Raw genomic sequence first — 57006 nt, 5'->3', positions numbered from 1 at the left:
AAGGTGAAGGCGACGTCCTCGCTCGTGACCGGCGCGCCGTCGTGCCAGCGCGCCTCGGGGCGCATCGTGAACACGATTTCGCTGAAGTCCGGCGCGACCTCCACCGTCTCGGCGAGGACGCCATAGTAGCTCGCGATCTCGTCCTCGCTCGCGACGATGAGGTGATCGTAGATCATCCGCAATTCCGCCGGCGGGCGGCCGGGGAAGCGCAGCGTGTTCACCGTGTCGAACGCCCCGATCCGGGTCTGGCGCAGGACGCCGCCCTTCGGCGCGTCGGCGTCGACATAGTCGAAGGCGGCGAACCCGGTATCGTAGCGCAGCGGCCCGATCAGCGAGATCCCGTGGCCGGTCGCGGGCGCGACGGCGCGGGCGGGGCCGGCGAGGGAGAGCGGGGCCGCGCCGAGGGCGGCGGCCGCTGCGCCATAGGAGAGGAAGGCGCGGCGGGTCGTGCGCGCGGCGTTCATTGCCCGTCTCCAATCCGGCCATGGCGCACGGGGAGGGGGCGCGACGGGGTCGGGATGGGGTCGGAGGCAAGCCTCAATTCGAGCATCAGATTGCTCCGCGACAGACGAGTGAGATTGGATTAATGCAATGCATCACGCCAATCAGGACCCGGAAACTCAAGAAGGCGCCGTCCGCACATTTGGCGGCGGCGCTCAGTGAAGGGACTGATCTCCGAAGCGTCTAGCCGTGTCAAGCATAATATAGACTCGATGAGGCTAGTTTAAGCTTGGAGGAATTGTGATCTTAGAATTGGACTTATAAGTGTTGTAATTCCATGCATCGCCCGGGCGGCGAGGGACCGGCCCGAAACGTGCAAAGCCGTCCCTCGTGCATGCCGCCGCCGGGTTCGTCCCTGAATGTCATCGATGATTAATGTGCGACCCGTAAGAGACAGGTCGGTCCCGCCTGTCGGCAAGGGCGCATCGCGCCTTGTCTTCACGGGCCATGGTGGGCAGTCTGCCCCGGCTGGATTCGGGGCAAACTTGCAGCCCGCCGCAAAGCCGCCTTCAATAGACCCATTTCCCGCCCTGACGGAGTGTTCGATGAGCCAAGTTCTGCCGACGCCGGCGAAGATGGGCAGCCTCGCAAGATGCGTCGCCCCACCAACCGCAGCGCTGGCTGTGCTTCTCTTTTGTCAGGTCGCGCAGGCCCAGGACACCACGGCCCCGGCCGTGATCGTCGCCCCCGTGCGCGCCGAGAACGTGTCGCGGAGCCAGCAATTCGTCGGCCGGATCCAGGCGATCCAGAGCGTCAATCTCGTCGCCCGCGTCGAGGGATTCCTTGAGCAATTTCATTTCGACGAAGGCGCGATGGTCAAGAAGGACGACCTTCTGATCGAGATCGAGAAGGCGCCCTACCAGGCCGCGCTCGCCTCCGCGCAGGGCCAGCTCGCCGCCGCGAACGGTCAGGTCGCCGGCACTCAAGCACAATTGAAGAATGCCGAAGTCGTGCTCGACCGGCAGAAGACCCTCGTCGCGCGCGGCACGGTGAGCCAGGCGACCGCGGACGACGCGCAGGCCTCCCGCGATGTCGCCGCCGCGAACGTGCAGCAGGCCCAGGCCGCGGTGGAGGAGGCGAACGCCTCGGTCCAGACCGCGCAGCTCAACCTCTCCTATACGGACGTCATGGCGCCGATCACGGGCCAGGTCGGCGCGGTCAACATCACCGTCGGCAACCTCGTGAACACCCAGTCGGGCACGATCGCGACGATCAACCAGCTCGACCCGATCCGCGTCGCCTTCTCCATCCCCGAAGCGCTCTATGTCACGCTCGCAGGTGGTGGCAACGCGGGGAGCGACGCCCGCGCCAAGGACCTCTTCAAGCCGATCCTCGTCCTGCCGGACGGCAAGAACTACGATCAGGACGGCGCGATCAGCTTCGCCAGCAACCAGATCGACGCCTCGACCGGCACCCTCGTGGTCTATGCCGACTTCCCGAACCCGAACTCCGTGCTTCTGCCGGGCTCGTTCGTGAACGTGAACGTCGCCGAGGCCGAGGCGAAGAACCTCCCGGTCGTCCCCGCCTCCGCCGTCCTCCAGGACAAGCAGGGCCGCTACGTGTTCGTGGTCGACAACCAGGACCTCGCCCAGCAGCGCCGGATCGAGACGGGCGACCAGACCCCGGACGGATTCCCCGTCGAGAGCGGCCTCACCGCCGGTGAGACGATCATCGTCCAGGGCCTCCAGAAGGTGCGCGCGGGCCAGAAGGTCACGCCGACGACGCAGGCGACCCCCGCCGCCGCGTCCGGCTCCAGCACCCCGGCTCCGGCCCCCGCGAGCGCCCCGGCGGCGCCGGCAGCGCCGGCCGCGCCGGCCACCTCCGGCAGCGCCCCCGCGGCCCCGGCACCGGCGGCGCCCGCGGCCCCCGCCGCGCCCAGCACGGCGCCGGCGGCGAGCGGCAGCAACGCCAGCTCCGGTGCTAGCCAATGATCTCGAAGGTCTTCGTCGACAGGCCGCGACTCGCCATCGTCATCTCGCTCGTCATGACGGTGGCGGGCATCCTGGCGCTCTACTCGCTCCCGGTCGCCCAATATCCGGAGATCACCCCGCCGGTCGTCCAGGTGACGGCGTCCTATCCGGGCGCAGATTCCGAGACGATCGCGCTCACCGTCGGCGGCCCGATCGAAGAGCAGGTCAACGGCGTCGAGAACATGATCTACATGTCCTCCACGTCCTCCTCGGCCGGCACCTACACGCTGAGCGTCACGTTCGATCTCGGCACCGACCCGGACATCGCGCAGGTCAACACGCAGAACCGCGTGTCCCAGGCGCTCGCCCAGCTCCCCGCCACGGTGCAGGCCCTCGGCGTTACGACCCAGGCCCAGTCCACCAACATGCTGGGCGTGGTGAACGTCTATTCGCCCGACGACACGTTCGACCCGATCTACATCTCGAACTACGCGACCATCAACGTCCGCGACCCGCTTTCGCGCGTGGAAGGCGTCGGTGACGCGACCCTCCTCGGCGCGCTCGACTATTCGATGCGCGTCTGGCTCGACCCGATCCGCCTTGCCTCGCTGGGCCTCTCGACCAGCGACGTCTACAACGCCATCCAGGCCCAGAATATCCAGGCCTCGCTCGGCACCATCGGTGGCCCGCCGATCGGCGACGACCAGCAGGTCCAGTACACGATCACCGGCCAGGGTCAGCTCGACAATCCGGGCGATTTCGAGAACATCATCGTGCGCACCGGCGCCGACGGCGCGATCGTGCGCATCAAGGACATCGGCCGCGTCGAGCTCGGCGCGCAGAGCTACAGCTCCAACTCGAAGCTGAACGGCCAGCCGGCCGCGAGTGTCGCGATCTACCAGGCCCCCGGCGCGAACGCGCTCGCGGTGATGGACGACGTGCGCACCCAGCTCGAATCCCTCTCCCAGCGCTTCCCGAAGGGCCTCGAATACGAGGTGGTCTACGACTCGACGCTCTTCGTCTCCGCCTCGATCGAAGAGATCAAGATGACGCTCGGCATCACGGCCATCATCGTGATGATCGTGACCTACGTCTTCCTCGGCAATCTGCGCGCGACGATCATCCCGGCGGCCACCATTCCGGTCTCGCTCATCGGCGTGTTCGTCATCCTGCTCGCCTTCGGATTCTCGGCGAACACCATCAGCCTCTTCGCCGTGGTGCTCGCCATCGGCCTCGTCGTCGACGACGCGATCGTCGTGGTGGAGAACGTCACACGCTTGATGGAAGAGGGGCTCGACCGGCGCGAGGCGACGCTCGAAGCCATGCGACAGGTGCAGGGGCCGATCATCTCGACGACCCTCGTCCTCTTCGCCCTCTTCGGCCCGGTCGCCTTCTTCCCCGGCATCACCGGCGAACTCTTCCGCCAGTTCGCGGTCACGATCGCCGCCTCGGTGTTCCTCTCCTCGATCAACGCGCTGACCCTGTCGCCGGCGCTCTGCTCGCTGGTGCTCTCGTCGAACACCAAGAAGATCCTGCCGCTCGCGATCTTCGATAAGGGCCTCGACAAGACACGCAACGGCTACGTCTCGGTCGTCGGCATGGTCGCGCGCCGCTCCATCATCGCGGCGGTCGCCATCGTCATCGCGGGCGCGGCCTCGGGCGTTCTCCTCGGCAAGATGCCGACGGACTTCATCCCGAACGAAGACCAGGGCGTCCTCTTCGTCGACGTGTCGCTGCCCTCGGCGGCGGCGCTCCCGCGCACGCAGGCGGTGATCGACCAGGTGGACGAGATCGCGCGCGGGGTTCCGGGCGTTGCGAACGTCATCACCGTGTCGGGCTACAGCCTCCTCACCGGCGCGCCGGCGTCGAGCTCCGCGCTCGCCGTCATCGTGCTGAAGCCGTGGGACGAACGCACCACGGAGGAGACGGCCCTGAAGACGATCTACGCGACGCTGTCGCAGAAATTCGCGGCGATGCCCGAGGCGACGATCTTCGCCTTCCCGCCGCCCGCGATTCCGGGCCTCGGCTCGGCCGGCGGCTTCGACTATCGCCTCCAGGCCCTCGGCGGCCAGTCGCCGGAGGATCTCGACCAGACGCTGAAGGCGCTCCTCGTCGAGGCGAACTCGGACGCGCGGGTCGGCCGCGCCTACTCCACCTATTCGGCCGACGTCCCGCAGATCTATCTCAACATCGACCGGGCGAAGGCGGAGAGCCTCAACGTCCCGGTCTCCAGCCTCTATGAGACGCTCCAGGCCGAACTCGGCTCCCAATATGTGAACGATTTCACCTATGTGGGCCGCGTCTTCCAGGTGAACATCCAGGCCGACGCCCAGTTCCGAAAGAGCCTCGCCGATATCGGTCGCATCTATGTCCGCTCGACCACGGGCGCCATGGTGCCGGTGTCGACGCTCGCGCGGACGAATTTCGTCCTCGGGCCGGATCTCTCCTACCGCTACAACCAGTTCATGTCCGCGGGCGTGAATGGCGGCGCGGCGGAGGGCTTCTCGAACGGCCAGGCGATGCAGGCGATGATCGACGCCTCGGCGAAGGTGCTGCCGGAAGGGTACAGCTACACCTGGTCGGGCATGTCCTACCAGGAGCAGGGCCAGGGCAACGCCCTCGCGATGCTCCTCGCCCTCTCGGTCCTCTTCGGCTACCTCTTCCTGGTCGGCCTCTATGAGAGCTGGATGAACCCGCTCGCCGTGCTCGGCTCGGTCACGATCGCCGGCCTCGGCGCCATCGCGACCTGCTCCTATTTCGGCATCACCAACAACGTCTATGTGCAGATCGGCCTGGTGCTCCTCGTCGGCCTCGCGGCGAAGAACGCGATCCTGATCGTGGAGTTCGCCAAGGAGGCCCGCGACGCGGGGCACACGCGCTACGAGGCGGCGAAGCAGGCCGCCCATATGCGCTTCCGCGCTGTTCTGATGACCGCCTTCGCCTTCATCCTCGGCGTGGTGCCGCTGGTGATCGCGACGGGCGCGGGTGCGCACTCGCGCGTGGTGCTCGGCATGACGGTGCTCGGCGGCATGGTGGCGGCGACGATCGTCGGCATCGTCTTCATCCCGGGCCTCTACGTCTTCTTCCAGTGGCTCGGCGACACGGTGAGCCGGAACAAGCGGATCCCCGAATATACGGGCGCGAGCCCGACCCCGGCGCCTGCGGAGTAGGGGCTGAAACGCAAGAAGGGCCGGCAGATCTGCCGGCCCTTCTTCATTTCGGGGGGACAGTGCGGGACGGACGCGCCGTCAATGGCGCAGGCGGCCGGGCGCGACCGGCCGGCGTCCGTCGGACGCGCGTGTGTGCCGGTCCGGCGTCCTAGCTCGAGGCCTTCTCCATGCGCAGCGAGCGGATCTCTTCCATCGCGAAAGCGACAACGCCGCCGAGGATGATCAGAAGCTCGATCACCACGATCATGTCTGTGTTCATTCTAACCCTCGCACACGTTCTTGTTGCGTGATCCCGGACCTGGCGCGGTTGCGCCGCCAGACCACGAAGATCACGGCCGTCACGTAGACGCTCCACGCTAGATAGGGCGCGAGGAGCCCGGCGGCTGTAGGGGACACCGAGAAAAAGGCGAAAATGGTCCCGCCAAGTGCCACCGTCGCGGCAATCAGCATCCCGAATGCGAGTCCCAAGAGCCGCAAACCGAACATGACCGGCCACCAGGCCGCCATCATGAGCAGATGCGTGCCATAGAGCACAAGGGGCCAGAAGCGCTGCTGAGGCTCCGAGCTCGTCACGAAGACGTAACCGGACGAGGCGATCAGGATGAAGATCACGCCGCAAGCCGGGCCGAGCGACCAGTCGGGCGGCGTCCAGACGGGCTTGTCGATCGTCTGGAACCAGCGGCCCGGCGGATAGGCGGCCGTGCTCATCACCACGGCGAGATTCGCGGCGATGACCATAAGCAGCACGGGCCAACTCTCGATCATCCTCACGCTCCGGCCAGGGGCGGCACGCGCAACCCTTGCGACGTCAATCCCTTACCATCAAGCACCGCGAAGCGCTCGCCAATTGGCCCCGTCCCATGCGGCGCGGGGGCCGATCCGCCCGTGTTCGCGCCGCGCGGGGCGTCCGGTCAGGCGTGGACCGGCTCGGTGAGGAGGTCGAGGAGGAGTTCCAGCGCGACGAGGACGCTCGCCCGGCGCACCGAATCGCGCCCGAGCTCGCCGAATCGCGCCTCGCGGTGGCGCGTGCCGTCCTTGGAGGCGGTCGCGAAATGGACGAGGCCCACCGGCTTCTCGGCGCTGCCGCCGCCGGGACCGGCGACGCCCGTGATCGAGACCGCGACCCGCTCCGCGTTCGCTGGGCTGCGGGCGAGGGAGGCCGTCCGGGCCGCCTCGGCGAGGGCGCGGGCCGTCCGCTCGCTCACCGAGCCGTCCGAGGCGAGGATCGCCTCCGGCACGCCGAGCTGCACCTTCGCGGCGTTGGAATAGGTGACGAAGCCGCCATCGACGGCGTCGGACGAGCCGGGGATCGCCGTCAGCGCGCCGCAGACGAGCCCGCCGGTGCACGATTCGGCGGTGACGATCATGACGCCGCGACGGCGGGCCGCCTCCAGCACCTCAGTGGCCTTCGCTCTCACGTCTTCGTCGAACATCGTCGCATTCCCGTCTGAGGTCAGATGGATGGAGAGCTAGACCCTGACGAGGACCGTGGCCACTGCCTGGGCCGCAATTCCCTCGCCACGCCCCGCAAAGCCGAGCCGTTCGGTCGTCGTCGCCTTCACCGAGACGCGCTCCAGCGGGAGGCCGACGATCTCGGCGATCCGCGCCCGCATCGCCTCGCGTACGGGCCCGATCTTCGGCCGCTCGCAGATGATGGTGAGGTCGAGATGGGCGATCTCGCCGACGGCCTTCACCCTCTCGGCGGCAAAGCGCAGGAACTGGTCCGACGCCGCGCCCTTCCATTGCGGGTCGGAGGGCGGGAAATGATGGCCGATATCGCCATCCGCAATCGCCCCGAAGAGCGCGTCGGTGATCGCGTGGAGGGCGACGTCGGCGTCCGAATGGCCGGCGAGGTGGAAGGGGTAGTCGATCGCGATGCCGCCGAGGATCATCGGCCCGCCGGGCGCGATGCGGTGGACGTCGAACCCCTGGCCGATCGCCGGGCGGGCGGGAAGGGCGGCGCGGGCGATCGCGAGATCGTCCTCCGTGGTGATCTTGAAGTTCGCGCGCTCGCCCTCGACGATGCGCACCGGATGGCCCGCCGCCTCCATCACGCCGGCATCGTCGGTCGCCATCTCGCTCATCCTGTCGTGCGCCGCCTTGAAGGGGGCGAAGTGGAAGCCCTGCGGGGTCTGTGCCGCGGCGAGCCCCTCGCGCGACACCGTCTCGATGATCGTTCCGCCCGCGACGCGCTTCAGCGTGTCGGCGACGGTGAGCGCCGGGATCACCGCGGGCGCGTCCTGCAACGCCGCGACCACGCGGTCGACGAGGCCCGCCGACACGAAGGGGCGCGCCCCGTCATGGATCAGCACCGCGCCGGGCGCGTCGGCCGCGAGATGGTCGAGCGCGGCGCGGACCGAGCCCTGCCGCGTATCGCCGCCCACGACGACGGCGAGGCGGTCGATCCGGTCGCCGATCGCGGCGGCGAGTGCGGCGCGGTCGTCGGGCCCGATCACCACGACGACGCGGCGGACCGAGGGATGGGCGAGGAAGGCGTCGAGGGCGCGGGCGAGGACCGTCCGTCCCCCGAGCGGGAGATATTGTTTCGGGATCGCGCCTCCGAGGCGCGTGCCGCGGCCCGCGGCGAGGACGACGGCGTCGATCGAACTGGTGCTCATGCCCGTGCTCGTAGCCGAGCTTGGGGCGGAGGGGAATTGCTCTCGGCGCGGGCGCCGCCGTTCGGGCTCAGAGCGCCTTGTACATGATCGTCGTGGCGTCCAGCCGGTCGCTGCCGAAGGGGTCGCGCGCATAGCCCGGAATGGTGCCGACGGTGGTGTAGCCGAGGCCGGCATAGAGCGGCTCCGCAGCGTCCCCGGTGCGGGTGTCGAGCGTGATGAGGGTGCGCCGCTCGGCGAGCGCGCGCGCCTCCAGCGCCTCCATGAGACGCCGCGCGATGCCCTGCCGGCGGCAGGCCGGATCGACGATGAGCTTCGCGACATCCGCGCGGTGCGGCTGGTTCGGCGGCGTGTCGATCACAAGCTGCACGGAGCCGACGATCGCGTCCCCCTGGCGGGCGACGAGCATGATGATGCCGCCCTCTTCAAGGCGGGGAAGGACCTTCTTTTCCCAGAAGCGCGCCGCGTCCGCCTCGCCATAGGGGAGTACGAAATTGATGCTCGCCCCCGCCGCCACGACCGAGACCAGGAGGCGGGAGAGGTCGGCAAGATGCGCCGTGAGGTCGGCGGCGGAGAAGTCGGCGATCGTCAAAGGTGCGTCATGCATCCGGGTTCACACCATCACGAGAAAATAGTGGGCGCCGGAGTCGTCCGGCGTCTCGAAGCGGCTCGGGCCGAAGAGCTGGTAGCGCAGGCAGTCGCCCGGCATCAGACTGTGCGCGCTGCCGCCGACCGTGACCGTGAGGCGTCCGTCCTTGAGGATGAGGTGATGCTCGAGGCCGGGGCGGGGCGTCTCGTCATAGTCGATGACCGTGCCGGGTCCGAGGTCGACCTCGATCACCTCGGCCGCGAGCGCCTGGCTCGGTGGCGAGACCGAGCGGCGCGTGAACGCGCCGTCCGGATCCTGCCACACCGGCTGCGCCTCGCGCGGCAGGTGCGCGGCGAAGGCCTCCTCCACCATGCGCATCAGGCGCGACATGGTGAGACCGTAGGCGTGGCAGAGCTTGTTGAGGACGCTCGCGGTGGGGCTGACCTCGCCATTCTCCAGCCGCGAGAGGGTCGCGCGGCTGACGCCGGAGCGGGCGGCCAAGACATCGAGCGAGAGGCCGTGCTCGGACCGCAGCGCCCGGAGGCGGGCGGCGAGGCGGGACTCAAGCGACTGCGTGTCGGTGATTTCGGGCGTTTCGACCATATTCGAGAATTATTCTCGAATATGGTCGACCGTCAATCCTTCGCCGCGGGCGGCGCGCCGCGCATCCCGGCGGCGACGAACGGGATCAGCTCGGTCAGCACCACTTCGGGGTCTGTCGGGTCGGCGGCGCCCGAGCTCAGCTCCGTCACGCGGCCGATATTGGCCATCGCGTGCAGCATCAGGCCGAGCAGGAAGTCGAAGCGGAAATAGATCTCCCGCTCGGAGAGGTCCGGCAGGCACTCCTTGAAGGCCGCCAGATATTGATGCGTCGATTCGTTGAACACCTCGGCCTGCGCGGCGCGAAGCTGGGCCTTGTGGCTCACCGAGAGGGCGAGGCGGATCGCGGCGTATGTTGAGCGCACGCGCTGGCCGCCGCGCTCATCATAGACGGCGGGGCGCAGGAACGCGCCGATCAGCTCTTCCAGCACGATCGGCCCGCGCGCCCGGAGCTCGGCGAGCCGGGCCATGCGCGAGTCCGCGATCGGCTTCGCCCGCTCGTAGAAGACGCTGAGGATGAGCGCCTCCTTCGAGCCGAAATGGTAGTGGATCGCCGCCGAATTGACGCCGGCCTTCTTGATGATGTCGCGCAGGCCAACCCCCTCGAAGCCCTTCTCGGCGAAGAGCTCCTCGGCGGCGTGGAGGATGCGCTCGCGCGTCTCCTGGCCGCTGAGGCGGCGCCGGTCGCTCACCTCGGGATCGGCGCTCACCGGGACCGGGCGTGGGGAGGGCGCGGGGCTGCGCTTCGGGTCGGGGGCAGGCTCGCGCTTCGTGGCCTTCCGCGTCGATCTCAACCGAACATCCCTCCTCGCCGGCGGCACCATTCCTGGCGCAATCCTGCATCACCACCGGTGATGGCAGGAAGCCTATCATGCCGCACAGAATTCAGTCATTCGACTTATTTATTTCCTTGACCAACCCCCGTCCGATCGAAGAGCCTTCCCATGTCGGAGGGTTTGCCACCGACGCTGTCGCATGTCCGGTCCGGGGTAATTCGCGCATGGGTGTCATCCGATCGCTCACGGTGGGAGAGGATCCCTATCAGCGCGGTCTGGCCCATGGAGAGGCCTTCAAGGCGGACGTCGCCTCCAACCTCGAAACCTACATCGCCCGGTTCGAGGCGTCGGGCCTGACCCGCAGCGCGGCGATGGACGTCGCCGATTCCTGGGCCGACGCCATCGCCCGCCAGAACGGCGAATATGCCGAGGAGATGCGCGGCATCGCCGACGGGTCGGGCCACAGCCTTCCCGCGATCGCGCTCCTCAACGCCCGCTACGAGGTCGCCTTCTCCCTCTTCGGCAAGGACGCCCGCGCCAAGGAGAAGGCCTTCGAGGAGGCGGACGGCTGCACGACGTTCGGCGTCCTCGGTCACGTCTCGGCCGACGGTCACACCTGGCTCGGCCAGAACTGGGACTGGCTCGCAGGCATCCTCGGCCACAATCTCGTCCTGCGCGTGAAGCGTAAGGAGCGGCCGAGCTTCGTCTGCCTCACCGAGGCCGGCATCGTCGGCGGCAAGATGGGCGTCAACTCGGTCGGGATCGGCCTCGTCGAGAACGGCCTCGCCTCCAGCCATGACGGGAAGTACGGCTACGCCAAGCCCTTCCACGTGCGCTGCCGCGAGATTCTCGACGCGGACCGCTTCGACGATGCGCTGCGGCCCGTCCTCGAAAGCCCGCGCTGCTCGTCGGGCAATTTCGTCGTGGGCTCGGCCGACGGGGGCGGGGAGATCATCGATTTCGAGACGAGCCCGGAGGCGGTGACGCCGATCCATCCGGTCGACGGGGTCGTCAGCCACTCGAACCATTTCGTGACGCCTGGCCACGGCCGCTCCGAGATGGAGCGCATCGCGCCGAGCACGCTCTTCCGCGCCTCGCGCATCCGCCGCCAGATCGAGACGCGGCGCGACCGGCTCGACATGGCGGCCTTCACCGAGGCGATGTGCGATCACTTCAACGCCCCGAACGCGATCTGCCGCCATCCCGACGAGCGCCTTCCCGCCGCCAAGCGGACGATGACGACCGCCGCCGTCCTCATCGATCTCGACGCGCGCATCCTCCACGTCGCGAACGGCCCGCCCTGCTCGAACCCCTTCGTCGCCTTCCCGCTAGACGCGGACTGATCGGCCTGGAGATCAAAGAGACCCGATGGCAAGCACCAGCGAAATCCGCATCGTGATGGAGGGCGTCACCGGGCGCCTCGGAACGAACCAGCACCTGATCCGCTCCCTCCTCGCGATCGCCAAGGATGGCGGGGTGGCGCTCGCCGACGGGTCGCGCCTCATGCCGGTGCCGATCCTCCTCGGCCGCTCGCGCGGCAAGCTCGCCGCGCTCGCCTCCGCCCATGGCGGCCTCACCTGGAGCACCGATCGCGCCGCCTGCCTCTCCGACCCGAAGAACGCCATCTATTTCGACGTGTCGGCGACCGGCGGCCGCTTCGACCGGGCGAGCGAGGCGATCCGGGCCGGCAAGCACGTCTATCTCGAGAAGCCGATCGCCTCCTCATTTGAGCAGGCGATGGCGCTCGCGAAGGCGGCCGAGGCCGCGCGCGTGAAGAATGGCGTCGTGCAGGACAAGCTGTTCCTCCCCGGCCTCCTGAAGCTCAAGAAGCTGAAGGATGCGGGCTTCTTCGGCCGCGTCCTCTCGGCCAAGCTCGATTTCGGCTGGTGGATCTTCGACGGTGAGATGCACCCGGCCCAGCGCTCGAGCTGGAACTACAAGAAGGCCGAGGGCGGCGGCCTCTTCCTCGATATGTACCCGCACTGGCGCTACATCGTGGACAAGCTGATCGGCGAGATGCGCGCCGTCACGGCCATGTCCCGCACCCAGGCCCCCGTCCGCCGCGACGAGAAGGGCGTGCCCTACGATGTCGACGTGGAAGACCACGCCGTCGCGATCGTCGAGCTCGACAATGGCGCGGTCGTCACCATCACCTCGTCCTGGGCGACGCGTGTCGCGCAGGAGGATATGCTCACCATCCAGATCGACGGGACCGACGGATCGGCGGTCGCCGGTCTTCATGATTGCGTGATCCAGCCCGCCGTCGCGACGCCGAAGCCGGTCTGGAATGTCGAGGATGCGACGATCCACGCCGCAGGCGTGCGCGACGCGTGGCACAAAATGCCCGAGAATGAGCCATTCGTGCATTCCTACCGGGCGGGGTGGGAGCGTTTCCTGCGCCATGTCGCGGAGGACGCGCCTTTTCCCTCGCCCTTGATCGACGGCGCGCGAGGCCTTCAACTCGTGGAAGCGTGCCACACCAGCCAACGCGAACGGCGCTGGGTGGACCTGCCGGCGATCGCAATCTAGCGGCCCGGAACGGGGAGGCGAAGCGGCATGGAATTTGCACGGAATAGAGCGATCGAGAAATTCATTCGATCGACTGACTACTATACGGCCCCGCGCCGCACCTCGTCCCACACGGCCCCGTCGACGGCCGCGCATCCGCCCGTCGCACTCGCCGGTGGACCTCGGCGCGAACCGGACGACGCCGCCGGCGCGCCAGACGACGCGGCGCGCGCCGAGACGGCGCCGGAGCGGGCCACAATCGGGATGCGGAGTGGAGAGTGGCGTTGACGTTCGCTGAAGACGAAGCCGAGAACACGCCCGCGCCACGCGCGCGGAGCAAGCACTTGCAGGGGCTGATCCCGGTCGGCTTCGTCGTCGTCCTGATCTTCCTGTGGGAGCTTGCGGTCCTCGTCCTCGAGATCCCGCCCTTCCTGCTCCCGGCGCCGAGCCAGATCGCCAAGCTGATGGTGGATGAGTGGAGCCTCATCCAGATGCACACCCTCTACACGATCTGGTCGATCCTCTCCGGCTACGTGATGGCCGCGATCTTCGCGCTGACGGTCTCGGCGCTGATGATCCGGTTCGAGCTCCTGGAGCGCATCATCATGCCGATCTTCGTCGCGCTGCAGAGCGTGCCGAAGATCGCGATCGCGCCGCTGATCCTCGTCTGGGTCGGGGCGGGGGCGGGCTCCAAGGTGCTCGTCGTGATGTCGATCGCCTTCTTCCCGATCGTCATCAACACGATGGCCGGCTTCAAGGAGGTCGATCGCGGCCTGACCGACGTCTTCCGCTCGGTCGACGCCAACCAGCGCCAGCTCTTCCTGCGCCTGAGGCTCCCCTACGCCATGCCCTACATCTTCGCGGGCCTTCGCATCGCGACGACGCTCTCCGTGCTCGGCGCGATCGTCGCCGAATGGCTCGCCGCCTCAAACGGGCTCGGCTACCTCGTCCTGTCCGGCAGCTTCAACTTCAACACGGCCCGGTCCTTCGCCGCGATCATCATGCTCGCGCTGATCGGGACGTCCTTCTTCGCCCTGATGTCATGGGTCGAATCGAAACTCTCGTGGCGCCGCGCGAGTGGCGACACGACCACCCAAGCCTGAGCCCCGAGGGGACGCGAATGGAGAGAAAGATGGAAGGACCACGGATCACACGCCGCGCCGGACTTCTGGCTGGTGCGTTCGCGATGTTCGCCCTCGCGGGCGCTGCGCCGGCGAGCGCGCTCGATCACGTCATCATGCGCATCAACTTCACGCCCTGGGGCATGCACTCGCCCTGGTTCGGCGGCAAGGCGCAGGGCTTCTTCGAGGAGGAGGGGATCGATCTCGAGATCCGTCCGCCGTCCGCCGGCCAGCAGAACGAGGTCTTCATCGGCACCGGGCGTGAGCAGTTCGGCCTCGCCAACGCCGACTCCTTCATCAAGGCGCGCGCGAGCGGGCTCCCCGTCGTCGCGGTGATGGCCGACCAGCCCGACACGCCCTTCTCGGTGATCACGCTGAAGGAAAGCGGGATCGACACGCCCGAGGCGCTGAAGGGCAAGAAGATCTCCTGGTTCCAGACCAACGTGAAGGGTCTCCTCGACCCCGTCCTCTCCGCCGCCGACCTCACCCGTGACGACATCGAGTTCGTCGCAGTCGCGCGCGGCGCCGAGGTGCAGATGCTCGCCGCCAAGCAGGTCGACGCCCTCTTCGGCTACTCGTTCGGCCAGGCCCTGACGCTCGACATGCGCGGCTTCCCGACGAGCGTGATGCCGGTGAAGGACTACGGCGCCCAGTTCTACGGCACGGTCGTCTACACCAACGAGGACATGGTCAAGAACAACCCCGACCTCGTGACCCGCTTCCTGCGCGCCGCGCTGAAGAGCTACATGTGGACGATGGACCACAAGAAGGAAGCGATGGAAGAGATCGTGAAGGTCTCGCCGGATCGCGACCTCGATCTCGAGACGAAGAAGAGCGAGATCATCTTCGGCCTCTACAACTCGCCCGAATATGCCGACGGGTTCGGCACCATGAACGATGAGAAGTGGGCCTCCTCCATCGCCATCCTGAACGATTCCGGCGATCTCCCGCAGCAGCCCGACCCGAGCGAGATGTACACGAACGCGTTCATCGAGGCCCTTCCGGAGGCCAAGGAACTCGGCACGGCGCTCGGCGCGGCCACCAACTGACCATGAGCGTCATGAGCGAGACGGCGACCCTCACCGAACCCGCCCCCGTCAATGCGGGCCACGACGCGGCGATCGTCGTCGATGGCGTGAACGTCACCTACGGCATCGGCAGCGCCGAGCCCGTGCGGGCGCTCGCCGACATCGAGATGACGATCGAGGATGGGGCGTTCGTCTCGCTCGTCGGACCGTCGGGTTGCGGCAAGAGTACCCTCCTGAAGGTCGTGGGCGACCTGATGGCGCCCACCAAGGGGCGCCTCACCATCGGCGGGGAGCCGCCGGCGGTCCTGCGCAAGAAGGGCCGCATCGGCTTCGTCTTCCAGCAGGCCAACCTGATGCCGTGGCTGAAGGCGGCCGACAATGTCCGCCTCCAGCGCGACCTCGTGCGCGGCAAGGGACTGAAGGACGACCGGCCCGCCCCCGACGTCGCGGGCCTCCTCGACCTCGTCGGCCTCAAGGGGTTCGAGACGAAATACCCGCACCAGCTCTCCGGCGGCATGCAGCAGCGCGTCGCCCTGGCGCGCGCCCTCGCGCTCGATCCGGCCGTCCTCCTGATGGACGAGCCGTTCGCCGCGCTCGACGAGATCACGCGCGACCGCATGGCCTTCGAGCTGCTGCGCGTCTGGAGCCACTACCGCAAGACCGTCCTCTTCGTGACGCACTCGCTCGCCGAGGCCGTGCTCCTGTCGGACCGGGTCGTCCTGATGAGCGCCCGGCCGGGACGCATCCACAAGGTCTTCGACATCGACCTGCCGCGCCCGCGCGATCACGAGACGCGCCTGTCGGACCGCTTCGGCGAACTCGTCTCGGAGATCAACCGCGAACTCTACCGGGTGATGGAATGACCGCGTTCGACCCCGACTGGCTGCCCCGCGCGGCCCTTCTCATCGTCGACATGAACCGCTCCCATCTGGACCACGAGATGGGCCATCTCCTCGTCGCCAAGCCCGACGCGGACCGGATCATCGAGGCGGCGGCGCGGCTGCGTTCGGCCTGGCGCGCGGCGGGTCTTCCGGTCATCTTCGTGCGGACCCACCACCGCTACGACCCGACCACCGGCACCGTCGTCGACAACAAGAACCCGTTCTGGCAGGCCCAGCACAAGCGGCCGATCCCCGGCCTCAACCGCGAGCGCAAGACGCTGGCGATCGAGGGGGCGACCGTCACCGAGGTGGTGCCGCAGCTCGCCCCGCAGCCCGGCGAGCACACCGTCTTCAAGCACCGCTACAGCCCGTTCGACAACACCGATCTCGGCCTGCTCCTGCGCAATCTCGGCACCGAGACGCTGGTGATCTGCGGGGTCAACACGAACAATTGCGTGCTGTGCTCGTGCTTCGAGGCGTTCAACCGGGACCTGCGCGTCGTCGTCACCCCCGACGTGTGCGCCAGCATGAACGGACCGGACTATCACGAGGCGGCGCTCAAGCTCATCGAGGCCGCGCTCGGCGTTCTCGTGCCGTCCGACGAGATCATCGCCGCCCTGCCGCGCGCGGCGGCAGCCTAATCAGGAGATTTTGATGGCGACCGGCGCGACACCGCTCCGCAGGGGCGGACAGCAATGGGTCATGGACCAGCTCTTCCGCATCGCGGGCCATGACCTCCTCTTCCCCGGTGCGCTCGGCTTCCGCCTGGAACGGGGCTACCGCTACGCCGAAGTCGAGCGGACGATGGAGCGGGTGAAGAGCTTCCGCAACAACCCGCGCGAATGGGCCCGCACCGCCGCCCAGCTCGACGGCATGGCGAAGGACGCGGAGGCCAAGGGCCACTCCGTCACCGCGCGCGACTTCTTCTACCGCGCCTCGATCTATTATGGCCGCGCCCAGTGGGCGATCTCGCGCGACACGCCCGAGAAGCGCGACCTCTACGACAAGTGCGTCACCGCCTTCGAAGGCCTCATCCGCCACGCCGGCGGCCTTATCGAGCGTGTCGTCCTCGATGTGGAGGGGGAGGCGGTCTACGGTGTCCTCCACCTGCCGCCCGAGGCGCTGACGGGCACGAAGGTGCCCGCGATGACCTTCTTCCCCGGCATGGACATGTTCAAGGAGGAGTTCCCGAACGCCGAATCGAACCCGTTCGCGCGGCGCGGCATCGCGATGCTGACCCTCGACGGTCCCGGCCAGGGCGAGACGCGCGTCAAGGGCTGCACCGTCACCGACGAGAAGTACATCAAAGCCGGCCGCGCCGCGCTCGACTATCTGGAGGCCCGCCCCGAGATCGACGGCGACCGCCTCGCCGTCTCCGGCGCGAGCTTTGGCTCCTACTGGGCCCCGATGGTCGCCGCGCACGATCCGCGCGTGAAGGCGTGCGCCGGGATCATGGGCATCCTCTATTCGATGCAGGCGATCTTCGAGCTCGCCCCGCCGAGCTTCAAGTCGACCTTCATGTACATGGCCGGCATGAGTGACGAGGATGCCTTCGACAAGATGGCCGCCACCATGGGGCTCGAAGGCGTCGGCGCGAAGATCACGTGCCCGACGCTGATCACCCAGGGCGAGAACGACTTCCTCTGCCCCCTCGACGGCGCTTATCGGTTCTTCGACGAGATCGCCGGGCCGAAGGAGATGTGGATCTTCGAGAACGAGTTCCATCCGCTCGGCGGCGTGATGGCCCACCTCATCCCCTGGCTCGCCGACTGGGTGCTCGACGCCTTCGACGGCAAGTTCTCCGCCGACTACGCCAAAACCACAGTGCACGAGCCCCTTTGACCATGCTCGATCTCGTCATCCGCAACGCCCGCCTGCCGGACGCCACCGACCGCCTCGTCGATATCGGCATCGAGGACGGGCGCATCGCCGCCATCGAGCCGTCGATCGCCGCCGACGCGCCCTCCCACGACGCGGAAGGGTGCCTGTGCTGCGGCGGCTTCATCGAGACGCACATCCACCTCGACAAGTCGCGCATCATCGACCGCTGCGCGCCCGAGACCGAGCGCCAGGCGATGGCGGTGAAGCGCGTCTCCGACGTGAAGCCCACCTTCACCGTCGAGGACGTCTACACACGCGCCAAGGCGACCCTCGAAGAGGCGATCAAGAACGGCACCACGCGGATGCGCACCCATGTCGAGGTGGATCCGCGCGTCGGCATCCGCGGCTTCGAGGGGGTGCAGGCGCTCGTCGACGAATATGCCTGGGCGATCGATCTGGAACTATGCGTCTTCCCGCAGGAGGGCCTCACCAACAATCCGGGCACCGACGAATTGATGGTGGAAGGGCTCGATCGCGGCGCCAAGGTCGTCGGCGCGGCGCCCGGCTACGACACCGATCATCCGGGCCAGATCCGCCGCGTGTTCGAGCTTGCGCGCGAGTATGATGTCGATGTCGACATGCACCTCGATTTCGGCAATTCGCCCGACGATCTCGACACCAACCTCGTGTGCGACCTCACCGAGGAATATGGCTATGGCGGCCGCGTCGCCCTCGGCCACGCGACGAAGCTCTCCACGCTGCCGCCGGAAGATCAGATCCGCATCGCGAAGCGCCTCGCGGATTCCGGCGTCGCCGTCACCATCCTGCCCGCGACGGACCTTTTCCTGATGGGCCGGGACCAGCACCACAACGTGCGCCGGGGCCTCGTGGACGCGAACCTCTTCGTCGAGCACGGCTGCAACTGCTCGATCTCCAGCAACAACATCCTGAACCCGTTCACCCCGTTCGGCGACTGCTCGCTCCTGCGCATGGCGAACCTTCACGCCAACGTCCTCCAGATCAGCCACGCCGACCGTCTCGCCGCCTGCTTCGACATGTTGACGACCCGCTCGGCCGCGCTCATGAACCTTCGCGACTATGGGATCGCGGTCGGCAACCCGGCCGATATCGTGGTGATCGACGCCGAAACCACCGCGCGCGCCGTCCAGGTGATCGCGCAGCCGCTCGCCGTCTTCAAAGCGGGCAGGCGCACGGTGACGCGGACGCGGCCCGAGCTGCACCGTCCCTGAGCCGGAGGACAACATGGCCCGCCACATCGCCTGCCTCACCTTCGATTTCGACGTCTGGTCCGGCTTCGCCTCGCGCGGAATGATGACGCCGACGCCGGTCTCGCGCGGCGAGTTCGGCCTCGTCGGCGCGAAGCGGCTCGTCGCGCTCCTCGCCAAGTACGGGATCCGCGCCACCTGGTACGTGCCCGGCGTGATCATCGATTCGCACGAGCAGGCGGTCGCGGAGGTCGTCGCGGCGGGGCACGAGATCGCCCACCACGGCTATTCCCACTCCGTCCCGTCCTCCATGCCGCCCGAGCAGGAGGAGGCGGAGATGGTGCGCGCCATCGACGCGATCCGGCGCGTCAGCGGCATGGCCCCGCGCGGCTACCGCTCGCCCGCCTGGGACCTCAGCCCCGTCACGCTGGACCTCCTCCTGAAGCACGGCTTCACCTACGAGAGCAGCCTGATGGGGCACGACCATCACCCCTATTATGCGCGCAACGGGGACATCGTCTCGGTCGACCAGCCGCTCGTGCGCGGGGAGACGACGCGCCTCATCGAGATGCCGATCAGCTGGTCGCTCGACGACCATCCCCATTTCGAGTTCTTCCGCGTCGGCGGCGCGGTGATGCCCGGCCTCGCCAACGCCAACGGCGTGCTGGAGAACTGGGTCGACGACTTCCGCTACATGACGACGACCGAGGAGTGGGGCGTCCTTACCTACACCTGCCACCCTTATGTGAGCGGGCGCGGCCACCGCATGATGATGCTGGAGCGCCTCATCAATTCGCTGTCGGAGATGGGCGCCGTCTTCATGGCGATGGAGGACGCGGCGGCCGAGTTCGCCGGACGCACCCCCGCGCCCTGACCCTCAGCGCGCGATCCCGAGGAGGCGCGCGGCGTTGCCGCCGAGGATGAGATCCACGGCTTCGTCCCCGAGCCCGGTGTGCTTGGCGACGAAGCCGGCGGGGTCCGGTTCGGCCATGTCGAACGGATAGTCGCTCCCCATCACGATCTTGTCCGCCCCGTACTTGCGGACGAGATAGTCGAGCTGGTCGGGATCGAAGACCACCGTGTCGAAACTCATGTCCTTCAGGTACGTGCTCGGCGCGTTGCGGCAGCCGCGGCAATCCTCCCGGTGATGGAAGGCGTGGTCCATCCGGCCGATATAGGTCGGCAGGTACCCGCCCCCGTGCGCGACGCAGATCTTCAGCCCCGGATGCCGGTCGAGCACGCCGCCGAAGATGAGGTGCGCGACCGCGATCGCCGATTCCAGCGGGTTGCCGATCAGGTTGTTGAGATAGTGCTCGCTGATCCGCTCCCCCTGCGTGAAGCCGAGCGGATGGATGAAGACGAGGATGCCGAGCTCCTCCGCCGCCGCGAAGACCGGCGCGAAGCGCGGCTCCGACAGTTCGGCCCCCGCGACGTTGCTGGAAATCTCGACGCCCTTGAGGCCGAGATCGCGCACGAGACGGCGCAGCTCCGCGACGGCAAGCTCCGGCGCCTGGAGGGGGAGGGTGCCGAGACCCACGAACCGGTCCGGCGTCTCACCCACCACTTCGGCGACGCGGTCATTGATGAGCCGGGCCGACTCGAGGCCGAGATCGGGCTCGGCCCAGTAGTGATATTGGAGCGGGGCCGGGGAGAGGACCTGCACGTCGATCCCGAGCGCGTCCATGTCCTTCAGGCGACGGGCGGGGGAGGTGAGCGGCTCGCGCAGGCACGGGATCTGCGCGTGGTTGATCGCCCGGCTCGCGGCGCTCGTGAAATGCTGCGCCGGCTCGCTCTCCGCCGTCTTGAACGGGGCCACGAGCTCGGACGCGGCGGGGACGCTGAGATGCGTGTGGATGTCGATGACACGCCCTTTCGCCCGGACGGTCGCGGCCGCACCGCCATGGTGCCCCGTTGTGGACGAAGGGGCAGGAGCCGTCGCCATCGATCTTCTCCGAAATGGTGGTGCGGGATCGGCGCGCGCGCCGTGCGGGAATGGTCCCGCCATCCTGCACGAGCGGCCGGGACGCGGCCACCCATCATGGGTGGTGGCGGGTTGGATCGATGCTGCCCATCGCCAATTCGTTCATGCTAGACCGGCTCTCGCTCGCTTGGAATCAATGGAGCGAGAACACACCGCTCGACATCGAGGAGCTGGATCGTCTTGTCCGCGCGACAGAACGCGGGATGATCCAGACCGGAGCGGACCGGCGCCGGGGGTTGATATGAGCGAGCTGGACGAGACGAAAGTGCGCTGGGAGGCGCGTTGGATCTCCGGCACGGGGCTCTTTCTCGGCTTCGTCCTCTTCGCCGCCTCGCTGACGCCCTCCCTCATCCCGCGCGCGGCGTGGATGCAGGGCGTCCTCGGGGGCACGCTCTTCTCGATCGGCTATCTGGTCGGCGTCGTCGCGATCGCGACTTGGGCCTGGTTCGGCCTGCCGCTCGTCAAGCGCCGCACGCAGCGCATCGCCGGCACGATCGCGGCGCTTCTGGGGTTCGCGCTCCTTGCCGCCGCCCTCACCAAGTCGACGGACTGGCAGAACGCGATCCGCATCCTGATGGGCCTTCCCCCGCTGGAGACGAGCCATCCCCTCACCGTCTCGCTCGTCGCGCTCGGGACCGCGGCGCTCCTCTTCCTCCTCGGGTGGATCTTCAAGCTGATCTTCCGCCTCGTCGCGCGCGCGCTGACGCGCATCATCCCCGAGCGCGTCGCGGTCACGGCGGCAATCGTGATCGCGATTCTGCTCTTCGCGAGCGCCATCGACGGCATCCTGATCTCGTCCACGATGCGCGCTGTCGACGCCTTCTACGCGCGGCTCGATTCCCTCATCGACCCGGACACCCCGGCGCCGACCGACCCGATGGTCTCCGGCAGCCCGCCCTCCCTCGTCGACTGGGGCGAGCTCGGCGCGGCCGGCCGCCAGTTCGTCTCCGGCGCGACCCCCGTCGCCGACCTCGAAGCTTTCTGGGGCGGGGCGGTGACGGAGCCGCGCCGGGTCTATGTCGGCCTCGGCGCGGACGACGACCCGGAGGTCCGCGCCGCGATCGCGCTCGACGAATTGATCCGCGTCGGCGGGTTCGACCGCAAGGTCCTCATCGTCGCCGTGCCGACGGGGACAGGCTTCATGGACCAGGGCGCGATCGCGCCGCTCGAATATCTCCATCGCGGCGACGTCGCGACGGTGGCAATGCAATATTCCTACCTGCAGAGCCCGTTCTCGCTCCTCTTCGAGCCCGGCTACGGCACCAACACGGCCCGCGCCCTCTTCCGCGCGATCTACGACCACTGGACCGAGCTGCCCCACGATGCGCGGCCGGAGCTCTACCTCTACGGCCTCAGCCTCGGCGCCTTCAGCTCCGAGCAGTCCGTCCGCTTCTACGAGCTTCTCGGCGATCCCTATAATGGCGCGCTGTGGGCCGGCCCGCCCTTTCCGAGCCCCGTCCACACCGCGATCACCGACGAGCGCAATGACGGGACGCCCGCGTGGCTGCCCCGGTTCGAGGAGGGGATGCTCGTCCGCTTCACCAACCAGACGAACGCGCTCGACCTGCCGGACGCGAAATGGGGGCCGATGCGGATCGTCTACCTCCAATATGCGAGCGACCCGATCGTCTTCTTCAGCCCCGACATGCTGTGGCGCGAGCCGGATTGGCTGAAAACGCCGCGCGGGCCGGATGTCGCCGAGGAGATCCGCTGGTATCCGATCGTCACCGCCCTCCAGGTGGCTGCCGACATGGCCGTCGCCACCACCGTCCCGATCGGGTACGGCCACGAATATTCGCCCGCGAACTATATCGACGCCTGGGTCGCGGTCACCGCGCCGCCGATCGGGCCGGACGAGATCGCCCGCGTGAAGGCGCACTTCGGGGAGTAATCAGGGCGTCGCCGCGATCTGGCGGAGCGCCGGGTCGAGCCGAGCGGCGGCGTCCGCGTCGCACACGACCGTGACGCGCGGGTGGCGCTGGAGGGCCGATGCGGGGTTGCCGGCGCGCACTGGGCCGCCGAACGCGTCGGCGAGCGCCTCGGCCTTCGCGGGGCCGGTCGCGAGGAGGACGATTTCGCGCGCGCCGAGGATCGTCGCGATCCCCATCGTCATCGCCTCCCTTGGCGCGCATCCGTCGAAGGCGTCGCGATTGTCCTCAAGGGTCGTCGGGGCGAGCGTCACGATGCGGGTGCGTGATGTGATGGCCGAGCCCGGCTCGTTGAAGCCGATATGCCCGTTCCGCCCGATCCCCAGGAGCTGGAGGTCGATGCCGCCCGCCATCGCGATCAGCCGCTCATAGCCCGCCCCGTCGATACCGATCGGGACATGGCTGCGGGCGGGGTCGATGTCGGTGCGGTCGATGAGGTGGCGGCGCATATAGGCGCGGAAGGAGGCCGGGTGGCCCTCGGGGAGGCCGCAATATTCGTCGAGATTGAAGGTCGTCACGCCCGCCAGCGAGAGGGACGCGCGCGCACATCCGGCGACGATCTTGTCATAGACCCCCACCATCGTGCGCCCGGTCGCAAGGCCGAGCACGATCCGGGGGTGTGCCGCGATCGCGGCGATGCAGTGCTCCGCGACCACCGCCTCCGCCGTGTCCGCAGTCGGGGCGACCAGGATCGCCGGTTGGTTCAACGCGCACTCTCGGCGACGGCCGAGGCGGCCCAGATATTGTGCCCGCGAAGGGCGAAGAGGTGATCGCGCAGCCGGTCGAGGCTGTGGGCGATCGTGCCATAGAGGGCGGCGCGCCCGCCGAGTGCGCTGATCGTGCACTGGGGCGGGTTCGCCATGCAGAGCGCGAGGTGATGGAGAACGCGCGCCCGCAGCTCCTCGCGCGCGCCGACGCTGCCGCCGAGGACGACCCGCTCCGGGTCCACCACCGCGCACACCGCGAGGATCGCGCTTGCGAGCGTGCGGCCGACGGCGTCGACCGTCGCGCGCGCCGCGTCCTCGCCGGCGCGCGCACGGTCCATGATCTCGCGCACGCTGACGTCCGCCTGGCCGGTGCGGCCCGCATAGTCGGCGCCGATGCCGGCGCTGCCGATCGAGGTCTCGAGCGCGCCGGCGTGGAAGGTGCGCGCGTCGAACGGGTCGGCGCCGATCGGCAGGGTCGCGATCTCGCCGGCGGCCCCGTGGGCCCCGCGCACGATCTCCCCGTCATTGATGATCCCCATCCCGATCCCGGTGCCGAGCGCAATGAAGACGAAGCTCGAGAGGTTTCGCCCGGCGCCGCGCCACTTCTCCCCCTTCGCCGCCATGTTCACGTCATTGTCGACGAGGGTCTCGAAGCCGAGATGGCGGGCGAGGCGGGCGTCGAAATCGGGCCCCGCGAGGCCGCTGATGTTCGGCACCATCGCGAGCGCGCGTGTCTTGGGATTGTAGGCGCCGGCCACCCCGACCGCGCCGACGGCGACGCGTTCGCGCGGGATCTCGGCTTCGGCGACGAGCCGGTCGCAGAGATTGGCGATCTGCGCCAGCACATGCTCGCCCCCGCGCGGGTCGGTTGCCTCCGTCGTCTCCGCGACGAGCGCGCCGTTCATGTCGGCGAGGGCGGCCTCGATCTTCGTCCCGCCGACATCGGCGCCGAAGACGAGGGCGCGGCGGGGCTGGACCTCGTAGAGCGTCGCGCTGCGGCCGACAGAACCCCTCGCGTGGCCCGTCACCTCCAGCCAGCCCCCTTCCTCCAGCGTGCGGAACACCTCCGACATCGTCTGCTTGGACAGTCCCGTCAGGCGCGCAAGCTCCGCGCGCGAGATCGGCCCTTGCTCCATCGCCGTCCGCATCACCGTGCGCAGTGTGATCTGCCGGGCCATCGGGGCGGAAGTGAAATCGAGCATCGCGGGGAGGATCCTGTTCAACCGTCTCGGGTCAGCATTCCCCGACGGCGCGCCCCGTCAACCCTCATGGGCCGACGGCGACGCTTCGCACATTCGTCCGGACCGATCCCTCAGCGCGGGACGTCCTTCCACAGAGCGTACTCCTTCCGGATCGCCTCGCACAGCCAGTCGTTGATCAGCCGATAGGACGTCTCGCCGACCTCCGCCGTGGCGTTGGCGGGGTCGCCCCAGATGCCGTCCTCGAAGTTCGCGAAGACGTGGGGCGGGTATTTGTAGCGGCCGATCGCGCCGCCGAGATAGGGCGCGCGGTCCTCCGGCGCGGGGTCGGTCGGCAGGCTGGGGTGATAGCTCGCCGCCTCACCGAGCCGCACGAGATGCGGCGCGGTGACGAGCATGCGCGCCGTCTCGCCTTCGCCTGCATGGCTCTGCGGGCGCGGCGAGCGCATCACGCCCTTGTACTTCTCGCGGATGCCGACGAGCCATTGGAGGGTGAGGACGCTCGCGTCCGTCGTCTCCGACACCGCCTTCGCGACGAGCTGGAGGACGGGGTCGCTCTCGGCGTGGCCGCATATGAGATAGACCACCCTGAAGCCGTGCGAGACGATCTCGCGCACCACCTCCTCGGTGAGGCGCCGCAGCGTCTCGGGCGACACGTTGATGGTGCCGGCGAAGACCTTCGGCGATTCGGTGAGGAGCGGGCTCGGCCCGAACGGGATCGACGGGCCGACGAGGACGGGCACGCCCGCCTTGTTGAGGTCGTAGGCCGCGCGCTTGGCGAATTCCAGGCACTGGTAGGTGTCGGTGCCGAGGGGGAGGTGGCCGCCATGCTGCTCGGTCGCGCCGGTCGAGATGATGACGTGCGCGCCGGCGGCCGCCGCGGCGGCGACATCCGGCGAGGTCAGCTCCTCATAGAGGGGGATGTCGCGGTGACTGTCGGTGAGGATGTAGGGGAAAGGCACGGGGCGCCTCGTTGGTGATGAGAAAGGGAGGCGACGCGGGAAGGCCCCGCGCCGTCATTCGCGGCCGGGCATACCGGCGAAGCGGTGGACGTGGTGCGCCTCGCACGCGAGGCCCGCGCAATAGGTGCCGACGATCGGCTGCATTTGGCGGAAGACCGCCCGGTTCGTCGCCGTCAGCGTGTCGATCCGGTCGATCGCCGCTCTTACCTTCGGGCGCAGATGGGCAAGGTCGAAATTGACGAGCTTGCGCTCGCGCACGACCCACTTGCCGTCGATCATGACGTGGAGGACGCCCGTGGAATCCTCCGCCTGCACGAACTGGTTCAGCGCGTTGCGCAGCGGCATGTAGTGGATCCAGGAAAGGTCCAGGAACACGAGGTCGGCATAATAGCCCGCCGCCACCTTGCCGATATTGGGCATGCCGAGCGCCTGGGCGCTGCCCTCGGTCGCCGCCTGCGCGGCCTCCTGGCTCGACACCCACTGGCGGTAGTCGTTGTCGTAGACGTGCGAGACATAGGCGGCGAGGCGCATCGCCTCGTACATGTTCTGATTGTCCGAGCAGCTCGACGCGTCGGTCCCGATGCCGACATTGACGCCCTTGTCGAGGAGGCGGCGCATGTGCGGCAGGCCGGAGCCGAGGCGCATGTTGCTCCCGGTGTTGAGGACGACCGAGGCGCCGGCATCGCCAAGGCGCGCCATGTCCTCGTCGCCGAGCCAGACCCCGTGCGCGGCCGAAAGGTCCGGCCCCAGGATGTCGAGCCGGTCAAGGTGCGCGGTGAGGCTCATCCCGTAGCGGCGCTGGGCGGCGATCTCCTGCACCTTCGATTCGGAGAGGTGGGACTGGATCATCAGCCCGTGCTCGCGCGCGATCGAGACGCACCCCTTCATGAAGGCGTCGGTGCAGAGAAGCGGGATCGTCGGCCCCATCGCGAGGGCGATCCGGTCCTGCGCGAACGGCCAGGCCCGCGCGATCTCGGCGAGGCGCTTCAGGATGTCCTCCCCGCCCGGCGCGCCCGAGCCGTCGATCTCCTTCTGGAGCGGGGCGGGCAGCGCCTCGTAGAGGCCGGGGATCGCGCGGAAGAAGGGATAGTCGGCGACCATCGGCGCGATGACGGCGCGCATCCCGATATCGGTGTAGGCCTGCCCCGCCGCCGTCAGCCCGTCGAGGGTCGGCGTCGGCAGCTCCATGAACATGTCGTAGCAGGCGGTGCAGCCCTTCAGCACCATCTCCGCCGCGCCGATCGCGGTCGACAGATACTTGTCCTCGTGCGTGCGGTGGCCCGCGAACCAGGGGCCGGCTGCGAGGATCAGCTCCAGCGTGATGTCGTCCGTCAGCCCGCGCGAATAGTGGCCGTGGCCGTGCGTGTGGCCGTTGACGAGGCCGGGATGGATGAGCTGGTCCGACGCGTCGACGAGGATCGCGTCGGGCGGCGCGGCCATCCCCGGCTGCCCGACCTCCGCGATCCGGCCGTCGATGACGAGGATGTCCTTCCGGTCGACACTGTCTTCCTCCGGACGCAGGACGAGCCCGTGGCGGATGATCTGTGGGGGCGATTGCATAGGGGGCCTGTTCACGCGGGAGAGAGGCCGGGGCGGTGCCCCGGCCGTCGTGGGTTCGGTGCGATCAGGAGATCGCCTCGATATAGCGGTTGAGGACGGTGGCGCTGTTGTCGGCGTACCACTCGCCGTCCGCCGGGATCTGCTTGGCGTAGTTCTCGGGCGAACCCGGATCCAACGGCTTCAGCTCATCCGGGACGAGGGCGGCGGCGGCCGGGTTGATCGGCCCGTTCCCCAGAAGCTCGAAGAGGACGATCTGCTGCGCCGGATCCTGCGTCGAGGCGATCAGCTTGAAGACGTCCTTGCCGGCCGGATTGTTCTTCATGACGATCCAGGCGCCCGGCCACACGATGCCCTGATTGTAGGTGAACTCGATCGCCGCATCCGTCTCGCGGCGCACGACCGAGGCGCGCGTGTTGAAGAGGTTGCCCATCACGACCTCGCGGTCGCGGAAGATCTGCTGGCTCTCAGCGCCCGAGCCCCAGAAGATCGTGTGCTCCTTGATCTCCTTGATCTTCTCGAGCGCACGGTCGACGTCGATCGGGTAGATGTCCGCCGGCGCGACGCCGTCGGCGAGGAGCGCGGCCTCGAGCTGCCCGTCGATGTGCTTGCGCAGCGCGCGGCGGCCGGGGAAGTCCTTCACGTTCCAGAAGTCGGCCCAGGTCGAGGGCGCCTTGTCCGGGAAGGCGGCGGTGTCCCAGGTGAGCACGTTGGAGAAGATGTAGTTGCCGACACCCCACTGCCCGGCATGCTCCGGGCGCACCTTCGACTTGTCGACGATCGTGTAGTCGATCTCCTCCAGGAGCCCCTGGCGGCCGAGCTCGAGCGAGGCCGGGATGTTGCGGTCGGCGACGTCCCAGGTGACGCTGCCGCTCTCCACCATCGCCTTCACCTTGCCGGAGGAGGGCCCGGCGCCGTCGACGAAGACCTCCGTGCCGGCGTTGGCGGCCATGAAGGGCTTGGCGAACGCCTCGGTCATCGCGGTGACTGCATCGCCGCCCCAGTTGACGAGGACGATCTCCTTGTCGGCCGCGAGCGCGGGCGAGAAGCGGAACATCCCGGCCGAGACGCCGAGGACGCCGCACAAGGTCAGGAAGCTGCGGCGGTTGACGGCCTTTCCGTCCGTCGTCTGCCGCAAGAGATCGACACAGTCCTCAGCGAACGATGGCACGTGCAATTTAGACATGGTGAACATCCTGTTTGGGTCTGGTTGACGAAAGGACGTGGGTGGCGGGCGCCGCGTGCCCGTCGCGGCGGCAAAGGAGCGAAGGGAGCGCGCCGGGCATCGCGCTCACCGGTCGTCGAGGACGGCGACGGCCGCCTCGGGCTCCCACCCGAGCCAGACCGTCCCGCCCCGTGTCAGCACGATGTGCGAGCGCCATGCGGCGAGCTGGGCGTGGAAATGGCCGAGCGCCGTCTCCACGCGGCAGTGGATGAGGGAGCCGACATAGTTCCAGTCGGTCAGCGTCCCTTCGAGCCGGACACGCTCCTGCGGCGGCGTCAGCGAGACTTCGAGCTTCTCCGGCCGGACCGCGAGGAGGAGGGGCGCGCCGGGCGATGCCTCGATCGCGGGATCGAGCGGGATCGCGTGGCCGCCGGCGTCGAGGATCCGCACCCCGTCGCGCACCGCGACGGTGCCGGCGATGAAGTTGCTCTTGCCGAGGAAGTCGGCGACGAAACGGGTCGCGGGGCGCTCATAGAGCGTCTCCGGGCCGCCCTTTTGGACGATCTTGCCGGCGCGGATGATGGCGATCTCATCCGACATCGAGAGCGCCTCCTCCTGGTCGTGCGTGACGTACACGAAGGTCATGCCGAGGCGGCGGTGCAGGTCGCGCAGCTCCCATTGAAGGTCGGCGCGCAGGCTCTTGTCGAGAGCGGAGAGCGGCTCGTCGAGAAGGAGGACCACCGGCTCGAACACCAGCGCGCGGGCGAGCGCGACGCGCTGTTGCTGGCCGCCCGAGAGCTGGCGCGGCATCCGCTCGGCAAGGTGGCCAAGCTGCACGAGGTCGAGCGCCTTCGCGACGCGCGCCGCGATCTCGGCGCGCGGCCTGCGGCGCACCTTCAGCGGAAAGCCGACATTGCCGGCGACCGTCAGGTGCGGGAAGAGCGCGTAGCCCTGGAAGACCATGCCGAAATCGCGCTTCTCCGGCGCAAGGTCGGTGATGACGCGCTCCCCGATCCGCACCGTGCCGGAGTCGGGGATGGTGAAGCCCGCGAGCGTCATGAGGAGCGTCGTCTTGCCGGAGCCGGAGGGGCCGAGGAGGGTGACGAAATCCCCGCTCCGGATCTCGATCGAGACGTCGTCGAGCGCGGCGAGCGCGCCATAGCGCTTCGTCACGTTCTCGACCGAGATGGGATGCTTGCCGCGCGCCGGGCTCATCGCGTCCACGCTGCCTCCCTCACCGGTCACGATCTGCAAGGCGGGGACGGGGCGGGGTCGCGGGTCGATGCATCGTGTCTCCAGCGATGATGCAGGTTTCGGAGCGCGCACCGGTCATGCCCCTTTCACCGCGCGCGCGCCCATGCGGCGGTCCCACAGGAGCTTCAGGATCACCGCGACGATGGTGGCGGCGACGAGGACGACGCCGATCGCCGCGACGGCCGGGCTGATATTGTCCTGGATCCCGTCCCAGATCTTTCGCGGCAGCGTGTAGACGGCGCGCTGGGTGAGGAAGAGGGCGACGACGATCTCGTCCCACGAGATGGCGAAGGCGAAGACGCCGCCGGCAAAGATGCCGGGCCAGATGTTCGGCAGGATCGCGAGGCGCACCGCGCCGAGCGGCCCGGCCCCGAGGCTGCGCGCCGCCTGTTCGAGGCGCGGGTCGAAATTGGCGAGCACGGCCGAGACGGAGATCACCACGAACGGGATCCCCTTCATCGTGTGGGCGATGATGAGGCCCGGATAGGTGTCGATCATCCCGAACTCGACCCACACCCGGTACATGCCGAGCGCGTGGACGATCGGCGGAACGATCATCGGCGTCAGCATGATGATGCGGATCGCCTCGGTGAAGCGGGTCGAGAGGCGCCAGCAGCCGATCGCGCACGCCGTGCCGAGAATGATCGCCCCCGTCGCCGCCGCGAGCGCTACGATGAGGCTGTCGAGGAAGCTCTCGCGCCACGTCGCGTCGGTGACGAGCTCGCGATAATGGCGCAGCGAGAGCGTGTCGGTCGGGAGCGAGAGGTAGCGCTCCGGCGAGAAGGAGACCGGCAAGACCACGAAGATCGGCAGGACGAGAAAGAGGAGGATCAGCCAGGCGAGCGCCAGCGTGAGGGCGAAGCCGCGCCCGGCGCGGCCGGCCTCGATCACGCCGCCGCCCCGAAGAGCTGGCGGAATTTCACGACGCGCCCGAGGACGATGATCATCAGGAAGACGATGATGAGGAGGCTCGACGCCAGCGCCGTCCCCATTCCCCAGGCGAGCGTCTCGTTGACCTGGAGGGCGATGTATTCGGCGACCATCGTCACCCGCCCGCCGCCGAGGAGGGCGGGGGTGATGTAGAAGCCGAGCGAGAAGATGAAGACGAGGATGCCCGCGCTGATGAGGCCGGGCATGCTGAGCGGCAGGTAGACGCGCGCGAATGCCTCGAGCGGCGAGGCGCCGAGGCCGCGCGCCGCCGGTACGAGCCGCCGGTCGATCCCCCGCATGCTCGCGATCAGCGGCAGCGCGGCATACGGGATCATGTAGTGGACCATCCCGATCACCACGCCGAGCTCATTGCGGATGAAGGGGATCGGCTGGGTGATGATGCCGAGCGCGATGAGCGTCTCGTTCACGAGCCCGCGCGTCTGGAGGAGCGTGATCCAGGCGAAGGCGCGGATGAGGATGCTGACCCAGAAGGAGAGGAGCACGCCGAGCATCATGATCGACTGCCAGCGCCCCGAGACGTGCACGATCGCGTAGGCGAGGAGATAGCCGAGGACGAGCGTGATCGCGCTGGTGATGACGCAGATCCAGGCGGTCGTGCCGACGACGCGCCACACCGCGCTGCTCTTGAAGATGCCGACATAGTTGCCGAGCCCGAAGGTGGGCTCCGTCACGCTGATCGTGAGGACGCGCGACAGCGGGTAGATGTAGAAGATCAGGAGAATGATGAACGGCGCGAGCGTCAAGAACCAGTACATCGCCTGGGTTCGACCAGTGATGGCTGTCGCTCCGAGCAATTTCCCGACACCTTTCGCAATATCGGACGTCAACGACGATCCTATTGAATTACACTAACCGCATAGCGTTCTTCGATTATCAGATTTCATCAAATTCACAACGACAGACACGCGTCGACGTGGCTCGAATATTGGTCAGATTTCACAAATAATGATCGAATATTAAGCGGAATGACCATCTCCTCGGCGCGGGTTGCTGCTCAATAAATCGGCGGGCTGATCGCCCAGATGACCTGGGTCATCGTTTTACCGGGGTTGTGGTAGCGGTGCGGGACCTGGCTGCTGAAGGAGAAGCTGTCGCCGGGACCGAGGCTCAGCCGCTCCCCGTCGAGCCACAGATCGAACCGCCCGGCGACGACGACGCCGCTCTCCGTCCCGACATGGGAATCATACTCCACCGACGAGCCGCCGTTCGGCGCGATGTAGGAGTGGAAGGTCTGCAATCCCTCGAAGTCGGGCGGGGTCAGGAGCTCAATGAAGGTGTCGGACGCGCCGAGATTGAGGACGCGCCGGTCCTGATAGCGCACGATCGCGCCGGCGGCGGGCGAGTCGCTGGGCTCGGTGCCGCCGGAGAAGAGGGAGCGCACGCTGACGCCGAGCCCGGAGGCGAGTTGGCGCAGCGATCGCATCGACGGGGCGTTGAGGCCGCGCTCCACCTGGCTGATGAGGGCGACCGAGAGGCCGGAGCGCTCCGACAGGTCCTTCAGTGACAGGCGCTGCTCCTTGCGAAGCTGGCGGATCTTGTTGCCGAATGCGGCGTCGGCCTCGTCGCCGCCGAGGACGGACGCGCCGGCGCATGTCTCGCCGGGGTCGGTTTCATCCATCCTGTGATGGGCGTGTGTGAGGGCTGCGGCGAAGGGAGCACCGCTGCCTGCGCGCTGGCTCACAATTACAGCCTCCTCAAAAAATGAACTCGCGTCTCCTACGGACCATTCGCCCGTCCGCCGGGGCTCCGATTGACGCGGAAGCCGAACCTCATGCATCCTCGATCGACAGGAGGCGAGCCGGGTCCGGACCGCCAATCGCCGCACCCATTGTGTGCTGACGATTTGGCGCTTGCAACCATTATCATTACAGCAAGAATGAAATTTGGTTCATCCGCCGGTCCGTCGCCGCCGTCATCGCCATCGACGTCCCGCGTTCCCCCTTAGCGAGAGGAAGCCTCAATGGATCACGGCTCTGAAATCCCCATCATCGACGTCGCCGCGATGCTCGCGGGTGAGGAGGCAGCCGAGGCGCGGGTCGCGGACCAGATCCTCGCCGCCTGCACGTCGACGGGCTTCTTCTACCTCGCCGGGCACGGCGTGGATCAGGCGATGATCGATGATGCGTTCGAGGCGAACCGGCGCTTCCACGCCAAGCCGGTGGCGGAGAAGCTCGCGGTCAAGCAGAACCGGTGGCACCGCGGCTACCAGCCCTTCGCCTCCTCCACGCTGAAATCGTCGGCCCGCTTCGAGGCGGCGCGTCACCCGAACCAGCTCGAATCCTTCTTCGTCCGCCACGAGCTTTCGCCGAACCATCCGGACTATGAGAGGAAGGCGCTCCAGGGCCCGAACCAGTGGCCGGACGATCCCTGGTTCATCGAGACCGTACGCCGCTACGACACGGCGACACGCAATCTCGGCCTTTCGCTGCTGCCGGCCTTCTCGCGCGCGGTGGGCGAGGATCGCGGCTTCTTCACCCGCCTCTTCGATCCGCCCGCTTCCGCGCTGCGCCTCATCCACTACACGCCCGCGCCCGCCGTCCGGCCGGAGGATCTCTACGGGATCCACCCCCACACCGATTACGGCTTCCTCACCATCCTCGCGCAGGACGATGTCGGCGGCCTCCAGGTCCAGCGCGTCGACGGGACCTGGATCGACGCGCCCTATATTCGCGGCACGTTCATCCTCAATATCGGGGACATTCTGGCCCGCTGGACCAACGACCGGTTCAACTCCACGCCGCACCGCGTCGTGAACAAGTCGCACGAGAAGGACCGCTACTCGATCGGGATGTTCTTCGACCCGAACCTCGACACGATGATCGAAACGCTGCCGCAATTCGCCGACCTTCAGCCCGGCAAATATCCGCCCATCCGCTATGGCGACTATTTCACGATGCGGCTTGACGCCAACTATCCGGACCGGACCGGGCTTCCCGCGGCCAACTGATCGGCCCGCCGCCTGGCGGGCCGGGGCGAGGGCTCAGGCGACGACCTCGTCCTCGCCCTCGTCCACATGGACGCGGCCGCGTCCGTTCCGCTTGGAGAGGTAGAGGGCGCGGTCGGCCCGCACGATCGCATCCTCGATCGCGTCCTTGTCGTGGCGGCGGTGCATCTTGGCGACGCCGGCCGAGATCGTGACCGCGCGCCCGGCGACGCGCACCGTGCGGGCGATCTCCTCGCTGATGCGCTGGGCGAGGCCGGCCCCGTCCTCGAACGCCTCCACCAGGGCGAAGACCACGAACTCGTCGCCGCCGAGGCGGGCCGAGACGTCCTCCGGGCGCGTGCTGACGCGGATCGCGTGGGCGACGCCGACGAGGACGCGGTCGCCGACATCATGGCCGTGCGTGTCGTTGATGGACTTGAAGTGGTCGAGGTCGAAGAGGATGACGATCGGGACCTTCTCCACGACCCGCGTGAACGCCTCCACCGAGCGCAGGCCGCGCCGGTTGAGGAGGCCGGTGAGGGGGTCGCGGGAGGCAAGCTGCTCGGTCTGCGTAATCGTGCGCTCGGCGTGCTCGATCATCGACTGGGTGTGCCGCATCAGGATGCCGGCCTCGTCCTGGAAGTGGCGCGGCAGGCGCGGAAGCTGGCGGCGGTCGGCATAGCTCTCCATCGCCCGGCTCGCCCAGATCACCGGCCGCAGCAGGAAGCGCAGCCCCGCCATGGTCACGACGGATCCGACGACGGTGGCAAGGAGCAGGGTGACGAGGAAGGCGACGGGGACGGGCTCATCCCGGTCCAGGAGCACGAAGGCGACCGCGGCGATCAAGGGAACATGGGTGCCGACGAAGGCGACCATGAACATCTTCATCGACAAGGACCGCGGAAAGCACGTGTCGAGGGCCTGATATAGCCTCATGGGGCACTCCGTTCGTCAGACCATTTAAATGGATCGTGAAAATGGCGATTATGTGTGGGGGCGATCGTCCGGGGTGGGTGCATAAAGATGTGCGGCGCCAAGTTTGATCAAAGCCTGCAGTCCTGTCGTCAACGAGCGAGCCAGGGTTTGGTTGCTTTTTATGAAAGCGACGAAACCTTTAAATCAGAAGTCGTGTGACCACGTGACGCCGAACTCCCGCGCGGCGGACCGCGTGGCGTCCAGCGAGCCGTCGACGTCGATGGCGGCCGTCAGCGGCTCGATGATCGTTGCCGCGAAGCCGTGCTTTCGGGCATCGAGCGCGGACCAGCCGACGCAGAAATCCGTCGCGATCCCGCACAGGACGACCCGCTCGATCCCCCATTCGCGCAGCGCCCCGGCAAGGCCCGTCGGCGTCACCCCGTCATTCTCATAGAAGGCGGAGTAGCTGTCGATCTCGCGATGCTGGCCCTTGCGCACGATGAGGCGCGCGTGGGGAATGTCGAGGTCGGGGTGGAAGGCGGCGCCGTGGGTGTCCCACACGCAATGGTCCGGCCACAGGACCTGCGGCCCGTAGGGCATCGTGATTTCGCTGAAGGGGGCGGCGTCCGCGTGGTTCGAGGCGAAGGAGGTGTGGTCGGCGGGGTGCCAGTCCTGCGTGAGCACCACCGTGCGGAAACGCTGCGCGAGCCCGTTGACCGGGGCGATGAGGGCGTTTCCGCCGGCGACCGCGAGCGCACCGCCTTCGCAGAAATCAACCTGGAGATCGACGACGAGAAGCGCGGTCGCGGGATCGGCCGCAACGTCGGTGGTCAATGCAAATCACCCCGTGGCAGAATACTGCCACTTTAACCTACATCAATTGCATTTGGGAACAGCTGAGTTGGATCCCGCGCGGCCGGCGGGGACGATGCGGCCGGGCCGCCCACCGCGCGGGTCCGGCGATCCGCTCAGCGCACGACGGTGAGCGGCTCGATGTCGACGAACTCCTCGTCGCCCTTCGTCCCGTCGCGCCACATGGTGATCGCGAACTGGGCGGGCGGGCTGATCACCGTCATCGGATGGTGCCAGACATTGGGGGCGTAGGTGATGCCGACCTGCCCTTCGGCGACGAAGGCGCGCGCGCCCGTCATGTCCGGCCCGGTCCCGTCCGCGTTCTGCGGCGCGACGAGGATCAGGTAGGCGGTCGGCGCCATCGGCACGAAGGTCTGCGAGGAGAATTCGTGCCGCTCCATCTTCGTGCAGACGAGGGGGAGGTTCGCCGACTTCTCGATCAGCGCGATCGACAGGCTCGGCCAGGCGTCGGCGCGGAGCGAGCCGAGCGCGTCCTCGAAATATTGCCGGCCCGCGCTGGTCGGCGGCGGCACCACGGCGCCGAAGGGTTTGAAGGCCTCGGGCGTGAGGGGCTCGACTGTGATCGTCTGCACGAATCTCTTCCGTTCGGATGGCGAAGGCCAAAGCCTAGCAGGGGGTGCCGCGCCTAGACCAGGAAATCGTCCGCCCCGAGGCTGGTCCCGGCGAGCCCCTCGAACCGGATGGACCCGTCCGCCGTCACGAGGAGGAGATCCTCGCCCGCCTCGACGATGTTCGAGAGGACCGCGCCGATTGCGAGGTCGAGCGCCGTGAGGTCGATGACATCCTGGCCCGGCCGGAAGTCGGCGACGACATCTTCGCCATGGCCCGCCGCGAACAGGAAAATGTCCGCCCCCTTGCCCCCGACGAGGCTGTCGCGTCCGGCCCCGCCATCCAGCGTATCGCGGCCGCCGCCGCCTTCCAGCGTGTCGCGCCCGTTGCCGCCCGAAAGGGTGTCATGGCCGCCATCGCCCATGAGCCTGTCATGGCCGCCGCCCCCGTCGAGCACGTCGCGCCCCTGGCCGCCGGAGAGGGTGTCCGATCCCGCGCCGCCGGTGAGCGTGTCGTTGCCGCGCAGGCCCGACAGCAGGTCGCGTCCGCCGCCGCCCGCGAGGAGGTCGCCCCTGTCGCGCCCGAAGATCTCGTCCGCCCCCGCGCCGCCCGCGATGACATTGGCGTCGTTGACGCCGATCAGCACGTCCGCCCCCGACGTACCCTGGAGGTGGAGGGTGTTCGTCGCGCCGTCGAAATGCGCCTCCACTCCGTCGAGGCCGTCCGAGGGGCCGTAGAGATATTTGAGCGCCTGCTTGTCGAGCGTGCGGTACTGGGTCTTCGCCCCGCCCGCCGTCGTGTAGCTCATCAGCGTCTTGTTGGTGTTGTCGAGATGGTCGGGGAGGTTGGGCTCCCCGTCGAACGGGTGCTTGAGGCCGAGCGCATGGCCGAACTCGTGGAGGAGCACCTCGAAGCCGAACGTGCCCTTCTCGAAGCTCGCATAATTGTCGGACATCGCGATGTCCTCGACGGTGCGCGACCGGTTCGCGCTCACCTCGGGGATGCCCGCCCAGGATTCGCCCGTGCCGAAGGTGTTGAGGGCGATGTTCACCATCGCGTCCGCGCCCGGCCCGACCTCGATGAGGAGGACGCCCGCGACCTTCTGGATGGTGCGCGCGGCGAGGCGCACCGCATCCTGCAGGCCCTCGCTCGCATAGGCGAGCCCGTCCCACAGGTCGTCGCCGGTCGTGAAGGTGTAGGTCACGATGACGGGCGCGCCCGTGTCGGTCATGCCATTGTGCCGCGAGGTGTCGCCGGCGAGGAGTGCTTCGTAGTGCTTCATTAGATCAATTCGATCCTGGAACGATTGTTGTAATCATTACTAAGTGTTCGGAACAATTCCGCGACACGTTTTCAGGATTTACTGTGACGATTTGCTTTCGCGCGCAAGATGGTGGCATGAAGAGCGATGTTCGGCGTGATGTGGAGTAGGGTATGACCATGAGCCCAGATGTGGCGGCGCGGGTGGCACCGGCGGGCGCGTATCCCGCCGTCTCGGAGCGGCTCGCCTCGCGCGGCGCGATCCATCATCTCGACGTGGTGGACACGGTGGAGGTGACGCCGCGCATGCGCCGCGTGCGGCTCTCCGGGGCCGGTGTCGCGGATCTGCGCCACCGGCCGGGCCAGAGCCTCATCCTCGTGCTCCCGCAGGCGGACGGGTCGACCGCCGCACGCCACTACACGATCCGCGCGATCGACGCGGCGGCGCGGCTGATGTCGATCGATTTCGTCCTCCACGGGGACACCCCGGCGAACCGCTGGATCCGTGCCGCGCGCGCGGGTGACCGGATCAGCGCAGTCGGCCCGCGCGGCCGCGTCGTCCTCAACCCGCGCGCGCCCCATCACCTCTTCTGCGCGGACGAGACGGGGCTCCCGGCGGTCCTGTCGATGCTGGAGGCGCTCCCCGAGGAGGCGCGCGCCGAGGCGTTCATCGAGGTCGCGACCGCGGACGAGATCCAGCCGGTGGCGACCGCCGCGAAGGCCGACATCGCCTGGCTGGTGCGCGAGCCGGGCGCCCGTCCCGGCGCGGCGGTGACGGCGCGCGTCGCGGCCTACGCGCCCTCAGGCCGCCTCCACGCCTACCTCGTCGGCGAGACGGGCGAGGTCCGCGCCCAGCGCCACAGCCTCCTCGCGAACGGGCTCGACAAGCCGAACATCTCCGCGGAGGGCTACTGGCGGCCGGGCCGCGTCGGCGGCCACGACCACGTGGAGGACTAGGCGAGCCTCACCAGAAGCGGGCGGCGGCGAAGGGGGCGATGTCGATCGGCGGCGTCGCGCCCGTCACGAGGTCGGCGACGAGGCGCGCGGTCGCGGCCGACTGGGTGAGGCCCAGATGGCCGTGCCCGAAGGCGTAGACGATGCGCCGGTCGCGCCGCGAGGGGCTGATCACCGGCAATGAATCCGGCATCGAGGGGCGGAAGCCCATCCACTCCCTGCCGCCCGTCGTCTCCAGCGCCGGCAGGAAGCGCTTCGCCTTCCGCAGCATCGCCTTCGAGCGCGCGAAATTCGGCGCACGGCTGAGCCCGCCGAGCTCGACCGCGCCGCCGACGCGGATGCCCGAGGTGAGGCGCGTGATGACGAAGCCGTGGGCGGGGAAGGTGATGTGGCGCTTGAGGTCGAACGACCCCGGCGGCAGCGTGGTGTTGTAGCCGCGTTCGGTCTCGAGGGGCACCGGGTCGCCGAGGCTGGCCGTCAGCCGCTTCGACCAGGCCCCGCAGGCGACGAGGACCGCATCCGCCTCGATCGCGCGCCCGTCGGCAAGGTGCACGGCGGGCTTGCCCCCGGCCTCCACCGCCGTTGCCTCGGCCGTCATGAAATTGCCGCCGCGCGCGCGGACCGCCTCGCCGACGGCCTTCGCGTAATCGTAGGGGTCGCTGATCGAGCGCCAGGTCGGGATGAAGGTGCCGTGCGTGAAGGATGGGGCAAGGCCCGGCTGGAGCGCGGCGAGATCATCGCCGGTGACATGGCGGAACTCGACCCCTTCGGCCTCCCGCGCGGCCCAGGAGGGCAGCGAGTCCTGGAACTCGCGCGCGCCCTCATAGACTTCGAGCGCGCCGTCCGAGCCGAGCATGTGCGAAAGCCCCGCCGCCTCCATCAGCCGCAGCGTCTCCTCGCGGGCAAGGCGCATCATCGTGACCTGTGCGCGCATCGAATGCTCGGCCGCCGCCGGCCGGCTCGCACGCCAGAAGCGGTAGAGCCAGGGCGTGATCGCGGGGAGATAGGCGGGCGGGATCGAGAGGGGGCCGACCGGATCGGCGAGCCAGCGCGGCGCCTTGCGCATGATGCCGGGCGAGGCGAGGGGCATCACGTCGGAGAAGGCGAAGCCGCCGGCATTGCCGAAGCTCGCGCCCTTGGCGATCTCGCCCCGCTCGATCACCGTCACGCGCCGCCCGCGCTCGATCAGCGCGAAGGCGGCCGAGAGGCCGACAATGCCGGCTCCGATGATCGCGACGTCGGCACTCATGGCACTCTTCCGTTTCCGCTTCGCGCGCCCGCCGCGCCTCTCGCTGCGGCAGGATTATCGCGCCCACGCGCCTTGCTGCAATCCGGTGCGATCACGTTGTCAGGAATGCCCCCGAAGCAGTTGACGCGGCGGGCGACGGCTGGTGTGATTAAAATCTTCACGCACACGAGGCGACTTTCATGCAACGAACCGTTGCGCCCGCGAAACCGAAGCGCCCGCTGACCCTGCGCGACCGCTTCAAGAAGGCCGTCAACTGGCCCGGCAAGGCGGCCACCGTAAAGCTTGAAGAGGTGATGGGCCGGGGCTCGCTGGTGGGCGACAAGCCGATCCACGACAGCAAGGATTTCCCTTGGGTCGCGGAACTGGAGAAGAATTGGCAGACCATTCGTCGTGAGCTTGAGAGCGTATTGCCGCAGACCGGCGACCTCCCGACGATGCAATATATCTCAAAGACCCAGCGAAAGATCATCAAGACCGATGGTTGGAAGACCTATTTCTTCCAAGCCTACGGTCTGCGAGCGGACAACAATTGCGCCCGCTGCCCGGAGACGGCGAAGCTCGTCGACGCCATCCCCAACTGCGAAATTGCATTTTTCTCAATCCTCGCGCCCGGCTCGCACATCTCCGCCCATCGCGGCGTCTATAAGGGGCTGATCCGCGCCCATCTCGCCCTCATCGTGCCGGAGCCGAGCGAGAAGGTCCGCATGTCGGTGGGTGACGAGATGGTCCACTGGAAGGAAGGCCAGTGCGTGGTGTTCGACGACACCTACCGCCACGAGGTCTGGAACGACACGGACGGGGTGCGGGTGGTCCTCCTCATCGACGTGCATCGCCCGCTGCCGACGGGGCTGCGCAAGTTGAACGAGGCGATCCTGCGCGTCGCGAAGCACATGCCGTTCGTCACCGAGCCGGTGAAAAAGCACCGCGAGTGGGAGAAGGACTTCTACAAGTCCCACTGAGCCCCGCTCGCCCCGCAAAGGCCGGACGTCGCGCGCCGCCGCCGCGACGCGAGCCCCGGCATCATGCCAAAACCCCTTTGCGCGCTGGATAAAATTCCAACGAACTGATTTCGCTCGTGTTCGCGAAGAGACTTGTTTCTCAGGATTTCCGACGTTTTCCGGATTTCAAAACCGATTCATCCGCCCCAATGTTTGCCGCGATGTAAGCGGCCGCGTTGGACGATCTCTCCTTGGATCGGGTCACGGACCCGTCGTCCTCCCGCCGCAGGAACAACGCGCGCCGCGACAGCGCCGCGCACAGATGCGCATGACGGGAGCCGACAATGGCCATCAATATCGTGGGCGCGGGCGGCGCCGAGCTCAGCACCTTCCGCTTCACCGTCCTCGACGATATCGGCGAGGCGAAGAACGAGATCACCGGCACGATCGAGGACGGCATTTATGCCGGCCTCACCAGCAACGTGCGCGAGGTGCGGACCCTTCCGGGGATCGACGTCGTCACCGGCAGCCTCACCGCCTTCGCCGATTCTGACGGGATCGCCGAGTTCGCGGGCTTCGACCTCAGCCAGTCCTTCTCCAGCGGCTGGGGGCTCGACATCCTCACCGGCACGCTCGACCTCGAGGTGAACGCGACCGCGCCGAATTATTATGCCGCGGGCCTGCGGGTCATCGCGCCCGAGAAGGCGCTCGTTGCGTTCGACACCGGACCCGACGCCGATATCGTCACCGGCTTCGCGACCGCGAACGTCGCCGCCGGGCCGGACGGGTTCGTCATGGTCATGGGCGTCGAGAACGGCGCCACCATCGACCTTGGCGAGGGGGATGACTGGCTTTTCGCGACCGCCATCGCCGAGCAGGGGGCCGAGACGACGGGCTCGGTCGTCACCACGGCGCTGTCGGCCGGAAACCTCATCGGCGACGAAAATGTCGACGTCATCAGCGGCCTCGTGATCGGCGGCGAGGGGCGCGACCGCCTTGTCGCGACCGCCAAGACCACCGGCCACACCAACATCCAGGCCGTCGGCATCCAGTACCAGACCGTCGACACCGGTGCCGAGGACGACCGCATCCTCGCGACCGCGATCGTGAAGGCGGACGATGAGGGCGGCAGCGACTATGTCGTGGCCCTCGACAACGCGACGCTCATGACGGGCGATGATGCCGACCTCGTGCGCGCCACCGCGAGCTTCACGGGCGGCGACGGCGCAAGCGCGCTCAACGTCTACGGCGCGCTTTCCTCCACCATCGAGACCGGGGAAGGCGCGGACCGCGTCATCGGCACGGTGAAGGTCAATGTCGGCGACAACGGCATGGCGACGGAGACCAACGCCTTCGTGGACTCGACGATCACCACAGGCGGCGGCGACGACCTCATTCGGGGCAAGCTCACGGTCCGTGTCGGCGAGAACGCGGACTCGAACCACAATTTCGCGCTGGAATCCGTGATCGACACCGGCGAAGGCAACGACCGCGTGATCGCCCGCCTCGCCCTCTTCGGCGAGGCCGGCAGCGTCACCTCCGCCTCCGCCGCGATCACCGGCATCGAGGGCGAGACGATTTCCACCGGCGAGGGGGACGACGTCCTCTCCGCGATCGCCAAGATCGTGAACCCGGAGGCGAGCCTCGCCTTCGCCGCGGGCATCGCGCTCGCGGACATCGACATGGGGGCGGGCGACGACACCGTCATCGCCAAGGGCGCGAAGTTCATCGGCGGCGAGCCTGAGGAGCCGTCCGGCAACTCGTTCGGCATGACGGACGTGACGATCGATCTCGGCGAGGGCAATGACAGCGTGATGACGCGCGGCGCCGCGGGCGGCATCTACAACACGACGCTCGAGGGCGGCGACGGCGACGATGTCTTCGACCTGCACAGCGGCTCGGGCACGGTCGATGGCGGGGCGGACGTCGACACCCTCATCCTGTCGGGGATGTCCGAGGACTATCTCTTCACCGCGACCGACCCGAACGCCGGGACGATCGCCGATGGCGGCAGCACCGACATCGCGGTCTCCGACGTTGAGTATTTCGAGTTCGCGGACGGCACCTACACCTACGCCGAGCTCTTCGTCTAAACGGCACCAGACGCCCGCTCGCGGGCGTCCATTCCTTTAGCCCCCGCGGGCATCCATCCCTTTAGGCCGTCCGCGGGCGACCATCCGTCAGGCCGGGATCTGCGTCCCGCCCTGGAAGGCGGGGAGGGTCGCGAGGAAGCGGCCGACCCGCTCCAGCCCCTCGCCGAGCTCCTCCATCGAGTTCGCGTAGGAGAGGCGGACGGTGTGGCTCGTCCCCGCGCTCCCGAAATCCTTGCCGGGCGTCAGCGCAACGTGGGCCTCATCGAGGACACGCGCGCAGAATTCCATCGCGTCGAGCCCGGTGCGCGTCACGTCGATATAGACATAGAAGGCCCCGTCCGGCGGGACCGGCACGTCGAGCCCGATCTCGGCGAGCTTCTGGAGGACGAAGGCGCGGCGGCGGCCGAACTCGGCCCGGCGCGCCTCGCACACCGCGATCGATTCCGGCGTGAAGCAGGCGAGCGCCGCCATCTGCGCCGGCGTCGAGGCGCAGATATAATAATTCTGCGCGAGCGGCTCCATCACCGGCACCATCTCCTGCGGCACCACGCACCAGCCGAGCCGCCAGCCGGTCATCCCGAAATATTTCGAGAAGCTGTTGATCACGAGCGCGTCCGGATCCACCGCGAGCACGCTCTGCGCCGGCGTCCCGTCGGCCGCGTCGTCGCTGAGGTTGAGATAGATCTCGTCGACAAGCCGCCACGCGTCCCGCTCGCGCGCGAAGGCGCAGATCTCGGCGAGTTCGGCGGGGAGGATCGAGGTGCCGGTCGGGTTCGACGGGGTCGCGATCATCAGCCCGCGCGTGCGGTCGGTCCAATGCCGCTTCACCTCCGCGCTACCGAGCTGGAAGCGGGAGGCGGGCGTCGTCGGCAGGAGCCGCACGTCCGCGCCGAAGCCGGTGAGAAAGTGGCGGTTGCAGGGGTAGGACGGGTCGCCGACGATCACCTCGTCCCCCGGATCGACGAGCGCGGCGGTGAGGAGGAGGAGGGCCGCCGACGCCCCGGCGGTGACGATCACCCGCTCGGGGTCGACCGAAAGGCCGTGCGCGCGCTGGTAGAAGCCCGCGATCGCCTCGCGCAGCGCCGGCAGGCCGAGCGCGGCCGTGTAGGGAAGCTGCCCCCCGCGCGCGACCGCCTGCATCGCCTCCAGCACGGCGGGCGGCGCGCCGAAATCGGGCTCGCCGATGTTCAGCTTGATCACATGGTGGCCGGCCGCCTCGAGCGCCGCGGCGCGCTTGCCGACCTCCATGACGAAGAAAGGTTCGATCGCCAGCGCCCGCTTCGCGTACTTCATCACACTCTCCATGCACGCCGCCGCCCGGCGGCCGGACGGCGCGTGTCACACAATGTCGCTGCAAATTCCTAAGGGAGGCGGACGGGCGCGTCACCCTCCGGTCGCGCGGCCCGAAGCCGCGCGGCGCTGCAGCGTTGCAATCATTGCTCGAACGCGCACAATCTTATTCTTCGTCAATCTTTAGCTGACTACTCACTGTGACACGTCTTGTCTGAACTTGACTGAATAAGTCGCGATGAAATATGAGTTTTCGCTGCAACCAGAGAAGTCATCTCGTCCTGGTCCGCGTATCAAGAAGATCGAACATTCATAGAACAGGCAGGAGTGCAGCGGTCCCATGGGCATCTTCGATTTTCAAGACCTCACGAAAGAGGATATTTTCACTTTCGTCGAGCTGGCGCAGGCCGCCTATGAACCCAATCGCCTTCCGGGTGTATCGGGTGACGCGCCGGCCGGTTGGCAGACGCTGACCGGGGCTGATCTCAATTATACCGGCAGCATCAGCGACGGTTTCTTCGTCGGGAATTATTTCGTCGGCGGCATCGACTCCTATTTTGCGGCAGCCGCGCGCGTCATGGTCAAGGACGGTGTCCTCACCGTGTCCTTCCAGGGCACCGAAAGCCTTTGGGAGACGCTGCTCTATACCGAGATCGCGAACAGCGACGAGTATATCGCGAACTTCGATGCACTCATGGAAGCGGTGGCGGACTATATCGCCATTCCGGAAAACGGGATCGAGGAAGTCTGGATCACCGGCCACAGCCTCGGCGCGTCGGCGGTGAACGAACTCGAGGATGTCGCCGAGACCCGCTATGACGGCGCGTTCGAGGACGCGGTCTACGTCTCCTTCGCGACGCCGGAGATCTTCGAGGATGACGCGAACATCCTCAACATCGGCTACGAGAACGACGACGTCTTCAAGTCCGTGGAGGATGACCACGACTTCCCGACGACGACGAACAACATCGTCTACTACAATCTCGATTTCCTGCTGCCGGAGCCCTCGTCCGGATCGACCATCGAAGAGATTGCCGACGTCGCGCTCAATCTCCTCATGACCCACAACATCCCGAATTATATCGACGGGATCAGCCGCATTCTGGCGTCCGAATTCTATGACGAGATGGACCGCCAGTCCTTCGTCGTGGTCGACGACTATGCCGGCACCGTGAACGCGTCGCGCATCCCCACCCATGCGGGCGAGGCCGGCTACTATATCGGCAGCGACGACAACGACCGCATGTTCGCCGGCTCCAACAATGACAGCCTCGAAGGCTTCAGCGGCAACGACGTGCTGCGTGGCGTCAACGGCGACGACGTGATCCTCGGCGGGGAGGGCAATGACCGCCTCTTCGGTCAGGCCGGCGACGACGAGATCAACGGCGGCGAGGGCGACGACTTCATCAATGGCGGGCCGGACGAAGACACGATCGTGTTCGACTTCGCGAACCCCATCGGCAACGACACGGTGATCTTCAACCCGTTCGAGGACACGATCGTCTTCGTGAACTCGACCTTCACCGAGCAAGAGCTCGAAGACGCCTACGAATCGTTCATCGCCCGCGGCGTGTTCGATTTCGGCGCCGACGGCTCCATCACCCTGATCGGCGCCGGTATCAATGTCGCGTTCGATCCGGGCGACGTCGTCCTCGTCTGAGACCAAGTCCGACCGGAGCGGCAATTGCGCGCCGCTCCGGCCAATCTCTCGATAAACCTCTTGCGAAATCTTCCGGATTGCTTTCTTTCCGGTCGTTGCGTCGCATCCGTTCCGGATGATCGCTTCCCGCAAGAGGTCGCATGGTCGTCACGTCCCCCGGCGATAGGCCCGCTTATCGCCGCCCGTCCCCGCGCCATGCATGCCTTGCCGGCCCCGTTCCCGCGCACGTCGGGCGGGGAGGGCGGCCATGAACCCCGTCATCCTCCTAGCTCCGCTCGGCGCGCTCGTCCTCATCGCGGGTGCGCTGATCCTGTGGCGCCGCTCGCTCTGGCGCGCGAGCCTCGGCGTCGCGGTTGCGGCGGGGGCGATGCTCGCCGCACTTAACCTCGCCGGGCTGATGCCGCCGCTGATGCTGGAGCCGATCGCGGTCCGCCTCTTCAATATCGGCCTCGTGTGCCTGATGACCGCCGTCGTGCTGCGCTACGTCTACCCGCGCCTTCTGACGCGGCCGAAGCGCCCCGCGGTCGCGATCATCGCCGCCGTGCTCGCGATCGCGCATCTCTCCGTCGCCGTCGCCCTGTGGCGCGTCGCGGACGATTTCGTCCAGCTCCCGAACGTGCCGCGCGTCACGAGCGAGGCGGAGATCCTCGCCCTGCGCGACGGGCAGTATATCACGCGGCTGTTCGGCGTCCTCACCGAGGCGCGCGTCGGCGCGCCCGACGCTTCGGCGGGTGATGAGGTCGCGCGGATCGCGTGCGGTCGGCCGTTCTCCAGTGCGCCCCAGACCGTCCTGCCGACGATCCTGACCCTCACGCTCGCGGGCGACGGCGCCGCCATCGACGCGCGCGGGATCACGACGCGGCGCGAGGCGCTCGACTGGCCGGACGGGGCGCGCGTCAACGCCTGCGCCATCTCCACCGGCGATCCGGTGGTCGTCTGGTCCGATGTCGGCGCGACGCGGTCGGGAGACACGGTCTCCGGCACGCTGATCGAGACGCGCCTCCTCGCCTACGGGACGCTCGACGCGTTCCTGTCGGGCGCCGCGCGCAAGATGGCCGAGGCGGGGATGCTTTTCACCATCCTCGCCGGCCTCGCCGCGCTCCTCGCCATCATCCCGATAGCGGCCGGCATCGCCCGCTGGCGCCGGATCGGGATCCTCGACAGCCAAGAGCCCCGCCCATGAATTCGATGCTGATCGTCCTCGTCATCCTCGCCGGGATCGTCTTCGGTCTCGGCCTCACCTTCGCGCTGCTGCGCCAGGCGAAGGCGCGGCGCGCCGCCTTCGACGCGCTCGGCGCGGCGCGGGGCTGGCGGATCACCGAGACGCAGTCGACCGGCGGCTCCGCGCGCACCATCGATGTCGCGCCCGAGGCCGACACGTGGTCCTGCCGCGTCACCCGCTTCCGCAGTTCCGACACGAACACGCAGGTGGAGACCACCGAGCTTCGCGACCCGGCGACGGCCCTGCCGGCGGGCGCGGTCCTCATCGGCCCGCCGATCCCGGCCGAGGCGGCCGCTTTCTCGGCGATGCTCCTGACCTCGCTCGACAGCCCGCTCGGCCAGAAGCTCCTCGCCGGCATCCTCGGCGACGCGGCCGGCCTCGCCTCAGGCCTCGTCCATGTCGCCAAGCCCGGCGGTGCGGAGCGGGCGTTCACCGTGCTCGCGTCGGGCGGGGCCGAGGCCGGGGTGGATTTCGACCGCATCGAGGCCGCGATCGCGCCCTCGCGGGACGGGAAGGCCGACCCGAAGCGGTTCCCGATCGTCCTCCTCGGCGAGGACGGGCTCCGCGTGCGCATGCGCGCCTCCGCCTACGACGCGGAGACGCTCGCCACCTTCATCGACACCGCACTCGCGCTCCGCGCCGCGATCCGCGAGGGGATGCGCGCGAAAACGTAGGGGCTCAGGTGGAGAGCGGCAGCGTCGCGCGCATCGCCTCCACATCCTCCAGCGTCGGCAGCGAGGCCTCGTTGCCGAGGTGCTGGACGGCGAAGGCCGAGGCGGAGCGGCCGAAATCGAAATGGTCGGCCCAGGAGAGCTCGGGCCGGGTCAGCGCGGAATAGAAATAGGCGCCGTGGAAGACGTCACCCGCGCCGGAGGTGTCGATCACCTTCTCAGGCGGCACGAGGCGGGCGGGCATCGTCTGCGCCTCCTTCCCGTCCTCGAACCAGACGAGGCCGCGCTCGCCGAGCGTCACCGCGCCGACCTTGCAGCCCTTGCTGCGCAGATAGGCGAGCATCGCGAGCGGGTTGAGGTGCATCTGCTCGCACATGCGCTCCGAGATCACCGCGACGTCGATGTGCTCCAGGAGTTCGTCCGTCCCCGGCCGGGCCGAGCCGCCGTCGAGCGATGTCAGCATCCCCCTCGCGCGGCACTCCTTGGCGTAGTGAAGCGCGGCGTCGGCCATGTGACCGTCGAGATGGAGCCCGCGGCAGCCGTCGAGATTGAGGATCGGGAAGGGGTGCCGGAATTCGGAATCGCGGCAGCGGACGATCGCGCGCTTGCCGTCCTTCGGCATGATGAAGGAGATGCTGGACTCGGCGACCTTGCGCCCGTGGACCGAGACGCCCGCACGCGAGGCCATCTCCAGGAACATGCGCGCGAGCCAGTCGTCGGCCTGCTGGCACAGGAGTTCGGCCTTCAGCCCCAGCTTCGCCGCGCAGAAGGCCGCGGTGACGGCGTTGCCGCCGAAGGCGACGGCATAGTCGTCGGCGATGGTCTTGTCGTCACCCGTGGGCAGGCTGTCGGCGATGAACGTGATGTCGATATAGGCGTGGCCTATGAAGAGGGCCTCCATCAAGCGCTCCGTATTCTGATCGGGGCACTAGCGTCGCCGAGCTTGCTGCATTGCGCAATGGGTCATGTGCGCCGCAATCGCGGGCACGTCAGACAAGACCCAGCCACCAGGCGAGCACGGCGAGTAGGGCGGCGGCCTGGAGCACGAGAATCGCGAGAAGGAGCCCGCGGAAGGGCTGTTTGCGCGTCTTGTGACGGATGAGGCTCGCCCCCGCCACCATCGCCGGCGCCGCGCCGAGCGCCGCAAGGGTCAGGAGCACCCGCTCCGGCACGCGGCGACGGTCCGCGATCGCGGCGCGCTTGTCCGCCGCGAACACGGCGAAGCCGACGACGCTGATGAGGAGGAGCCAGGCGAGGAAGAGGAGAAAGACCGTCACGTCCGCTCGCGGATCGTCTGTGCCGGCGACGCGAAAGGGTACGGCGCCGGCAGACAGGAGAAAAGGAAAGGGGCCCGGCCGGTTGTCCGGCGGGCCCCGTCGATCACCCGAAAGGGGTGGGGATTATTCGTTGGCGCTGATCGAGAAGTTCAGGAGGCCGGGCAGCGCCTGCGGGGCGGTCATCGCCGCGCCGATAATCTGCGCGACAGCGACCGGGGCCGCCGGGCTCGCCGAGATCGACAGCGTCTGCGGGTCGGAGAGGTAGGTCGAGATCGCATCGCCGATTTGCGCGCCGAACTGCTCGTCTCCCGTCAGCATGCCCGCCTGGACGGAGATCTGCTGCGCGATGCCCTGGACGAACTGGTCCATCGGGACGCCCGCCTGCTCGGAGATCATGCCGAGAAGGAAGCCGGTGACGCCGCCATCGCTGAAGGTGGCGTTGACCGAGTTCACCGCCGCCGTCGCGACCGCCTCGTTCGCCCGCATCGGGTTCTCGAAGATGAAGCGCGGGATGCCCGACAGCGTCGCCGCCGCCTGGATCTGTCCGACGCCGCCGATCGTGATGTCCTTGTCGAGCTCCACGCGCTGCGTGTCCTCGTCCCAGCGCAGCTTGATGGTGCCGTCGGCCTTGACCGGGTCGGCCTGCATCATCTGCAGCATCATCGCGCTCTGCGGATCGGGGAGCATCGCGGCCGGCATCTCGAGGCCCTGCAGCTCGATCGAGATGCTGGTCGGGATCGGGGCGATATAGTCCTCGAGCTTGTTCTCGAAGAGACCGACCTTCACATCGCCGCCGAGCGTCTTGAGGTCGAGATCCTTCACCGTCAGGCGGCCGAGATAGGGAACGGCGCCCATCGTGGTCTGCAGGTCCGGCGGCATCCCCATCATGTTCGCGATCATCGCGTTCATGAAGGCTTCGCGGGCGGGGAAGACGAAGTCCGCGAGCTCGAACGTGCCGAGCGAGCCGGCTCCGTCGAGCGTGTTCACCTCGAGACCGTTGATCGACAGGAGGTCGAGCCCGGCGGAGGAGAGACCGTCGATCTCGATATTGCCGAGGGCGGCGGTCACGTCGGCCGAGCTGACCGACACGTCGGACATCGAATATTTGCCGATGCCGAACGCGCCATAGACGTCCATCATCAGGTTGATGAGCTCTTGCGGGTTCGGCTCCTCACCGCTCTGGAAGGCGAGGACGACCTTGTCGAGCGAGGCCATCAGCGGCGTGCCGCTCGGATCGACCGTCACGTTCTCGAGGAGGTTCTTGCCGATCGACATCTTGAAGAGGTCGCCGCCCGAGGCGGTCATGCCGTCGAGCTCGGTCCTGCCGATCACCGTCTGGGGGCCGTCGGCCGCGTCGGTGCCGGTGAGGAAGGCCGCGACGGGGCGCAGGTCAAGCCCTTCGCCGCGCGAGGCGCCATAGGAGATGGAGATCTCCATCGGCGTCGGCACGCCGTCGGCGCCCGGAATCTCGGTCGTCTGGGTGGTCTCGATCGGGCCGTATTCGAAGCGCTCGAGGACACCGTTCACGACCGGGCCGATCTTCACCGGGCCGTAGGACATCTGCTGGGTGTCGCCGGCGATCGTGGTCGTGCCGGAGATCTTGCCGACGGACGAGCTGTCATAGGACTGCTTGACGGACCAGTCGACGAGCGGGGCGAAGCGCGAGATCGGCGCGGTGGCGTTCGCCTGGATCACCGGGAAGGCGCCCCAGATCGCGTTCACGACTTCGTAATCGGTGACGCTGATGTCGTACTCGAAGGGGGCCTCGGCACCCTCGGTCGTCACCTTGAAGTTCGCGTCCGGCACCAGGAGGCGGGCGACGGTGTAGCCCTCACCGCTCTTGGCGAGGCCCTCGATCTCGACGGCCGGCATCGTGAGCGTGGCGTCGATCGTGACGGTTTCGCCCTCGGCCTCGAAGGAGGTCGACCAGGTGATGTTGACATCGGACGCCTTGACGACGTCGCCTTCGCTCGTGACCGAGCCGACGGTGGCGCTCGTCGCGCCGTATGTGCCCGCATCCGTGAGAAAGGTTTCGACAGCGGCCGATTCGTCGAACGCATCCTGTGCGTACGCAACCGGAACACTCAACGTGGCGACTGTCAGTACAGTGCTGAAAGTTCGGAGACGCATGGGTCAGTCCCTTGTTTAAGCGGGCGTCGTCGCCGCTTCTTGGCATGGATTCACGACGGAACCAAGTCGCATCGAGCGCTCGATTCTTGGTGTAACGTCCCGAATTGGAAGGGCGAGAGCGAATTCAGGCCTGGGTCAGCAAACGGGCGAGGTCGGCGACGCTTTCGACCGAGTGGATCGGCCGCATCGAGTCGACATGGGGGAGGAGCGCGCGGATGCCCCGCGCCCGCGCCTCGAACCCGTCATAGCGCAAAAGCGGGTTCAGGAAGACGAGCCGTCGGCAGGATCTGTGCAGCCGGTCGGCCTCGCGTGACAGCGTCTCCGTGTCGCCGTCCCGCTCCAGCCCGTCGGTGACGAGGAGGACGATCGGCCCGCCCGAGAGGACGCGGCGCGACCATTCGCGGTTGAACGTCTCCAGCGAGTTGCCGATCCGCGTGCCGCCCGACCAGTCCTCCACCTGCGCCGCGCACAGCGCCAGCGCCTCGTCAGGATCGCGCCGGGTCAGCGAGCGCGTCACGTTGGTGAGGCGCGTGCCGAAGAGGAAGGTCGTCACCTGCCGCCGCTCCCCGAGCGCGTGCAGGAAGTGGAGGACGATCCGCGAATAGTCCGCCATCGAGCCGGAGATATCGAGAAGGGCGACGACCGGGGGCGGCTTCACCGCGCGCTCGGACCGGCGCGGCACCATGAGCTCACCGCCGGTGCGCATCGCCGATCGCATGGAGCGGCGCGGGTCGAAGCGGCCGCGCGAGGAGGCGACATAGCGCCGCGTGCGCACCCGGTCGGCCGAGAAGGCGAGGCGGGCGATCTCGCGCCGCGCGATTTCGAGTTCCGCCGCGCTCATCTGCGCGAAATCCTTGGTGCGCAGGACCTCCATGTCGGAGGCGGTGAGGCGGGCGTCGATCTCGAGCTCGGACTGGGTCGTGCGGTCGTCGCGCTTGGGCGGGCGCAGCGCATCGTTGACGCGCGAGGCGGCCGCGCGCGGCTTCTGCTTCGGCGCGCGCTCGTCGGCGACGGGCGACAGAAGCTCCATCATCTTGTCGAGGAGGTTGCGGCCGCGGAAGAAGGCGTCGAAGGCGGCATCGAACACCGCGATCTGGTCGCGCTTGTGGACGAAGACGGCCTGGAGCGCGGCGTGGACGTCGGCGCGCGAGCCGACGCCGGCGGCCTCCACCGCGCGCACTGCGTCGAGCGCGTGGGCGGGCCCGACGGGCAGCCCGGAATCGCGCAGGACGCGCGTGAACATCGCGATGTTCTCGTGAAGGTGGCCGTGCGAGGCGTCGCGCAGTTCGACCGTCATGTCTCCTCGACCGGATCCGTCTCGGTGAGCGCGCCGTCCTCGAACTCGGCACGCTCGCGGTTGCGGGGACGCTGTGCGGCGCGCAGCGTGTCGACGACGCGGCGCAGGAGGTCGAGGAAGACCTCCCTTTCCGCTTCGCTGAGATCGCTGAGGGCGAGCCTGTTCTGCGCGTTCGCCGCCGCGAGGGCGAGCGGCTGGAGCGTGCGCGCATGGTCGGTCAGCCAGACGAGTTGGGCGCGCCCGTCGGTCGGATGCGGGGTGCGGGTGATGAGCCCGTCCCGCTGCATCCGCGCCAGCGTGTTCGCCATCGTCGCCTGCTCGACGTCGGTGCGCTCCACGAGCTCCTTCTGCGTCAGCCCGTCATTCTCCCACAGCTCCAGGAGCACCGGGAACTGCCCGGTCGCGAGACCGAACGGGGCGATGCGGGCGGTGAAGCCCTGGACGAAGAGGCGCGCGCAGTGGTTCGACAGGTAGCCCGCCGACGTGGTCTTGCTGAAGGGTGGCTCGCAGGACGGCGCGTCCGACTCCTCTGGCTCAGCATCCATGGCGGCACACGCTTCTGTTGGAGGCGGTCATCGGTCCGCTCGCCGGTCAGGCGATCGGGCGTGAGGCCGCGCTCGTGCGAATCTCGTCGATCATACGTTGGACTTGCGATCCGCGCACCTTGGCGATGTCGTCCTGATATTTCAGCAGGACGCCGAGCGTGTCGTCCGCGACGCCGGGCTCCAGCACCATCTGGTCGAGCTCGGCGAGCGCCTGCGCCCAGTCGAGCGTCTCGGCGACGCCGGGCGGCTTGAAAAGGTCGCTGTGGCGCAGCCGCTGGACAAAGCCGACGATCTCGCTCGCGAGCCGCTCGCCCGCCCCCGGCGCCTTGCGGCGGACGATCTCGCGCTCGCGCGCCATCGTCGGATAGTCGACCCAGTGATAGAGGCAGCGCCGCTTCAGCGCGTCGTGGATCTCGCGCGTGCGGTTGGTGGTGATGACGACGATCGGCGGCTCGGTGGCGCGGATCGTGCCGAACTCGGGGATCGTCACCTGGAAGTCGGACAGCACCTCCAGGAGGAAGGCCTCGAACGCCTCGTCCGCCCGGTCGAGCTCGTCGATGAGCAGGACGGGCGCGCCCTCGATCGGGGTCTCGAGCGCCTCGAGGATCGGCCGCTTGATGAGGTAGCGCTCGGAGAAGACCTCCGCGTCGCCCCCGGTCGTCGCCTCCGCCTGGCGGATCGCCAGCATCTGCGCGGCGTAGTTCCACTCATAGAGGGCGGAGGCCTGATCGAGCCCCTCATAGCACTGGAGGCGGATCAGATTGCGCCCGAGAGAGGAGGCGAGGACTTTCGCGATTTCGGTCTTGCCGACGCCCGCTTCCCCTTCCAAAAAGAGCGGCCGCTGGAGCTTGAGGGCCAGGAACAGGATCGTGGCGAGAGATCGATCGGCGACGTAATCGGCGCTGGCGAGTAGGGTCTCGGTCTCGTCGATGGACGTGGGTAGTGCGCTCACGCTCGGCCTTTGGTGTTCAACAGGGTGGGGCTGATGTCGTCGCGACGCCGGCCAAGCCCAAGGGGTAGCGCATGGACTTACCGAAGGACAACACCAGAACACCGCCGGACCGATTGTTGGTCCGCCCGGAGGAGGTGGGGGACTACGCCGCGATCGACCGCGTGATCCGCGCCGCGTTCGGCGGACCGGCCGAAGCCGATCTCGTGACGCGCCTGCGCGCGGACGGCGATGCGAAGATCTCCCTCGTCGCCGTGCTCGACGATGCGGTCGTGGGCCACGTCATGCTGTCGCGCATGCGCCCTCCGGTGAAGGCGCTGGGCCTCGCACCGCTCAGCGTCGCGCCCGCGCAGGAGCGGCGCGGCATCGGCTCGGCGCTGATGATCGCCGCGCTCGACATGGTGCGCACCCAGCCCCAGTGGGACGCCGTCTTCGTGCTCGGCGATCCGCCTTATTATTCCCGCTTCGGCTTCTCGCGCGCCGCCGCGAAGCTCTTCCGCTCGCGCTATCAGAGCCCGCATTTCATGGCCCTTATCGTGCATCCCGACCGGATCAAGGCGAATGCCGCGGTCGACTATGCCCCGGCGTTTGATGCTTTGACGTGATCGCGTAAGGTCGAACCGTTCCAGATCCACCAATCGGTGTTGCCCATGAATGCGCCCGTCCGCCTGCGCTCTGCCTGTCCGCACGATTGCCCGTCGACCTGCGCCCTCGAGGTGGAGGTGGAGAACGGCAAGATCGGCCGCGTCCGCGGCGCTGCGGACAACGCGTACACCGCCGGCGTGATCTGCGCGAAGGTCGCCCGCTATGCCGAGCGCGCCAACCACCCGGACCGGCTGACGACGCCGCTCCTGCGCCACGGGCCGAAGGGCGGGCGCGATTTCCGCCCGATCTCCTGGGAGGAGGCGCTCGACCGGATCGCTGAGGCCTTCCTCGCGGCCGAACGCGCCCACGGTGCGCAGAGCGTGTGGCCCTACCACTATGCCGGCACGATGGGCCTCGTGCAGCGCGACGGGATCCATCGCCTGCGCCACGCCAAGGGCTATTCGCGCCAGTTCGACACGATCTGCATCAACATGGCCTGGACCGGCTTCATCGCCGGCACGGGGCGTCTCCTCGGCCCCGACCCGCGTGAGATGCGCAAGACCGACTGCCTCGTCATCTGGGGCACCAATGCCGTCTCGACCCAGGTCAACGTGATGACCCACGCGATCGAGGCGCGGAAGAGCCGCGGCGCGAAGATCGTCGTGGTCGATGTCTACCGCAACGACACCGCCAAGCAGGCCGACCTCGCCCTCATTCTGAAGCCGGGGACGGACGCCGCGCTCGCCTGCGCCGTCATGCATATCGCCTTCCGCGACGGCTATGCCGACCGCGACTACATGGCGAAATATGCCGACGATCCGGCCGGGCTCGAGGCGCATCTTGCGACCCGCACGCCCGAATGGGCCGCCGCGATCACCGGCCTCAGCGTCGAGGAGATCGAGACCTTCGCCAAGCTCGTCGGCACCACGGCGCGCACCTATTTCCGCCTTGGCTACGGCTTCACGCGCCAGAGGAACGGCGTCGTCGCGATGCACGCGGCCGCCTCGATCGCGACCGTGCTCGGCGCCTGGCAGCACGAGGGTGGCGGCGCCTTCCACAACAACGGCGCGATCTACGATCTCGACAAGACGATGATCGAGGGGACGGACATCGTCGACCCGTCGACGCGGCGTCTCGACCAGTCCCAGATCGGCCGCATCCTCACCGGCGATCACGAGGCGCTGCTCGGCGGCCCGCCGGTGAGCGCGATGCTGATCCAGAACACCAACCCGATGGTCGTCTGCCCCGAGCAGGAGACCGTGCGCCGCGGCTTCGCACGCGACGATCTCTTCGTCGCCGTCCACGAGCAGCAGATGACCGAGACGGCGCGCATGGCCGACATCGTGCTGCCGGCCACGATGTTCACCGAGCACGACGACATCTACAAAGGCGGCGGCCACCAGTACATCCTCCTCGGCCCCAAGCTCGTCGACGCGCCGGGCGAGTGCCGTGAGAACGACTATGTGCAGAAGGAGATCGCGCGCCGGGTCGGCGCCGTCGATCATCCCGGCTTCCGCATGACCCCGCGCGAGCACATCGAGTGGATGATCAACGCGTCCGGCCTCGACATGGCGGCGCTCGACCGCGACGGCACGCTCGACTGCCAGCCGCCCTTCGAGGTCGCGCACTTCGTCGACGGGTTCGGCCACGCCGACAAGCGCTTCCACTTCCGGCCGGAGTGGATCAAGACCCCGTTCGCGAACGCCGGCCCGATGGGCCCCTTCAAGGACATGCCGGTCTTTCCGGACCAGTGGGACGTCATCGAGGCGGCGAGCGAGACGCAGCCCTTCCGCCTCGTCACCGCTCCTGCGCGCTCCTTCCTCAACAGCACCTTCAACGAGACACCCGGCTCCCTGAAGCGGGAGGGGAGCCCCACCGTCCTCATCCATCCGGACGACGCCGCCGCCCACGGCATCGAAGACGGCGCACTCGTGGAACTCGCAAATACCCGCGGCGCGGTGCGCGTCAGCGCCAAGCGCTTCGACGGGGTCGTCCGCGGCACGCTGGTCTGCGAGGGACTCTTCCCCAACGAGGCCTTCGTGGACGGGAAGGGGATCAACACGCTGACCGGCGCCGACGCCGTCGCCCCCTATGGCGGCGCGGCCTTCCACGACAATAGCGTGCGCCTCAGCGCCGTCGCGGCGGCCGAACCGCGCGAGATGGAGACGAGCGCCGCCTGATCGCGGGCGGCGCCTCCGCGTCAGGCCTCGGTCGGCGGATCCTGGAAGACGGCGATGGGGCTGTCGTCGTCGCTGTGCTGCTGGTCCCAGAGGGGCGGGTTGAAGTGGATCGTCGGGAGCGCCTTGTGGCTCGCCCCCGTCAGATGCACCGCGAGCGCCGCCGCGTAGAGCTTGTGCTCGGCCGAGAGGACGCGCGCGGAGAGCGCCGCCTCGTCGTCCCCCGGCAGGACCGGGACCGCCGCCTGCGCCACGATCGGCCCGTCATCGAGCTCGGCCGTCACGAGATGGACGGTCACGCCGTGGAACTTCACCCCCGCATCCAGCGCGCGCTGGTGGGTGTGGAGGCCGCGGAAGGAGGGGAGGAGCGAGGGATGGATGTTCAGCATCCGCCCCTCCCAGCGCCCGACGAGTTCGGGGCCGAGAATGCGCATGAAGCCCGCGAGGCAGATCTGCTCGGCCCCCGCCTTCACCACCTCGGCTTCGAGCGCGGCGTCGAAGCTCGCCTTGTCGGGGAAGTCGCGGCGCACCACGACGGCGGTCGGGATGCCGAGTTCGGCGGCATGGGTGAGGGCGCCAGCGTCCGGATTGTCGCTCACCACAACGGCAATCCGCGCCGGGTAGGCCGGGTCCGCCGCCGCCTCGGCGAGGGCGAGGAAGTTGCTGCCCCGTCCGGAGACGAAGACGGCGATCGGGGTCTTCGTCACGCTCATGCGATCCGGCAGCCCGCCCCGTCGCCGCGCGGCACGACGGAGCCGATGATCGCGACGCTCTCGCCGTGCTCGGCGAAGGTGTCGACCACCGCCTTCGCCGCCGCCGCGTCCACCGCGAGGACGAGGCCGAGCCCGCAATTGAAGGTCGCTTCCATCGCGTCGGCGTCGAGCCCGCCCTCGGTGGCGAGGAAGGCCATCAGCGGGTTGCGGAAGAGGCGGCCGCGCTCGATCTCGGCGGCGAGATCGTCGGGCAGCATCCGCGGCACGTTCCCGGTGATGCCGCCGC

53 protein-coding genes (2 of these 53 running past the window's edge) are annotated in these 57006 nt (G+C 68.1%); 22 read left to right on the top strand and 31 right to left on the bottom strand.

The genetic code is table 11. From position 1 onward, the window contains the following. A protein-coding gene (locus DBV35_RS15055) for an extracellular solute-binding protein (RefSeq protein WP_108661137.1) crosses the window boundary here: on the bottom strand, positions 1-464 show its beginning. The gene continues 1348 nt to the left of window position 1, outside the view; 464 of the gene's 1812 nt are visible here — the first part of the coding sequence; its start codon is at positions 462-464; its stop codon lies beyond the left edge, outside the window. Between the two features lie 582 nt (positions 465-1046). Here DBV35_RS15055 and DBV35_RS15050 point away from each other — a divergent pair. Together DBV35_RS15050 and DBV35_RS15045 are read left to right on the top strand one after the other, a co-directional pair. Next, the gene (locus DBV35_RS15050; RefSeq protein ID WP_157961772.1) at positions 1047-2432 is read left to right on the top strand and encodes an efflux RND transporter periplasmic adaptor subunit; all 1386 of its coding nucleotides are present in this window, start codon (positions 1047-1049) and stop codon (positions 2430-2432) included. Then, positions 2429-5581, top strand: a complete 3153-nt coding sequence (locus DBV35_RS15045) for an efflux RND transporter permease subunit (protein ID WP_108661135.1) — start codon at positions 2429-2431, stop codon at positions 5579-5581. Before DBV35_RS15050 ends, DBV35_RS15045 begins: the two co-directional genes overlap by 4 nt. Before the next feature lie 255 nt (positions 5582-5836). Here the strand turns inward: DBV35_RS15045 and DBV35_RS15040 are convergent, their stop codons facing one another. From DBV35_RS15040 to DBV35_RS15015, 6 genes are all read right to left on the bottom strand, one after another. Further along, entirely contained in the window at positions 5837-6346 is a 510-nt protein-coding gene (locus DBV35_RS15040; RefSeq protein WP_108661134.1) for a TspO/MBR family protein, read from the bottom strand. A gap of 146 nt (positions 6347-6492) precedes the next feature. Beyond that, positions 6493-7014 (bottom strand): CinA family protein, encoded by a 522-nt coding sequence (locus DBV35_RS15035; RefSeq protein WP_108661133.1) that lies wholly within the window; start codon positions 7012-7014, stop codon positions 6493-6495. Between the two features lie 36 nt (positions 7015-7050). After that, positions 7051-8199 (bottom strand): bifunctional 2-C-methyl-D-erythritol 4-phosphate cytidylyltransferase/2-C-methyl-D-erythritol 2,4-cyclodiphosphate synthase, encoded by a 1149-nt coding sequence (locus tag DBV35_RS15030; RefSeq protein ID WP_108661132.1) that lies wholly within the window; start codon positions 8197-8199, stop codon positions 7051-7053. A gap of 67 nt (positions 8200-8266) precedes the next feature. Continuing rightward, positions 8267-8803, bottom strand: a complete 537-nt coding sequence (locus DBV35_RS15025) for a GNAT family N-acetyltransferase (RefSeq protein WP_108661131.1) — start codon at positions 8801-8803, stop codon at positions 8267-8269. Between the two features lie 6 nt (positions 8804-8809). Continuing rightward, on the bottom strand, positions 8810-9388 hold the full coding sequence (locus DBV35_RS15020) for a helix-turn-helix domain-containing protein (protein ID WP_108661130.1): 579 nt from the start codon (positions 9386-9388) through the stop codon (positions 8810-8812). Between the two features lie 32 nt (positions 9389-9420). Further along, positions 9421-10179 carry a TetR/AcrR family transcriptional regulator gene (locus tag DBV35_RS15015; RefSeq protein ID WP_205648693.1) on the bottom strand — a complete coding sequence of 253 codons (759 nt, stop codon included), beginning with the start codon at positions 10177-10179 and terminating at the stop codon, positions 9421-9423. 206 nt (positions 10180-10385) lie between these two features. Here DBV35_RS15015 and DBV35_RS15010 point away from each other — a divergent pair, with 206 nt between their 5' ends. The 9 genes from DBV35_RS15010 (at position 10386) to DBV35_RS14970 (ending at position 19620) form a co-directional block, all read left to right on the top strand. Beyond that, the gene (locus DBV35_RS15010) at positions 10386-11504 is read left to right on the top strand and encodes a C45 family autoproteolytic acyltransferase/hydrolase (protein WP_157961771.1); all 1119 of its coding nucleotides are present in this window, start codon (positions 10386-10388) and stop codon (positions 11502-11504) included. Positions 11505-11529: 25 nt separating this feature from the next. Beyond that, positions 11530-12690, top strand: coding sequence for a Gfo/Idh/MocA family protein (locus DBV35_RS15005; protein WP_108661127.1), 1161 nt, complete (start codon positions 11530-11532; stop codon positions 12688-12690). Between the two features lie 263 nt (positions 12691-12953). Beyond that, complete coding sequence (locus DBV35_RS15000) at positions 12954-13772, top strand: ABC transporter permease (RefSeq protein WP_108661126.1); 819 nt, start codon at positions 12954-12956, stop codon at positions 13770-13772. A 29-nt stretch (positions 13773-13801) separates the two neighbouring features. Further along, complete coding sequence (locus DBV35_RS14995) at positions 13802-14839, top strand: ABC transporter substrate-binding protein (RefSeq protein ID WP_157961769.1); 1038 nt, start codon at positions 13802-13804, stop codon at positions 14837-14839. Between the two features lie 2 nt (positions 14840-14841). Next, positions 14842-15681 (top strand): ABC transporter ATP-binding protein, encoded by an 840-nt coding sequence (locus DBV35_RS14990; protein ID WP_205648692.1) that lies wholly within the window; start codon positions 14842-14844, stop codon positions 15679-15681. After that, a complete protein-coding gene (locus DBV35_RS14985; protein ID WP_108661124.1) occupies positions 15678-16340 on the top strand; it encodes a cysteine hydrolase family protein in 663 nt (220 codons plus the stop codon). The genes DBV35_RS14990 and DBV35_RS14985 overlap by 4 nt, the downstream gene beginning before the upstream one ends. A 13-nt stretch (positions 16341-16353) precedes the next feature. Continuing rightward, positions 16354-17541: an alpha/beta hydrolase family protein gene (locus DBV35_RS14980; protein ID WP_108661123.1), complete on the top strand. Its 1188-nt coding sequence runs from the start codon at positions 16354-16356 to the stop codon at positions 17539-17541. 2 nt (positions 17542-17543) lie between these two features. After that, entirely contained in the window at positions 17544-18770 is a 1227-nt protein-coding gene (locus tag DBV35_RS14975) for an amidohydrolase family protein (protein WP_108661122.1), read from the top strand. 13 nt (positions 18771-18783) lie between these two features. After that, complete coding sequence (locus DBV35_RS14970) at positions 18784-19620, top strand: polysaccharide deacetylase family protein (RefSeq protein WP_108661121.1); 837 nt, start codon at positions 18784-18786, stop codon at positions 19618-19620. A gap of 3 nt (positions 19621-19623) precedes the next feature. On the opposite strand, the gene DBV35_RS14965 is transcribed toward DBV35_RS14970, so the two are convergent. Then, a complete protein-coding gene (locus DBV35_RS14965; protein ID WP_108661120.1) occupies positions 19624-20688 on the bottom strand; it encodes an amidohydrolase family protein in 1065 nt (354 codons plus the stop codon). Positions 20689-20807: 119 nt separating this feature from the next. Here DBV35_RS14965 and DBV35_RS30255 point away from each other — a divergent pair, with 119 nt between their 5' ends. Both DBV35_RS30255 and DBV35_RS14960 read left to right on the top strand, forming a co-directional pair. Beyond that, positions 20808-20972: a hypothetical protein gene (locus DBV35_RS30255; RefSeq protein WP_157961768.1), complete on the top strand. Its 165-nt coding sequence runs from the start codon at positions 20808-20810 to the stop codon at positions 20970-20972. Further along, positions 20969-22618 carry an alpha/beta hydrolase gene (locus DBV35_RS14960; RefSeq protein ID WP_108661119.1) on the top strand — a complete coding sequence of 550 codons (1650 nt, stop codon included), beginning with the start codon at positions 20969-20971 and terminating at the stop codon, positions 22616-22618. Before DBV35_RS30255 ends, DBV35_RS14960 begins: the two co-directional genes overlap by 4 nt. Here the strand turns inward: DBV35_RS14960 and DBV35_RS14955 are convergent, their stop codons facing one another. From DBV35_RS14955 to DBV35_RS14915, 9 genes are all read right to left on the bottom strand, one after another. Further along, positions 22619-23362, bottom strand: coding sequence for a glucosamine-6-phosphate deaminase (locus DBV35_RS14955; protein ID WP_108661118.1), 744 nt, complete (start codon positions 23360-23362; stop codon positions 22619-22621). It abuts the gene before it with no gap. Then, a complete protein-coding gene (locus tag DBV35_RS14950) occupies positions 23359-24564 on the bottom strand; it encodes an ROK family transcriptional regulator (RefSeq protein ID WP_108661117.1) in 1206 nt (401 codons plus the stop codon). The genes DBV35_RS14955 and DBV35_RS14950 overlap by 4 nt, the downstream gene beginning before the upstream one ends. Positions 24565-24674: 110 nt before the next feature. Further along, a complete protein-coding gene (locus DBV35_RS14945) occupies positions 24675-25523 on the bottom strand; it encodes a creatininase family protein (RefSeq protein ID WP_108661116.1) in 849 nt (282 codons plus the stop codon). 54 nt (positions 25524-25577) lie between these two features. Beyond that, entirely contained in the window at positions 25578-27083 is a 1506-nt protein-coding gene (locus tag DBV35_RS14940; protein WP_108661115.1) for an amidohydrolase family protein, read from the bottom strand. Between the two features lie 64 nt (positions 27084-27147). Continuing rightward, positions 27148-28266, bottom strand: coding sequence for an ABC transporter substrate-binding protein (locus DBV35_RS14935; protein WP_157961767.1), 1119 nt, complete (start codon positions 28264-28266; stop codon positions 27148-27150). A 105-nt stretch (positions 28267-28371) separates the two neighbouring features. Continuing rightward, positions 28372-29460, bottom strand: coding sequence for an ABC transporter ATP-binding protein (locus tag DBV35_RS14930; protein ID WP_108661957.1), 1089 nt, complete (start codon positions 29458-29460; stop codon positions 28372-28374). Between the two features lie 114 nt (positions 29461-29574). Next, entirely contained in the window at positions 29575-30390 is an 816-nt protein-coding gene (locus tag DBV35_RS14925) for an ABC transporter permease (RefSeq protein WP_211099986.1), read from the bottom strand. Beyond that, positions 30387-31205, bottom strand: coding sequence for an ABC transporter permease (locus DBV35_RS14920; protein ID WP_108661113.1), 819 nt, complete (start codon positions 31203-31205; stop codon positions 30387-30389). Before DBV35_RS14920 ends, DBV35_RS14925 begins: the two co-directional genes overlap by 4 nt. Positions 31206-31444: 239 nt before the next feature. Continuing rightward, positions 31445-32131 (bottom strand): helix-turn-helix domain-containing protein, encoded by a 687-nt coding sequence (locus DBV35_RS14915; RefSeq protein ID WP_170134946.1) that lies wholly within the window; start codon positions 32129-32131, stop codon positions 31445-31447. Between the two features lie 279 nt (positions 32132-32410). Here DBV35_RS14915 and DBV35_RS14910 point away from each other — a divergent pair, with 279 nt between their 5' ends. Next, entirely contained in the window at positions 32411-33397 is a 987-nt protein-coding gene (locus DBV35_RS14910) for an isopenicillin N synthase family dioxygenase (RefSeq protein ID WP_108661111.1), read from the top strand. Positions 33398-33430: 33 nt separating this feature from the next. Here DBV35_RS14910 and DBV35_RS14905 read toward each other — a convergent pair whose 3' ends face one another. From DBV35_RS14905 to DBV35_RS14890, 4 genes are all read right to left on the bottom strand, one after another. Next, entirely contained in the window at positions 33431-34309 is an 879-nt protein-coding gene (locus tag DBV35_RS14905; protein ID WP_108661110.1) for a GGDEF domain-containing protein, read from the bottom strand. A gap of 183 nt (positions 34310-34492) precedes the next feature. Further along, positions 34493-35122 carry a bifunctional nicotinamidase/pyrazinamidase gene (gene pncA / locus DBV35_RS14900; RefSeq protein WP_108661109.1) on the bottom strand — a complete coding sequence of 210 codons (630 nt, stop codon included), beginning with the start codon at positions 35120-35122 and terminating at the stop codon, positions 34493-34495. Positions 35123-35256: 134 nt separating this feature from the next. Then, positions 35257-35733: an ureidoglycolate lyase gene (locus DBV35_RS14895; RefSeq protein ID WP_108661108.1), complete on the bottom strand. Its 477-nt coding sequence runs from the start codon at positions 35731-35733 to the stop codon at positions 35257-35259. A gap of 53 nt (positions 35734-35786) precedes the next feature. Further along, positions 35787-36992 carry a hypothetical protein gene (locus tag DBV35_RS14890; protein WP_108661107.1) on the bottom strand — a complete coding sequence of 402 codons (1206 nt, stop codon included), beginning with the start codon at positions 36990-36992 and terminating at the stop codon, positions 35787-35789. Between the two features lie 152 nt (positions 36993-37144). Here DBV35_RS14890 and DBV35_RS14885 point away from each other — a divergent pair, with 152 nt between their 5' ends. Continuing rightward, positions 37145-37927: a siderophore-interacting protein gene (locus DBV35_RS14885; RefSeq protein WP_205648690.1), complete on the top strand. Its 783-nt coding sequence runs from the start codon at positions 37145-37147 to the stop codon at positions 37925-37927. A 7-nt stretch (positions 37928-37934) separates the two neighbouring features. Here the strand turns inward: DBV35_RS14885 and DBV35_RS14880 are convergent, their stop codons facing one another. Further along, positions 37935-39173, bottom strand: coding sequence for an NAD(P)/FAD-dependent oxidoreductase (locus DBV35_RS14880; RefSeq protein WP_108661106.1), 1239 nt, complete (start codon positions 39171-39173; stop codon positions 37935-37937). A gap of 179 nt (positions 39174-39352) precedes the next feature. Here DBV35_RS14880 and DBV35_RS14875 point away from each other — a divergent pair, with 179 nt between their 5' ends. Together DBV35_RS14875 and DBV35_RS14870 are read left to right on the top strand one after the other, a co-directional pair. Further along, positions 39353-40132: an aspartyl/asparaginyl beta-hydroxylase domain-containing protein gene (locus DBV35_RS14875; RefSeq protein WP_108661105.1), complete on the top strand. Its 780-nt coding sequence runs from the start codon at positions 39353-39355 to the stop codon at positions 40130-40132. A 323-nt stretch (positions 40133-40455) separates the two neighbouring features. After that, positions 40456-42204 carry a hypothetical protein gene (locus DBV35_RS14870; RefSeq protein ID WP_108661104.1) on the top strand — a complete coding sequence of 583 codons (1749 nt, stop codon included), beginning with the start codon at positions 40456-40458 and terminating at the stop codon, positions 42202-42204. An 87-nt stretch (positions 42205-42291) separates the two neighbouring features. On the opposite strand, the gene DBV35_RS14865 is transcribed toward DBV35_RS14870, so the two are convergent. Continuing rightward, positions 42292-43497: a pyridoxal phosphate-dependent aminotransferase gene (locus DBV35_RS14865; protein WP_108661103.1), complete on the bottom strand. Its 1206-nt coding sequence runs from the start codon at positions 43495-43497 to the stop codon at positions 42292-42294. Positions 43498-43834: 337 nt separating this feature from the next. Here DBV35_RS14865 and DBV35_RS14860 point away from each other — a divergent pair, with 337 nt between their 5' ends. From DBV35_RS14860 to DBV35_RS14850, 3 genes are all read left to right on the top strand, one after another. Next, a complete protein-coding gene (locus tag DBV35_RS14860) occupies positions 43835-45154 on the top strand; it encodes a calcium-binding protein (protein ID WP_108661102.1) in 1320 nt (439 codons plus the stop codon). 247 nt (positions 45155-45401) lie between these two features. Beyond that, entirely contained in the window at positions 45402-46337 is a 936-nt protein-coding gene (locus DBV35_RS14855; RefSeq protein ID WP_108661101.1) for a hypothetical protein, read from the top strand. After that, a complete protein-coding gene (locus DBV35_RS14850) occupies positions 46334-47050 on the top strand; it encodes a hypothetical protein (protein WP_108661100.1) in 717 nt (238 codons plus the stop codon). Before DBV35_RS14855 ends, DBV35_RS14850 begins: the two co-directional genes overlap by 4 nt. Before the next feature lie 4 nt (positions 47051-47054). Here DBV35_RS14850 and DBV35_RS14845 read toward each other — a convergent pair whose 3' ends face one another. From DBV35_RS14845 to DBV35_RS14820, 6 genes are all read right to left on the bottom strand, one after another. Next, positions 47055-47948: a sugar kinase gene (locus tag DBV35_RS14845; protein ID WP_108661099.1), complete on the bottom strand. Its 894-nt coding sequence runs from the start codon at positions 47946-47948 to the stop codon at positions 47055-47057. Between the two features lie 88 nt (positions 47949-48036). Next, the gene (locus tag DBV35_RS14840) at positions 48037-48324 is read right to left on the bottom strand and encodes a DUF1294 domain-containing protein (protein ID WP_108661098.1); all 288 of its coding nucleotides are present in this window, start codon (positions 48322-48324) and stop codon (positions 48037-48039) included. A gap of 123 nt (positions 48325-48447) precedes the next feature. Beyond that, positions 48448-50412, bottom strand: coding sequence for a hypothetical protein (locus tag DBV35_RS14835; protein ID WP_108661097.1), 1965 nt, complete (start codon positions 50410-50412; stop codon positions 48448-48450). 166 nt (positions 50413-50578) lie between these two features. Then, positions 50579-51751: a vWA domain-containing protein gene (locus tag DBV35_RS14830; RefSeq protein ID WP_108661096.1), complete on the bottom strand. Its 1173-nt coding sequence runs from the start codon at positions 51749-51751 to the stop codon at positions 50579-50581. Then, complete coding sequence (locus DBV35_RS14825) at positions 51748-52296, bottom strand: MarR family transcriptional regulator (protein WP_108661095.1); 549 nt, start codon at positions 52294-52296, stop codon at positions 51748-51750. Before DBV35_RS14825 ends, DBV35_RS14830 begins: the two co-directional genes overlap by 4 nt. A gap of 46 nt (positions 52297-52342) precedes the next feature. After that, complete coding sequence (locus DBV35_RS14820) at positions 52343-53248, bottom strand: AAA family ATPase (RefSeq protein WP_108661094.1); 906 nt, start codon at positions 53246-53248, stop codon at positions 52343-52345. A gap of 71 nt (positions 53249-53319) precedes the next feature. Between DBV35_RS14820 and DBV35_RS14815 the strand changes: the two genes are divergently transcribed. Together DBV35_RS14815 and DBV35_RS14810 are read left to right on the top strand one after the other, a co-directional pair. Then, a complete protein-coding gene (locus DBV35_RS14815) occupies positions 53320-53850 on the top strand; it encodes a GNAT family N-acetyltransferase (protein ID WP_108661093.1) in 531 nt (176 codons plus the stop codon). 45 nt (positions 53851-53895) lie between these two features. After that, entirely contained in the window at positions 53896-56010 is a 2115-nt protein-coding gene (locus DBV35_RS14810) for a molybdopterin oxidoreductase family protein (protein ID WP_108661092.1), read from the top strand. Between the two features lie 20 nt (positions 56011-56030). Here DBV35_RS14810 and purN read toward each other — a convergent pair whose 3' ends face one another. Both purN and purM read right to left on the bottom strand, forming a co-directional pair. Beyond that, entirely contained in the window at positions 56031-56720 is a 690-nt protein-coding gene (purN, locus tag DBV35_RS14805; protein WP_108661091.1) for a phosphoribosylglycinamide formyltransferase, read from the bottom strand. Continuing rightward, a protein-coding gene (purM, locus tag DBV35_RS14800; protein WP_108661090.1) for a phosphoribosylformylglycinamidine cyclo-ligase crosses the window boundary here: on the bottom strand, positions 56717-57006 show its 3' portion. The gene runs 754 nt beyond the window's last position; the window shows 290 of its 1044 coding nt (coding positions 755-1044); its start codon lies beyond the right edge, outside the window — the gene reads right to left on this strand; its stop codon occupies positions 56717-56719. The genes purN and purM overlap by 4 nt, the downstream gene beginning before the upstream one ends.

Source organism: Acuticoccus kandeliae (assembly GCF_003073115.1).
This window is presented reverse-complemented; position numbering and strand designations above follow the sequence as displayed.

What these genes read in the sequence shown, in the direction of transcription:
- DBV35_RS14890 (WP_108661107.1), bottom strand. Translation starts at nt 36,992, where the DNA reads ATGAAGCACTACGAAGCACTCCTCGCCGGCGACACCTCGCGGCACAAT.
- purN (WP_108661091.1), bottom strand. Translation starts at nt 56,720, where the DNA reads ATGAGCGTGACGAAGACCCCGATCGCCGTCTTCGTCTCCGGACGGGGC.
- DBV35_RS14990 (WP_205648692.1), top strand. Translation starts at nt 14,842, where the DNA reads ATGAGCGTCATGAGCGAGACGGCGACCCTCACCGAACCCGCCCCCGTC.
- DBV35_RS15030 (WP_108661132.1), bottom strand. Translation starts at nt 8,199, where the DNA reads ATGAGCACCAGTTCGATCGACGCCGTCGTCCTCGCCGCGGGCCGCGGC.
- DBV35_RS30255 (WP_157961768.1), top strand. Translation starts at nt 20,808, where the DNA reads ATGCTGCCCATCGCCAATTCGTTCATGCTAGACCGGCTCTCGCTCGCT.
- DBV35_RS14960 (WP_108661119.1), top strand. Translation starts at nt 20,969, where the DNA reads ATGAGCGAGCTGGACGAGACGAAAGTGCGCTGGGAGGCGCGTTGGATC.
- DBV35_RS14920 (WP_108661113.1), bottom strand. Translation starts at nt 31,205, where the DNA reads ATGTACTGGTTCTTGACGCTCGCGCCGTTCATCATTCTCCTGATCTTC.
- DBV35_RS14975 (WP_108661122.1), top strand. Translation starts at nt 17,544, where the DNA reads ATGCTCGATCTCGTCATCCGCAACGCCCGCCTGCCGGACGCCACCGAC.
- DBV35_RS14880 (WP_108661106.1), bottom strand. Translation starts at nt 39,173, where the DNA reads ATGAGTGCCGACGTCGCGATCATCGGAGCCGGCATTGTCGGCCTCTCG.
- DBV35_RS14940 (WP_108661115.1), bottom strand. Translation starts at nt 27,083, where the DNA reads ATGCAATCGCCCCCACAGATCATCCGCCACGGGCTCGTCCTGCGTCCG.
- DBV35_RS14995 (WP_157961769.1), top strand. Translation starts at nt 13,802, where the DNA reads ATGGAAGGACCACGGATCACACGCCGCGCCGGACTTCTGGCTGGTGCG.
- DBV35_RS14830 (WP_108661096.1), bottom strand. Translation starts at nt 51,751, where the DNA reads ATGACGGTCGAACTGCGCGACGCCTCGCACGGCCACCTTCACGAGAAC.
- DBV35_RS14850 (WP_108661100.1), top strand. Translation starts at nt 46,334, where the DNA reads ATGAATTCGATGCTGATCGTCCTCGTCATCCTCGCCGGGATCGTCTTC.
- DBV35_RS14865 (WP_108661103.1), bottom strand. Translation starts at nt 43,497, where the DNA reads ATGAAGTACGCGAAGCGGGCGCTGGCGATCGAACCTTTCTTCGTCATG.
- DBV35_RS15050 (WP_157961772.1), top strand. Translation starts at nt 1,047, where the DNA reads ATGAGCCAAGTTCTGCCGACGCCGGCGAAGATGGGCAGCCTCGCAAGA.
- DBV35_RS14930 (WP_108661957.1), bottom strand. Translation starts at nt 29,460, where the DNA reads ATGAGCCCGGCGCGCGGCAAGCATCCCATCTCGGTCGAGAACGTGACG.
- DBV35_RS14860 (WP_108661102.1), top strand. Translation starts at nt 43,835, where the DNA reads ATGGGCATCTTCGATTTTCAAGACCTCACGAAAGAGGATATTTTCACT.
- DBV35_RS14825 (WP_108661095.1), bottom strand. Translation starts at nt 52,296, where the DNA reads ATGGATGCTGAGCCAGAGGAGTCGGACGCGCCGTCCTGCGAGCCACCC.
- DBV35_RS14950 (WP_108661117.1), bottom strand. Translation starts at nt 24,564, where the DNA reads ATGCTCGATTTCACTTCCGCCCCGATGGCCCGGCAGATCACACTGCGC.
- DBV35_RS15020 (WP_108661130.1), bottom strand. Translation starts at nt 9,388, where the DNA reads ATGGTCGAAACGCCCGAAATCACCGACACGCAGTCGCTTGAGTCCCGC.
- DBV35_RS14855 (WP_108661101.1), top strand. Translation starts at nt 45,402, where the DNA reads ATGAACCCCGTCATCCTCCTAGCTCCGCTCGGCGCGCTCGTCCTCATC.
- DBV35_RS14870 (WP_108661104.1), top strand. Translation starts at nt 40,456, where the DNA reads ATGGCCATCAATATCGTGGGCGCGGGCGGCGCCGAGCTCAGCACCTTC.
- DBV35_RS14905 (WP_108661110.1), bottom strand. Translation starts at nt 34,309, where the DNA reads ATGAGGCTATATCAGGCCCTCGACACGTGCTTTCCGCGGTCCTTGTCG.
- DBV35_RS14910 (WP_108661111.1), top strand. Translation starts at nt 32,411, where the DNA reads ATGGATCACGGCTCTGAAATCCCCATCATCGACGTCGCCGCGATGCTC.
- DBV35_RS15025 (WP_108661131.1), bottom strand. Translation starts at nt 8,803, where the DNA reads ATGCATGACGCACCTTTGACGATCGCCGACTTCTCCGCCGCCGACCTC.
- DBV35_RS15045 (WP_108661135.1), top strand. Translation starts at nt 2,429, where the DNA reads ATGATCTCGAAGGTCTTCGTCGACAGGCCGCGACTCGCCATCGTCATC.
- DBV35_RS14845 (WP_108661099.1), bottom strand. Translation starts at nt 47,948, where the DNA reads ATGGAGGCCCTCTTCATAGGCCACGCCTATATCGACATCACGTTCATC.
- DBV35_RS14980 (WP_108661123.1), top strand. Translation starts at nt 16,354, where the DNA reads ATGGCGACCGGCGCGACACCGCTCCGCAGGGGCGGACAGCAATGGGTC.
- DBV35_RS14815 (WP_108661093.1), top strand. Translation starts at nt 53,320, where the DNA reads ATGGACTTACCGAAGGACAACACCAGAACACCGCCGGACCGATTGTTG.
- DBV35_RS14810 (WP_108661092.1), top strand. Translation starts at nt 53,896, where the DNA reads ATGAATGCGCCCGTCCGCCTGCGCTCTGCCTGTCCGCACGATTGCCCG.
- DBV35_RS15005 (WP_108661127.1), top strand. Translation starts at nt 11,530, where the DNA reads ATGGCAAGCACCAGCGAAATCCGCATCGTGATGGAGGGCGTCACCGGG.
- DBV35_RS14885 (WP_205648690.1), top strand. Translation starts at nt 37,145, where the DNA reads ATGACCATGAGCCCAGATGTGGCGGCGCGGGTGGCACCGGCGGGCGCG.
- DBV35_RS14875 (WP_108661105.1), top strand. Translation starts at nt 39,353, where the DNA reads ATGCAACGAACCGTTGCGCCCGCGAAACCGAAGCGCCCGCTGACCCTG.
- DBV35_RS14935 (WP_157961767.1), bottom strand. Translation starts at nt 28,266, where the DNA reads ATGTCTAAATTGCACGTGCCATCGTTCGCTGAGGACTGTGTCGATCTC.
- DBV35_RS15035 (WP_108661133.1), bottom strand. Translation starts at nt 7,014, where the DNA reads ATGTTCGACGAAGACGTGAGAGCGAAGGCCACTGAGGTGCTGGAGGCG.
- DBV35_RS15010 (WP_157961771.1), top strand. Translation starts at nt 10,386, where the DNA reads ATGGGTGTCATCCGATCGCTCACGGTGGGAGAGGATCCCTATCAGCGC.
- DBV35_RS14970 (WP_108661121.1), top strand. Translation starts at nt 18,784, where the DNA reads ATGGCCCGCCACATCGCCTGCCTCACCTTCGATTTCGACGTCTGGTCC.
- DBV35_RS14965 (WP_108661120.1), bottom strand. Translation starts at nt 20,688, where the DNA reads ATGGCGACGGCTCCTGCCCCTTCGTCCACAACGGGGCACCATGGCGGT.
- DBV35_RS15040 (WP_108661134.1), bottom strand. Translation starts at nt 6,346, where the DNA reads ATGATCGAGAGTTGGCCCGTGCTGCTTATGGTCATCGCCGCGAATCTC.
- DBV35_RS14985 (WP_108661124.1), top strand. Translation starts at nt 15,678, where the DNA reads ATGACCGCGTTCGACCCCGACTGGCTGCCCCGCGCGGCCCTTCTCATC.